The organism is Actinophytocola sp., assembly GCF_036555685.1.
In the GTDB taxonomy this organism is placed as follows: Bacteria; Actinomycetota; Actinomycetes; order Mycobacteriales; family Pseudonocardiaceae; genus Actinophytocola.
In genome coordinates this window covers 1-57044 of the sequence record NZ_DATBKY010000232.1, presented here as the reverse complement: position 1 = coordinate 57044, position 57044 = coordinate 1, and the positions used below count along the sequence as shown (strand labels likewise).

Below are 57044 nucleotides of genomic sequence, written 5' to 3'. Positions count from 1 at the left end.
GTCGGTCGCCTCGGGTGGCTCGCCGCGGCCGCCCTCGTCGATGCGGGCGAGCGACTGGCCGGCGCTGCGCAGCCGGGTCTTCACGGGCGTGGCCGCGCGGGCCGGGCCGATGACGGTCTGGTACCCGGTCAGCTCGGCCCGCAGCCGCTCCCCCGCCTCGTCGTCGGCGACGGCGGTGACCAGGGTGACGTCGAGCCCGTCGGTGGCGGCCAGCGCCGCGGTGAGGCCCGCGCCGCCGGCTCGCTGGTCGCGTCGCTCGAGGTCGACGACCGGCGCGGGGGCGTCCGGGCAGAGCCTGCTCGCGGTGCCGATCAGGTCGACGTCCAGCAGCGTGTCGCCCACGACAACGAGGTTCACGGCGTCCTCCCGGATGTTGCTCCCAGGAGGGGAGAGTTCCCGGGGAGAACCACATAAACGTGATACGGCGTGTGTCACGGCAAGAAGGAGGGCCGTCGGCCGGCGGGCTTGCCTCGCGCCTACCCGCCCGGCGCCGGCCTGGACGACCTCACGTCGTCCTCATGTCGTCGTGGTCGCCGGCACTATCCGGTAGTCGGCCTGGAAGACCAGGTTGTGCAGCTCGGCGGCCGCTATCGCGCGGAGCGTCGGCAGCTCGGCCTCGGCCTGGTCGGCGGTGAACACGTTCAACGGCCACTCGCCGACCGTGCCGCCGCCGAGATGCGGGTGGTGGAACCCGCGGCCGTAGTGCGCACGGATCCGGATGGGTTCGACGCCCGCCGCGGCCTGCTCCCGCCAGGACAGCGTCCACGACACGGCGAGACCGCCGTCGTCGGTGCGCTGGATGCCTTTCGTGGCAACGGTTCCCTCGCCGAGCAGCAGGTCGGCGTTGAGCTCGTCGAGCACGCGGCGGGCCACCGGGTCGAGCAGCCGCACCGCCTGTTCGTACAGGCGTTCCTTGTCCTCCCGGTCGACCGCGTCGCCGTGCCGGCCGTCGCGGAGATCGGCGAAGTGGCGCAGCAGCGCCTCATGGTGCACAAGGGTCACGAGGCTCTCCCCTCGGGTGGACGGACGACAGCCCATCTTCCATCACCGCGGCGGCCCGGGCGTGCCGGGCGGTTGAGCCGGCGGATCGCGGGTAGCCGCCCGCTGGAGGTAGGGCGATGAGCAGACGAGTCGTGGTCACCGGAGCCAGCGGGAACGTCGGCACGAGCGTCCTGCGGGAGCTGTCCGCCGACCCGTCGGTCGGCTCGATCGTCGGCGTCGCGCGGCGGCGTCCGGAGTGGACGTGCGACAAGCTCGTGTGGGAGACCGCGGACGTGGCCGGCGACGATCTCGTCCCGCTGTTCGCCGGTGCCGACACCGTCGTCCACCTCGCCTGGATGATCCAGCCGGCCCGGGACCCGGCGACCACGTGGCGCACCAACGTCCTGGGCAGCATCCGGGTGTTCGACGCGGCCGCTCTGGCCGGTGTCTCGTCGCTCGTGTACGCCTCCTCGGTCGGCGCCTACTCCCCCGGTCCGAAGGACCGAAAGGTCACGGAGGACTGGCCGACGCACGGGTGGCCCGCCGCGTCCTACACGCGCGAGAAGTCCTATGTGGAACGGGTGCTCGACACGTACGAGCGGGACCACCCGCACATTCGCGTCGTGCGGATGCGGCCCGCGTTCCTGTTCAAGCGGGAGTCGGCGAGCGAGCAGCGGCGGCTGTTCGCCGGACCGCTCGTGCGCGGCAACCTCGTGCGGTTCGTCCCGGTCGTGCCGGACCTGCCCGGCCTGAAGTTGCAGGCCCTGCACACGGCCGACGCGGCTCGTGCCTACCGGCTCGCCGTGCTGGGAGACATCCGCGGGCCGGTCAACCTCGCCGCTGACCCGGTGCTGGACGCGCACATGCTGGCCGAGCTGCTCGGCGCGCGCGTCGTGAAGCTGCCGGCCTGGGCGGTGCGCGCGCCGCTGGCCGCCGCCTGGCGGCTGCACGCGACGCCCGCGACACCGGACCTGTTCGACGCGGCGCTGCGGCTGCCCCTGCTCGACACCACCCGGGCGCGCACCGAGCTCGGCTGGCAGCCGGAACACGGCGCCGCGGACGCGGTGGCGGAGCTGCTGGGCGGGCTGCGGAACGGCGCCGGGATGGCGACCCCGCCGCTCACCCCGGACCGGGCGTGACGCCGGCCGCCTGCTCGACCGGTCAGAGGTCGCGGCGCTGGAAGGCCACCGCCGCGAGCCCGAGGATGAGCGCGACCCAGATCGCGGTCCACGCGAGGTAGGTGGCGGCGAGCGGGGCCTCGCTCACGAACGGCGAACCCACCGCGGCACCGCCGAACAACGAAAGCACGGCCGGGTCCTGGATCGCGTGCATGGTCCCCTGCCACAACCCGTCGGTCGGCAGCAGGATCCGGGCGACGGTGGCGACCCGGGCCACGCCCTCGTTGCCGAGTGCCTTCCCGACCCCACCGACGACTCCGGCGATCCACGTGGCGCCGAACAGGCCGACGGCCACGATGCCCGACGCCATCGGCGAGATGACGGTGGACAGCAGCAGGCCGAGCGTGAGCAGCACGGTCGTCTGTGCCGCGAGCAACGCCAGGCCGGCCACCGGCTGCGGCGGCCAGTAGTCCATCGTGACCTGGACGATCACGAACTGGGCCAGCCCCGCCACGACGACGAAGCAGCTGCCGAAGATCGCGAGCCCGAGCCACTTCCCCACCAGCACCGCGGCGCGGCGAACCGGCCGGGCCAGGACCGCCAGCGCGGTCCCCGACTCGATCTCGCCGGCCAGGGTCGGGCCGGCGAGGAACGCCGTGCCGAGCGCGGCGATCAGGCTCAGCCCGAACATCACCAGGTTGAGCACCTGGGAGGACGCGAGCCGGGCCTCGCCGCTGGTGAGGGTGCCGAGCTCCGCGGCGAGCCGGGAGAACCCCCACGCGGACAGCGCCAGGAGGGCGACGGTCATGACGACGATCGCGCGGAGCACGCGCCGGCGAGCGGCTTCCCGCAGCGTCAGGGCAGCGACGATGCGCACGGTCCGGACGGTCATCGGTCACTCCCGGAATCGCCGCGAAGGATGTCCAGCAGCCGCTCCTCGAGGCTGATCCGCCCGGGCTCGACGGCGTGGACGCGTACGCCGAGTCGGACCAGGTCGGCCACGAGGTCCGGCACGGTTTCGCCGGTGGCGGAGTCGGAGTCGGTCTCGGCGGGCAGCGCGACGGTGAACGAGTCCGCGCTGCGGGTCAGCTGCCCGGCGGCCGCCAGCCGCGCCTGCGCCTCGGCGCTCACCTCGCCCAGCCGCAGCCGCAGCTCGCGCCGGCCGAGCAACTCGGCCAGGCTGCCGGCGGCGGCGACCTTGCCCCTGTCGAGGATGACGACGCGGTCGCAGACGCGCTCCACCTCGCCGATGAGGTGCGAGTTGAGCAGGACGGCGACCCCGCGCTCCTTGAGGGACAGGAGGATGTCGCGCACGTCCGCGCGGCCGACCGGGTCCAGAGCGCTCGTCGGCTCGTCGAGGACGACGAGCTCCGGGCGGGCCACCAGTGCGACGGCCAGCCCGAGGCGCTGCTGCATACCCTTCGAGAAGCCGGCCACCCGGTCGCGGGCGCGGTCGGCCAGGCCGACGAGGGCCAGGCAGTCGCGCTGTTCCCCGTCGGGCACCGCGACGCCCGCGAGCCGGACGTGCAGGGCCAGGACCTCGGCGGCGGTGAGCCACGGCTGGTACCGGAAGAGCTCGGGCAGGTAGCCGACGCGGGCCCGGGCGTACGGGTCGCCGGCCGGCTTGCCGAGCAGCAGCACGTCTCCCGCGTCGGGCCGGACCAGGCCGAGCAGGATCTTGATGACGGTGGTCTTGCCGGCTCCGTTCGGTCCGAGCAGGCCCACCACCTCGCCGCGGTCGACGGTGAGGGACACGTCGTCGACGGCCGTGCGCTTCCGGTACCGCTTGCGCAGGCCCGAGCACCACACCGCCGGGGTGGGCGGCAGCCCCTCGAGCAGCTGCTGGGCGGCGTCGACCGACCGGGCGGTCACCGCGCCCACCCCAGACCGCGCGCCACCGACAGCACCTCGTCGGCATGCAGCGAGCCGGCGACCGCGTTGACCGTGCCGTCCTTCACCCAGACCACGCAGGACATCGTGCTGGACCGCGAGGTGAACACGGTGGCCGGCACGCCGCCGACGTCCGCGGTCGAGCTCTGCAGCTCTTCGGTCGCCATGAACAGGGGCAGCGTCGGCCCGTCGGCGGAGAGGCCCCGCAGCTGCTGCACGACGTTCTCGGGCAGGCCGGGCAGCGACAGCAGGTAGTCGCGGGCGGTCTTTAACGGGATGCCGGACGAGTATGCGGTGGGCGCGACCGCGCGGGCCACGAGCAGCGCCGGCACGCCTCGCGCCTCCGGCCACACCGCGGCGAGCCCGGGGCCGGCGACGAACCGGAACCGGCTGCCGTCGAGGCCAGGGGGCGGCGGCGGCAGCGTCTCGCCTGCCGCCTCGAGGGTGCGCGCCGTCTTCTCGGCGGAGAAGGTGAAGACCGCGCTGGCCCGCTTGCCGACGTAGTAGGTGGGATCGCCGGTGACGCCGCGGGGCAGCTCGCGCACCAGGGGCGCGGCGAGACCGCTGGCCTGCTTCGCCACGTCCGCGTCGGCGACCGGGTGGATGTCGATCGGTTCGGTCAGCTCGACGTCGCCGATGTCGGCCAGCTCGGGCAGCCGGACCAGGTCCCTCTCGGGCGCGGTGACCGGCGCGATCTGCTCGGCCCGGAAGATCTGCAGCCAGTCCGCGGCGGCCGCCACCCCGGCGCCGGTGAGCAGGAGGACGGCACCGACGGCGGCGAGCACCGGGCTGCGCAGCCTGCCGCGCCACCGGCGGCCGGGGGCGGCCGCGGTCGCCCGCGAGCGTCCCTCGGCCGAGATCGCGCCGGACAGGCGGCGCCACCCGGCGTCGACGTCCACATCGGACGGTACGGCCAGTGCGGCGGCGGCCGCCGCCGCGTCCTCCTGGGCGGCTGCGAGCCCGGCCAGGCACACCGGGCAGCCCGCGACGTGCCGGCGATCGGCGTCGGCGACACCGGCCGGCTCGTCCACGAGCCGGCGCAACGTGCCGTCACTCGGATGACGCATGACGGTTCAACTCCTTGCGCAGGGCGGACTCGGCGCGTCGCACGGTCGTGCCCACGCTGCCGGGAGAGAGCTCGAGAGCGGCGGCGACCTCGGCGTAGCTGAGGCCGCTGTGCCGCAGGACCAGCGCCACGGCCTGCCGGCGAGGCAGCCGCGCCAGCGCCGCCCGCACGAGGCGGCGCTCGTCGCGGGTGACCACCGCGTCGGCGACGTCCGGGGAGGCGGGCGCGCCGTCGCGGGCGGCCTCCTCGCGCACGGCACGGCGCCGGCCCGAGCGGAGGTGGTTCAGGGCGGTGTGCGCCGCGGCGACCGTCAGCCAGCCAACGGCCTGCCCGGCGGGCACCGACGAGCGGCCGAACGTCAGGAACACCTCCTGCGCGACGTCCTCGGCCTCGTCCCGGGAGCCCAGCACCCGCGCGGCGACCGCGACGACCCGCGGGTAGGTGGCGCGGAAGACCTGTTCGAGGTCGGCTCGGACGGCCTCGCGCTCCCGAGGACCCGACAAGGCCACACCGCCGTCCTTCCGCTCCGCACGCCCGGCCGCGGCGCCGCGGCCGCCGGCGGACAGGGCTGTCACGAGGGCGTCGGCGCGCCCACCATCCACCAGGTCCACACCTGTTGAGCACCGCCGGCGCCACACATGTGACATCGGCGGGGCTCACTACATAGTCGTATCGGTTGTGCACATTCGCAGCCGGAACATGATCGCAGCCGCCATCTTCTTGGTGGACGTCTGGAGGGGTCGTGCAACGGACTGCAGTACGCGCACTGATCGTGACCGCGGCGCTCGTCGCCACCGGGATGACGGCGGGCCCGCCCGCCGCCGCCCAGGAGGAGCCGGTGGCGCACTTCGTGGTGCTGGCCAGGAAGGGCGCACCGCTCGCGCGCACCGAGGCATCGGTACGGGACGCCGGCGGGCACGTGGTGCGTAGCTGGCCGCAGATCGGCGTCGTGGTGGCGACCTCGCCCGATGCGGGCTTCGCCGCGGCGGTGCGGCCGCTGCCCGGCGTGGTCGCCGCGGGTGCGACCCGCGACCTGGTCGAGCTCGCCGGCGCGCCACCGGCGGCCAAGTCGTCCACTGTGGATGGACGGGTGACGCCGGCCGCCGCCGAACCGCTCGCCGAGAACCAGTGGAGCATGCGCCAGATCCGTGCCGACCAGGCCAACGAGATCTCGGGTGGCAGCCGCGACGTGGTGGTCGGCGTGCTGGACTACGGGGTGGAGGCCACGCATCCCGACCTCGCCCCGAACATCGACGCGAGCAGGTCGTTCGGCTGCGGTGACGAGGGCATACCGGACACCTCACCAGGCGCGTGGGACACGTTGCCCGGCTTCTTCCCGCACGGCGTCGCCGTGGCCGGGATCATCGCCGCCGCCCGCAACGGCGTCGGCATCGCCGGGGTGGCGCCGAACGTGCGCATCGCCTCGGTACGGATGGCCGACTCGGACGGGTTCATCTACCCCGAGCACGTGATCTGCGGGTACGTGTGGGCCGCCGACCACGGCATCGACGTGACCAACGCGTCGTGGACCGCCGACCCGTGGGTGCGCTGGTGCGATGAGGATCCCGACCAGGCGGCGGGACTCGAGGCGATGCGCCGCGCGATCGACTACGCCGCCGACCGCGGCGTGGTGAACGTGGCGGCGATCGGCAACGCCAACTGGGACCTGTCGCATCCGGTACTGGACGACATCAGCCCGGACAACGGCGAACCGATGGAACGGCTCACCGGCGACAACTGCCAGCAGGTGCCCGCGGAGGTGCCCGGCGTGGTGACCGTGTCCGGGATCGGTGCCGAGGAACGCAAGGCACGCAACTCCAACTACGGCATCCGGGACGTCGACGTGACCGCGGCGAGCGGCGACGTCGACCAGTTCCCGGGCACCGGCGAAGACAACCCGGGCGTGCTGACCACGCTGAGCGGCGGGCAGTGGGGTTACTTCGGCGGCACGTCGGCCGCCGCACCGCACGTCGCCGGCGTCGTCGCGCTGATCCGCAGCACACACCCCGGCTGGTCGCCGACCCACGTGGTCGCCGCGCTCGAACGGCAGGCCGACCGGCTGCCCTGCCCACCCGGCGGCGTCTACGACCCGGACGGCACCGGGGCGTGGCTCGCCCACTGCCAGGGCGGCCGGTCGGGACAGGGCTTCTACGGCCACGGCCTGGTGGACGCACTGGACGCGGTCACCCGCTGACCGGCGGCCGGTCCGCGCTCACCTCTTCTCGAGGCTGACCGAGACGGCGTGGTTCACCACCGCGAGCTCGCGGAGACGGTCGGTTCCGACTGTCGAATCGACACAGAGGTCCGGCATCTTCACCTGGGGCCGAGGCGGCGCGCGGCACGGGCGCGCAGGGCGGCCAGCTTCGAGGTACGCGAGCGCTGCGGCGGCGGCTCGACCGCCATGAGCTCGTCGACGACGTCCTCGACCTTGCGGCCGTCCCCCGGGTCGATCGCGCCGGCGATCAGCAGGTTGACCGCCTTGCCGAGCAGGGCCCGGCGCCGGTGGTGGTCGATCACCTTCTGCCCGGCGGCGCCGATGTGCCGCAGGCCGAGCCCCTCGGCCATGCTCGTCAGCATCATCGTGAACTCGTCGAGCGTGAGGCCGGGCCGCAGCGACACCGCGCGGGCGTCGAGGATCGTCTGGTACGCGGACCGCCAGTAGGCGAAGGAGTTCTCGTACACCCGCGCGAGCGCCTCGCGGATGCCCTCGTCGTAGTCGGCGAGCCCGGTCATGAGGTACTGGAACCTGATCGCGGCCGGATCTCCGTGCACCAGCTTCATGTCGTGGTAGGCCACCTCGTGGACCGCCGCGCTGAACCTCGCCGTCCCGCGCAGGCGGTCCCGGGAGCCGTCGTCCAGCACGCGGTTGGTCAGCGAGTTGCGGCCGCGCAGCACGAACCGGACGAGGTCGCTCATGTAGTCGCGGAAGATCGGCCACCGGTCGCGGAACATCGCACGCGTCGGTTTCCGCGCCAGCCGCCGCCCGTTCGCCAGCGCCTCCTCGACGATCTCGTGCCCGGTCAGCGTGGCGAGCGGGCGGAACGTGAGCTTGTCCGCCTCGACGTCCCCCAGGAGCTCCCGCTCGACCAGGCGCTGCCCCGCCTCGAGGTAGGCCCAGGTCGCGTCGCTGTTCGCGAGCCGCCTGCCCGCCCAGCGGCTGCTCCTGGCCTTCCGCACGTTGATCGCCACGTCGTCGAGGCTCTCGTCCATAAGGATCCAGTATCCAGCTCGACCGCGCGCACACGTCCTCCTCCTGGGGAGGACCGGCGAGTTGTGACACGCGACCGCTCGAGGCGATGCAATCAGGCTGGGCTCAAAGCGTCTTGTGCTCTGTTCGCTCGTACCCGCCTGCGCCACCGTCTTCGTGACGGCGCCGTTGCCCCAGGTCGAAGCTGTGGCTGCCGATGCCCCGTGGCGTCACCGTCGCGTGAGTCAGGGCGTGACCGGCAGGCCGACGAGCCGTTCGCTCTCGTGCCACAGGCGTTCGCCGGCGGCGAGGTCGTGGCTCAACTTGGCGGACCTGCGAACCCGCTTGCCGGAGAAGTACTCGCCGGTCACGCCCGCCACCTCGGGTGAGCTCGCGAGGTGGATCGACGTCCGGGCGCCGCGCTCCGGAGACTTCAGGAACGGCTTGAACCAGGTGATGACGAACCTGATCGCCGGGGTCGGGTCGTCCTTGCCGAAGTTCGACCGCACGACACCGGGATGCAGCACGGTGGACGTCACGCCGGTCCCCGCCAGCCGCCGCGCGAGCGCGTAACAGAACATGACGTTGGCGAGCTTGGACTGGTTGTAGGCGGTCTGGCCGCTGTAGCCCGTCTCGCCCTGCAGGTCGTCGAAGTTCAGCCGGCCCATCGCCTGCGCGCCCGAGCTGACCGTGACCACGCGGGCGGGCGCGCTGGCCTTCAGCTTGTCCAGCAACAGGTTCGTGAGCAGGAACGGGGCCAGGTGGTTGACGGCGAATGTGTGCTCCAGACCGTCCACAGTGGTCCTGCGGGTGGCCCAGAACCCGCCGGCGTTGTTGACCAGCACGTCCAGCCGCTGCAGGCGCGCCTCGACCTGGCCGGCCAGCGCGCGCACCGACGCCTGGGAGGACAGGTCGGCCACGAGCATCTCGACGTCGTCGTTGCCGGCCTGGCGGCGGATCTCGGTGACCGTCCGGTCGCCCTTGGCCGGGTCCCGGGCGACCAGCACGACGTGTGCGCCCAGCGCCGCCAGCCCGTGCGCGGTGGCCCGGCCGATGCCGCCTGCCCCGCCGGTGATGAGCACCGTCTTGCCGTTCATCTCGGTCGACCTCCTCAGCGGCTGGGGTTGGCGGTGAGCGCGGCGAACGCGGCCGCGTTCGCCGCCGCCCAGGTTCGGTAGTCGCGAGCGGGCCGGCGCAGGAGCCGGGCCACGTCGTCGGTGACGACGTCGACGGTGCCGGCCCGGACCGCGGCGCAGTACTCCGACCGCATCTCGACCAGCGGGGCGGGGAATCCGGCTTGCGCCATGCCGTCGCGGAAGACGTCGTCGCCGATGTCCACGTGCCGGACGACGTGCTGGAGACCATGCGGGTGGACAGCGGCATGCTGTTCCAGACCGAGCTCGCACCACCCTGGGGCATCCGCGCGCGGTCGGCCGAGCAGCTGGCGTTCCACGTCGTCACCCGGGGCCACGGCTGGCTGAGCGTGGCCGGTGAGCCCGAGCCGATCACCGTGGAGAGCGGCGACGTGGTCGTCCTGGCGCCGGGCCGCGAACACGTCCTGCGCGACACGCCCACCACCCCGGCCCGGGACATCGCGGAGATGGTCGCAAGTGGAGCGTTCTGCCGGGTCGGCGACCGGCCGGCGGCCGCCGAGCGCGGCGCGGCGCCGACCACCCAGCTCGCCTGCGGCTGGTTCGAGTTCGCCGACCCGCGCGGCGACGTCCTGCTCGACGCGCTGCCCGCGGTGCTGCACGCCCGCGAACAGGCGACCGACAGCGGAACATGGCTCGCCCAGACCGTGAAGATGCTCAGCTACGAGTCGCGAGCCGGCCGGCCCGGCATGACGACCGTACTGAACCGGCTCTGCGACGCGTTGTTCGTCTACGTTCTCCGCAGCCACCTCGCCGCGCTGCCCACGGAGCGGCCGAGCTGGCTGCGCGCGCTCGTCGACCCGACCATCGGAACCGCGCTACAGCTCATGCACGACGACCCGGCCGCGCCGTGGACGGTCGCCAAGCTCGCCGCCGAGGTCGGGATGTCCCGCTCGGCGTTCTCGGCCCGGTTCACCACTCTCGTCGGCGAGCCGGCGATGCAGTACCTCGCCCGCTGGCGCCTGCGCAAGGCCGCGACCCTGCTGCGCGACGGCGACCAGACCCTCCACGCCATCGCCACGAGCACGGGTTACAGCTCTGCGGCCGCGTTCAGCAAGGCTTTCGCCCGCGAACACGGAGCCGCCCCCGGCGCCTTCCGCCGGACCGGTCCCCCGCCCGCTCGACCGCGCGCGCCACGCGACGCCTGACCCCTACCTCACGGCTGCTGGGCCGCCGGCGCCGTCGTCGCCGTCGTCGGCGTTGTGCGGCGGCGGCGCCACCAGCGCAGCGCCAGCACGGCGGGCACGCCGAGCAGGAGCAGGAAAGGCAGCAGCGCGCCGACGATCCGCAGCGTGACCGCGCCGGCGTCGAGGAACGCGCCCCAGCCGGCGGACAGGCCGGCGAGGAAACCGCTCGCCTCCTCCTGCCGCGGCGGTGGCGCGGCGGTCTTGCCGACCTTGAGGCTCACCGTGGACATGGCCACCTGACCGGCCAGCGCCTGCCGGCGCTGCTCGAGCGACTCGAGGTCCGACTCGCGGGTGGTCAGCTCCTGCTCGATCCGCACGATCTCGTCCACCGTGCTCGCCTTGGCCAGCAGCGCGCGAACACGGTCGACGCTTGCCCGCTGGGTGGCGACCCGGCTGTCGAGGTCGACGGCCTTCTCGGTGACGTCCTCTGTGGACTGGCTCCGGTTGATCACCTCGCCGAGGTCGGACAGCTTGTCGAGCGCCTGGTCGAACCGGTCCGCGGGCACTCGCAGCGTGAGCGTCGCGGACTCGGCGCGAACGTCTTCCCGGCCGGTGTAGCCGCCCTCGGTGGCCGCCACGTCGTGCGCGCGGTCGACGATCTCGCCGACGTCGGCGCCCGCCAGCTCGATGGTCGCCGTGCGCACCAGCGACCTGTCCACGCCCGGCTGGCCGGCGTCCTGGTCCTCGGCGGCGCCTCCCTTGTCCCCCGCCGACTTCGGCTGGCCGCCACCGGAGCTCTCCGCCTCGTACGGCATGGCGGCGCTGTCGGCCGACGTGCCCGAGCTACCAGTGCACGCCGTGGCGAGGCCGAGCGCCACGCCCAGCACGAGTCCGAGGCCGACGAGCCTGCGGTTCATGGGTCCTCCCGAAGTCTTCCGGTGCCGGGAAGACGGAAGACCGCGCGGAACCCGTTGCCCGCCGGCGATCACGAGTAGACATCGACCCCGCACAGACGCGGAGAGCGGGCGAAGTGGCGCTAGTCCCAGCGGAGAAGTTCTTCGATGTCCGCGCCCAGTGCGGGGGCCACCGTCGCCATGTAGGTGCCGCTGATGTGGTTGTCGTCCATGTAGACGATCACGTTGCCGATTACCGGCGGACAGGTGGACGCGTCGCAGAAGTAGTCGCTCGTGTCCACGAAGTACACGCCCTCCGGGCGGTTGGGCAGCGTGTCGAACGGGTTCGGGTCGGCGTACAGGTGGGCGCGCGGGGTGGCGCACGCGGGGGCGTCGGCGCCCTTGTTCTGCACGCACGTCACCGGCGGCCTGGTGAACCGCGGGTTGTCCCGCAGCGCGATCACCGGGATGTCGTGCGCCGCGAGTTGCCGCCACGCTTCGACGTAACCCGACGGGATGTTCTCCGTCAGCCCGCGCCGGACCTCCCGGCTGCCGACGGTGACCACCGCGTCCGGGCGCATCTCGACGATCTCCGCGATCGCGTCCCGGTTCCGCCGCACGCACCCGGCGTCCAGATCGGTCGGTGGACCTGGCGGCAGCGCGAACGGGCAGCCGCCGCGCAGCATCGACAGCACCTGCCAGTGACGCGTCTGCGCGTACGGCCGCAACGCGCCGAGGAACTGCTCGGCGTGCGACTCGCCGATCAGCACGATCCGCTTGACCGGCGCCGGCTCCGCGGTCGGGCAGATCCTGAGCTCGGCGTTGCGGGCCGAGCTGGTGCACGTGGCCGAGTCGTTGACGATCCAGTCGTCGCCCAGTGCCACGTAGGCGGGCGCCGGCTTCGCCTTGCGGACCGGCAGCAGCCGGCCGTCCCGCAGCGCCTGCGCGCCCGGGTACAGCGGGTTGTCCGCGCTCACCGCGGAGCTCGCGGCCTGCTGCTTGCCGTACAGCTGCCAGCCGCCCGCCATGGCCAGCAGCACGGCCAGCGTCAGCACGCCGAACCGGTAGGCGCCCCACCGGGTTTGCGTGCCGATGGCCGACCGGCGCACCGGCTCCTCGACGAAGTGGTAGGTGAGCACGGCAAGCAGCAGCGACGCGCCGATCACGAACGCGCCCCCGAGCGGGCCGACCGCCGGGCGATCACGCGCGACCAGGTACAGCAGCAGGATCGGCCAGTGCCACAGGTACAGCGCGAAGCTCAGGTTGCCGAGGTAGACCAGTGGCCGGGAGCTGAGGAAGCGGTCCGCGCCGAACGCGCTGCCGGTCGCCCCGGCCGCGATCACCAGCGCGGCGGCGACCGTCGGCCACAGCGCGAGGTAGCCGGGGAACACGCTGCCGACCCGCAGCACCAACCCGCAGATCGCGACGCCGACGACGCCGGCCCAGCCCAGCACCAGCGCGACCGGCTTTGGGAGCACCACCCGGTCGATCACCAGCACCAGCAGCCCGCCCAGCGCGAACTCCCAGATCCGGGTCGCCGAGTGGAAGTACGCGAGCGGCTGGTCGGCCGTGGTCAGGTACACCGAGAACGCGAGCGAACCGGTGCACACGATCGCCATCGTCGCGAGCAACGACCACCACAGGTCCAGCCGGGAGCGGGCGGCGACCAGCCCGACCAGGGCCACGAGCAGCGGCCACACGACGTAGAACTGGCCCTGGATCGACAGCGACCAGTAGTGCTGGACCAGGCTCGCGGTGTTGTGCTGGGCGAAGTAGTCGACCGAGTCGGCGGCCAGCTGCCAGTTCTCGACGTACAGCGCCGCCGCGACGACCTCGCGGACGGTCTGGAACCAGCGGTACTCCGGCAGCAGCACGAGGCTCAGCGCGATCACCGCGGCCAGCACGGTCAGCGCGGCGGGGAACAACCGCTTGATCATCCGGCCCCACATCGGCCGGAACTCGATCGCACCCCGGGACCGCGCCCGGTAGAGCTGCCCGGTGATCAGGAAGCCGGAGATCAGGAAGAAGACGTCGACGCCACCGGAGATCCGGCCCAGCCAGACGTGGTAGACGACCACGAGGAACGCCGCGAGCGCGCGCAACCCCTGCAGCTCGGGCCGGAACTTGCGGGGCACGGTGGTGCCCGGGGCAGGTCTGTCCACGATCCGGTCCAGCACGGAGCGGTCCACGCGGGTTTCCTCTCCGTGGGGTGGACGCGAAATACCGCAGCATGATCCCAGCGCCCGATCTTGCCCGATCGGCGGGCCCCGGATATGCGGAACCGCCGAAGACGAACCGCGTCTCCGGCTCGCGAACCACCCGTGAACGGCGTGCCGGCCGGCCGGAACCGGCCGGCACGCACTCACCAACCGACAGCGACGAGCAGGTACTGCGGATCTCCGTGCGACACGAACGACGACTGGCCCGCGACGTCGTCGTACGGGAAGCCGTAGGCCAGCCGGCCGATCGCGTGGTCGTGCCAGAACCTCGCGTAGTAGTTCGCCGGCGCGGCCGAGTAGAACCTCGCCGGGTCCTGCCACTGCGACGGCGGCAGGTGTGCGGTGTGCCGGTTGAGCGCGGCGCACATGTTCGGGTTGCCCGCCATGCTTCCCGCGCAGCCGAAGATGTTCGAAGTGGACTCGTTGACGCCTACCGAGCTCGCGTACGCGGTGAAGTAGTTCGCGTTCGCGCCGCCCGGCCGGAACGACGGGTCGCTGCCCGGCGCGATGATCCGGTACGGCGCCTGCGTCCGCGCGAGCACGTCGAACTCGGGCGGCACCGCGTCGACGAACTTCTGGAACGTCACCGACCGGTCCTCGGCGAAGGTCGCCTGGTCCTCGCCGACCTGCACGTCGTACCCGTCGTGCGCGTGCAGCCGCATCGCGAGCTTCAGCCCGAACGCGTCGACCCGCGTGGTGTTGCCGTTGAAGACGTCCGGCCCCACGGTGAACTCGATGAAGTCGAAGTACGGGCCATCCGGCGAGCCGAGGTAGAAGTACATGCGGCCGGCGGAGTTCGCGGGCATGTCGAGGTAGGGCTGCTCGGCGATCGAGTGCACCTGGTTGTCGAACTTCCAGTACACCTGGCTGTCCGGGTACCGCCCGTTGGTGCGGTTGAGGACCTTGACCATCAGGACGTTCCGCGCCGACGGGATCGAGCTGGTGTCGCCCCAGAACTCGTCCGGCTGCGGGCCGCCGCCACCGCCCGTCCCCACGACCGAGAGCTCCCAGAGCGAGTAGCCGTACGGCGTCGCACGCGCCGTGCCGAGCACCCGCAGGTAGCGCCCGGCGCCCGTGACGTCGAGGGTCTGCGTGCCGCCGGTGCCCGTGGTGGTCGAGTAGATCGTGGTCCAGCTGGTGGCGTCGGCCGACAGCTGGATCTGGAACGCCCTCGCGTACGCGACCTCCCAGTTCAGCACGACCTGGCACACGGTCACCGTGCCGCCGAGGTCCACGCGCAGCCACTGCGGATCGCTGAACGCGCTCGACCAGCGGGTACCGGTGTTCCCGTCCACGGCGGCGCTTGCCGGCGTGGCGCCGTTCTCCGTGGAGGAGGCGGTCGCGGGGTGGTTTCGCGCGAGGTTGTCACCGGCGCAGGCCGCCGCGGCCCCGGGGTTCTCGGCGGCCGCCCCGGCCGGCGGGGCCGCGACCGCTCCGGCCACGACCAACGACGCCGCGAGCACGCCGAGACGCAACCCGCGCAGCACGGAAGGAGGACGAAAGCTCATCGGCCATCTCCTTTGACAGCAACCACTTCCCGAAGAAGCAGGGGATCGGGAGAGCGCTCTCACAGAGAGTGGCCCGAGGTCGTCGGCGGTGTCAAGGATTTTCCGGAACCGGTTCCGGGCGATCTACTTACCGGCCCGCTTGCCCGGTCGGCGCCGCTTGTCGCGGGCGCAGAGGATCCCCGGCTTGCCGTCCCCGGGACTGCGGCGCTCGAGCTCGAACAGCGTGGTCGCCGAGATCAGGTCGCTGAGCTTGGAGTACCCGTAGTTGCGGGAGTCGAAGTCGGGTTGCTGGTTGGTGATGAGGTTGCCGACCGAGCCGAGCGGCGCCCAGCCGTCGTCGTCGGAAGCCGCCTCGATCGCGTTGCGAAGCTGGTTGATCAGCGCGCTGTCCCGCTTGAGCTGCGTGGCCGAGAGGGCACGCTGGGGCTTCGGCACGGCGTCGGCCGCGGCGGCGGGGCTCTCCAGGTTCTCGACGTAGACGAACTTGTCGCAGGCCGCGACGAACGGCTTGGGCGTCTTGCGCTCGCCGAACCCGTACACGGTCAGCCCGGACTCGCGCAGCCGCGCCGCCAGCCGGGTGAAGTCGCTGTCGCTCGACACGATGCAGAAACCGTCGAACCGGTCGGAGTACAGCAGGTCCATCGCGTCGATGACCATCGCCGCGTCCGTGGCGTTCTTGCCGCTCGTGTACGCGAACTGCTGGATCGGCTGGATCGACTGGGCGAGCAGCTGGTCCTTCCAGCCCTTCAGGTTCGTGCCGGTCCAGTCCCCGTAGGCGCGCTTGACGTGCGCGGTGCCGTACTTGGCCACCTCGGCGAGCAACCCCTCGACGTTCGAGGGCTGGGCGTTGTCCGCGTCGATGAGAACCGCGAGCCGGGCGGCGTTCTCGCTGACCATGGGTGCTCTCTCGCTCGAAGGGAAGTCGCGCCGATGATCAGAGTAGGCCGTCACACCGTGGGTAGCCCCCCGGGCAACGCGACCAAGACGCGACCAGGAGGAGAGCATTCCGATGAACGCACGACCACTCGCCGTCGTGACCGGCGCGTCGAGCGGGATCGGCTACGAGCTGGCCCGTGAGCTCGCGCATCGCGGGCACGACCTGATCGTCACCGCCGAGGACGAGGCGATCACCGAGGCGGCCCAGCACTGCGAGCGGCTCGGGGCGCAGGTCACCGCCACCCGCGCGGACCTCCGCGACCCGCAGGAGGTGGAGCGGTTCGCCACGCAGGTGCGGGACCGGCCCGTGGACGTGCTGGCGCTCAACGCCGGCGTGGGCGTGAGCGGCGACTTCGTCGCCGGCACCGCGCTCGCCGACCAGCTCGCCGTCGTGGACCTGAACGTCCGCTCGGCGGTGCAACTGACGAAGCTGCTGCTGCCGGCCATGGTGGACCGCGGCAGCGGCCGGCTGCTGTTCACCTCGTCGATCGCGGCCACCGCGCCGGGACCGTTCCAGACGGTCTACCACGCCTCGAAGGCGTTCCTGCAGTCGTTCGCGCCGGGCCTGCGCGAGGAGCTGCGCGGGCGCGGCATCTCGGTCACCGCCGTGATGCCGGGACCGACCGAGACCCGGTTCTTCGAGCGGGCCGGCATGACCGACACGAAGATCGGCGCGGGCCCGAAGGACCCCGCCGAGGAGGTCGCGCGGCAGGCCGTCGACGCGCTCCTCGCCGGCAAGGACCACATCGTCACGGGCTCGGTGCGCAACAAGGTGCAGTCGGTGGCCGGCCGGGTGCTGCCGGACCGGCTCATGACCGCGATGCACCGCAAGATGTCCGCGCCCGGCACGGCCAAGCGGTAGGAACCCGGAGGAAGGCATGAAAGCCGTTACCTGGCAAGGCAAGCGCGACGTGCGCGTCGAGTCCGTGCCCGACCCACGCATCCAGGAGCCGACCGACGCGATCGTGCGCGTCACCACCACCGGCATCTGCGGTTCGGACCTGCACCTGTACGAGACCCTCGGCTCGTTCATCGACCCGGGCGACGTGCTGGGCCACGAGCCCATGGGCATCGTCGAGGAGGTCGGCGCCGAGGTCACCCACATCAAGCCGGGCGACCGCGTCGTCGTCCCGTTCAACATCTCCTGCGGCCACTGCTTCATGTGCGACCTGGGGCTGCAGTCCCAGTGCGAGACGACGCAGGTGCGCAGCCAGGGCAAGGGCGCGGCGCTGCTGGGCTACACGAAGCTGTACGGCCAGGTCGACGGCGGTCAGGCCGAGTTCCTGCGGGTCCCGCAGGCGCACTACGGTCCCATCCCCGTGCCGGCGGGCCCGCCGGACGAGCGGTTCGTGTACCTGTCCGACGTGGTGCCCACCTCGTGGCAGGCCGTGAAGTACGCGGACATCCCGGACGGCGGCAGCGTCGCGGTCTTCGGCCTCGGCCCGATCGGCCAGATGAGCTGCCGCGTGGCCCAGCACCTCGGTGCCGGCCAGGTGATCGGCGTCGACCTGGTCGCGGAGCGGCTGGCGATGGCCGAGCGCCGCGGTGTCACGACCGTGGACCTGCGCAACACCTCCGACGTCGCGCGGGCGATCCGCGACCTCACCGGCGGCCGCGGCCCGGACTCGGTCATCGACGCGGTCGGCATGGAGGCGCACGGCTCGCCCTTCGGCAAGCTCGCCCAGCAGCTCACCACGATGCTGCCGAAGGCCGTCGCCGCGAAGCTGACCGAGCGAGCCGGCATCGACCGGCTGAGTGCGTTGTTCGCGGCGATCTCGACCGTGCGCCGCGGCGGCACGATCTCGCTGAGCGGCGTGTACGGCGGCATGGTCGACCCGCTGCCGATGATGGAGCTGTTCGACAAGCAGATCCAGCTGCGCATGGGTCAGGCGAACGTCCGCCGCTGGGTCGACGACGTACTCCCGCTCGTCACGGGCGACGGCGATCCGCTGGGTACCGAGGACTTCGCGACCCACACCCTGCCGCTGACCGAGGCACCGCACGGCTACGACATCTTCCAGAAGAAGCAGGACGGCGCCATCAAGGTGCTGCTGCGGCCGTGACCATCGCGGAGGAGACATGGCGAACCTGACGGAACTGCGCGACACGCTGTCCCACGAGGGACCGTTCGCCTCGGTCTACCTGGACGCGAGCCACGACACGGAGGACGCCGCGAAGCTGACCGAGCTCCGGTGGCGGGCCGCGCAGGACGGGCTCGCCGCGCTGGAGGCGTCCGAGGCGGTGCTCGACGTGCTGGCGGAGGCAATCGACCGGCCGCCAGCCGTCGGACGCGCCGGCCGGCTCCTCGTGGCGACGGCCGACGGCGTTCTCGTCGACGAGTACCTCGCGGAACCGCCCGCCCAGCTGGCCGTCCGCGTGTCGTCCATGCCGTACCTGCTGCCGCTCGCCGACTGGCGGGGAAACGAGGTTCCCCATGTGGCCGTCGCGATCGACCAGACCGGCGCCGACCTGCTCGCGGTCGACGCGAACGGCTCGATGCTCACCGAAGAGGTCGCCGGCCGCGACCACCCCGTCCACAAAGTACGCGCCGGCGGCTGGGCGCATCTCAACATCCAGCGGCGCGCCGAGGAGACCGTGCGCCGCAACGTGACCGACGTCGCCGCCGAGGTCGCCAGCCTCGCCGGCCGGACGGGCGCGCGCCTGGTCGCCGTCGCGGGCGACCCGCGAGCGCGGTCGCAGCTGCGCGAGGCGCTGCCGGAGAACGTGCGGCACCTCGTCGCGGAGATCGGTCACGGCCGCGCCGAGGATCCCAGCCACCACACGGTCGACAGCGCGATCACCGAGCTGCTGGCAGACCGGCGGCGCGCCGAGCTCGACGAGATGCTCGACCGCCTCCACTCGGCCTCCGGCTCGCCCGGGCTCGCCGTGGAGGGACTGCCGGATACGACCGGCGCGCTGCGCGACGGCAATGTGTCGGTCCTCCTGATCGACGCGCAGACCCTCGACGACCGGACCGTGTGGACGGCGACCGAGCACACGATGGTGGCCACCTCGCGGCAGGCGCTGCACGACGTCGGCGTCTCCGACCGCGGCGAAATACGCGCCGACGAGGCTCTGCCGGTGGCGGCCGTCATGTCGGGCGCCGAGGTGATCGCGTCCTTCGGCGGCGAGCCGGAGTTCAAGTTCGCGGGCGGCGTGGGTGCGCTGCTTCGTCACCGATGACCTCGTTGTTTGAGGCGGACGTCGCGAGGTAGACCGTCCCATGTGGTTGCTGCGACCGCCCGGGGTGTATCGCCCCCAAGGCGATACCTACCTGCTGGCAAAGGCTTTGGCCGACGCGGGCGTGCCCCCGGGTGGCGCCGTACTCGACATCTGTTGTGGCACGGGCGCCTTGTCGATCCACGCGGCCAGGCTCTCACCGCGGTCGCTGACCGCGGTGGACGTGTCGCGGCGGGCGGTGTGGGCCGCGCGGATCAACACACTTGTTCGCGGGCTCGACGTCCGCGTGGTCCACGGAGACGGGCTCGAGCTGGACGACTCCTTCGACCTGGTGCTGGCGAACCCGCCGTACGTGCCGGGGATTCCCGGGATACCGGTCCGCGGCCGGCGCCGGGCCTGGGACGCGGACCGGGACGGCCGCGCGGTGCTGGACCGGCTCTGCGCGGTCGCACCGCAGCTGCTGGCGCGCGGGGGCGTGTTGCTGCTGGTCCACTCCGTACTGTCCGATGTGGACAAGACACTCGCGCAGTTGCGCGGTGGCGGGTTGAAGGCGGCGGTGGTCGCGCGCGCCGACGAGCCGTTCGGTCCGGTGATGCGGGCGCGGGCAGGACTGCTGCGCGCGCAGGGACTGCTCGCGGCCGACCAGCGAACCGAGGAACTGGTGGTGATCCGCGGTGACCGACCTACCCGCTGACTGCCGGCGCGTGCGCGTCGTTCCCGGCGGGCCCGTGCTCGTCGAGGGGCCGGTGGAGCTCACCGGCGCGGACGGCCGCACCGTTACCGCCGACCGGTTCCTGGTCGCGGTGTGCACGTGCCGGCGCAGCAAGCGCTACCCCTTGTGCGACACGAGCCACCGTCGTCGAATCCGGCAGGAGCCGGACGAAGATCAGGCCGGTCCGGGGTGATCCGGCAACGCCCGCAGCAGTGAGGTCCGGCCCGCCCCCCACGCGTCGAGCACATGGTCGCCGAACCGGCCCTCCAGGTATTCGGTGGCCTGCACGCCGAACACGACGTCGCCGGCGAGCTCCGGCTCGCGGTCCAGCAGGTCACCGATCACGTCGTGGCGCAGCACCTGCTCGTGCACGGCGTCGGCCTCGATGTGCTCGGTGAAGAAGTGCGTGGTGGCGTCCGTGCCGCCGAGCCGGCGCAACGCCGAGTCCAGGCGCGCGGCGCTCGGCGCGGTCGTGATCTCCGCGGCGGCGAAGTGGCCGACCATCGCGCCCCGCAACGCACGCCGCAGCCCGAACATCGACATCATGTTCACCACGGCGACGACCGGCCCGGGCACGTCGTCGAAGTAGTGCAGGTACCGATCGTCCAAACCGGACGCGCGCAGCAGGTCGGCATAGAGCTGGGCGTGCACGCGCTCGCCACGCCCGCCGCCGAACTCGTCGTACTCCACGGCCACCAGCGCCGCCTTCGCGGTGCCGCGTAGCCGCGGGATGACCCACGCGTGCGGGTCGGCCTCCTTGTGGTGGTAGATCGAGCGGTGCACGAAGTACTCGCGCAGCTGCCACCACTCCCCGTTGTCCCGAAGGAAGTGGGAGACGCCCGCGCCGGGCACGGGCTCGACCAGCAGCTCGTCCAGGACACCGGTCACGTCGTCCCCACCGGCCACCGCGTCGCGCAGCGCCGCGAGGAAGACCGCCTCGAGCGACCGCCGGAACGCGAGCAGTTCCGGGTCCCACTCCCGCTCGGCGGGCACGCCGGCGAAGCCGTGGTAGTGCAGCTCGTAGCACGTGTGGAGGGCGACCGCGAGATCCTCGCCGAACGGGTCGGCGCCGGTTACGGGTGGCAAGGCGGATCCGTCGCGCAATGCGGAGACCACGGCCGCGGAGAGGCGTCCGCGCGGGCGGGGCAGGGCGGTCATCCGGCGTCTCCGTCCTGCAGCGCGGCCTCGGCCAGCATCTTGACGATCTCGGTCGGCGCACCGGCCGCGCGCTGCCGCTCGGCGCCCGTGACCAGCGTTTTCAGCAGGCGCTCCACCGTGGTGAGGTCACCGGTCTCGATCAGCGCGGGCCGCACGGTCTCGACCAGGTCGCCGACGAGGGCGACCGCCGGCACCCGGCGAGCGAGCAGCGGGTGCACGGCGGGCCCGTCGAGCCCGTAGCGGGCGGCGGACCACACAGCGGCCGCTGCCACCTGCTCGTCGAGCTCGGGGACCGGCCGACCCGCCGCCGCGTCCGCGAGCGCGGTACGCACGAGCGCCCGGCTCAGCGCGGCCTGCAACAGCGCACCGTCGACGTCGATCGACACGTCGGCCACCCGAAACTCGACGGTGGGCAACCGCGGCGACGGCCGGACCAGCCAGAAGGACTGTGCGGGGTCGATGAGCGCCCCGGCGGCCACGAGCCGGCCGACCCGGGCGGCGTAGTCCCGCGCCGAGCTGAACCGCGGCGGCACCCCCGACCCGGGAAAGCGGGACTGCTCGACCATGCGCCAGCTCGCATAGCCGGTGTCGGCGCCGTGCAGGACGGGCGAGTTCACCGACAGGGCGAGCAGCGTGGGCAGCCAGGGCCGAACGTGGTTGACCACCGCGACGGCGGCCTCGGGATCCGGCACGCCGACGTGGACGTGGCAGCCACACGCCTGATACTCGCGGACCAGCCCGGCATACCGCCCGGCGATCCGCTCGAACCGCTCCCCCACGGTGAACCGGCGCTGCCCGGCGATCACCGGCACGCCGCTGGGCACGAGCAGCAACTCCCCCGCGGCAGCCGCCAGCCGCCGCCGGTTGTGCCGCAACTGGTGCGCCAACCCGGCGAGCGTCGAGCAGCGGCCGGTCGCGGCCTCGACCTGCGTCGCGAGGAGCTCCGGCTGCACGGTGGCGTCCACGGCGATCCCCGGCGCCCGCCCGGCGTCCCGCAACACCCGCTCCGCGTCCGCAACGGTGCCCCCGCTCCCCCGGTCGACGAGGAGAAACTCCTCCTCGACGCCGAGCGACCACCCAACGCCATCACACGCCGCCGCACCGGCGCCCACCCGGCCCATCACCGCGCCCGATTACCCGCGAACCAGCCGCGTAACCAACCAGCCGAGCACTGGTCACGGCGTAGCCGGACCGTGCCGAACCGTGCCGAACCGGCGTGATCAGCGAAGGTCGGCGAGGCGGCGTAGCTGGTCGAGGTCCGGGGAGCTCGGGAAGAGGATCAGCTCGTCGCAGCCGGCGTCGGCGAACCGGCCGATCGCGTCGCGCACCGCCGCGTCGCTCCTGAGCGCGCCCGCGGCGATCCGGTCGGCATAGTCGCCGAGGAACGCGTAGTAGTCGCCCAGGTATCCCGAGGCCAGCGAGTCCGCGTCCGGACCGAGCGCGTAGTAGCCGAGCGCGGCCAGCCGGGGCGTGCCGTCCCGGCCCGCGTCCCGCCACGCGCCGCGGACCCGCTCGGCCATGCCCGCGAACATGTCGGCCCCGCCACCGCCGGCCATCCAGCCGGCGCCGTGGGTCACGGTGCGCCGGATCGCCGCCGCGCTGGTGCCACCGATCATCAACGGCGGACCACCGGGCTGGACCGGACCCGGTCCCACCGCACCCGCGAAGCCCCGCGACGCGCCGCCCCACACCTCGCGGAACTCGTCGAGCTGCGCGTCGAACACGGCGCCGCGCCCCTCGAAGTCCGCCCCGGTCGCCGCGTAGTCGTCCGTGCGGGCGCCGACGGCGATGCCGACGGTGAGGCGGCCGCCGGAGAAGCTGTCCACGCTGGCGAGCTGCTTGGCCAGCAACGTCCCGTTGCCACGGAACGGCCCGATGAGGATCGCGCTGTGCAGGCGCACCCTGCTGGTCACCGCCGCCGCGGCGGCGAGCGTCGGGATCGTCTCGTGGTTGCCGTACACGATCCGGTCGATCGTCCCGAGACTGGAGAAACCGGCCGCGTCCGCTTCGCGCGCCCAGTCCAGAATCTCCCGGCCGGTGGCCGACTTGATGGTGGAAGGCAGTCCGACACCAACGTCCATTCCCACACGATAAGACGTTTCCCTCCTCTGGCGGCCCGCCACGGCCAAGGCGTCAACCTGAAGATCGGCTGATGATCCGGCCGGGACGGTCGGCGCCGGGACGGTCGTCGGGAACGATCGGCGTGCGGGTGTCGGCGAGTTGGGACGGGGCGAGGATGAGCGGGCCACAACCGGGAGCGTTGCTGGCCGGGCGGTACCGGCTCGTGGCCGTGATCGGCCGCGGTGGCATGGGCGAGGTGTGGCGCGCGAGGGACGAGCTGCTGCACCGGGACGTCGCGGTCAAGACGCTCGGCGGGTGGGCGGCACGCACGTCCACCAGCGGGGAACGGTTCCGCCGCGAGGCGCTCGCCGTCGCACAGCTGAACCAGCGCCGCGTGGCCGGCGTGTTCGACTTCGTCGAGTCCGGCAGCGTCGCGTTCATCGTCATGGAGCTCCTCGACGGCGAGAGTCTCGCGCAGCGGCTGGACCGCGAACCGACGCTGCCCGCGGACGAGGCCGCCGAGATCGTCGCGCAGGCCGCGGACGGGCTGCAGGCCGCACACGACGCGGGCATCACCCACCGGGACGTCAAGCCCGCCAACATCATGCTCACCCCGCACGGCGTGAAACTCCTCGACTTCGGCCTCGCCGCCACGGCCTGGGACGCCGGCCTGACCAGCACCGGCATGATGGTCGGCACGCTGGCCTACCTCGCCCCCGAACGCGCCGCCGGCGAGCCCGCCACCGCGGCCGGCGACATCTACGCCCTCGGCGTCGTGCTGTACGAGACCCTCGCCGGACACCAGCCGTTCCGCGCGGACAACCCGCTCGCCGTGGTCAGCGCCAAGGAGGCGGGCACCGCGCCGGCGCTGCCCGCGAGCACCCCGCCCCGGCTGGCCGCGGCGTGCCTGCGTGCGCTGGCGAAGGACCCGGCCGACCGCTTCCCGACCGCCGCCGCGTTCGCCGCCGCCGTCCGGCCCCGTCCGGACAGCGCCGCCGCCGGGCACACGGCACGACTCGCGCCGTGCGAGTCCACGACGAGAAACCTCGCGACACCCAGGCGCCGCCGCCTGGGCCGCCGGTCCGTACTCCTCGGCATCCTGGCGGCGGCCGCGCTCGCCGCCGTCCTCGCCTTCTGGCCCGGCGGCACGCCGTCCGGCGACCCGCCGTCCGGCACCGGTCAGCACACAGCGGGCAGCGAGACCGCCGGCACACCGCGGCGAGCCGCCTTCCGCGCGCTGCTCGAGGACATCGCCCGAGGCGCGAAGTCCGGCGACATCCACGCCGAGGCGGCACAGGACGTCGCGAGGGCGGCCAAGGAGCTGCGCAAGCAAGTCGCCGACCACCGCACGGACCTCGAAGCCGGCCTCGGCGACATCGATCGCCGCATCGACGGCCACGCCCGCGACGCGACGATCACCCCGCAGGCGGCCGCCACCCTCCACGGCGACGTGCGCGCCATCGCCACCGCGGCCGGGAAGACCCCGTGAACGCCCGCGTCCGGGTTACTCGTCACCCTTCCGGCGAACCATCTCGTCGATCCAGACGGGCGCGAAGGGCGACGTGCAGTTCGGTGGGGTCGGGTAGTCCTTGAGCACTTCGAGGCGCTCGCCGATGTCGACGGCCCGTGCGCGCAGCGCTGCGTGCTCGATCCCGATCTGGGCCAGGCAGTGGTTCATCGCCCACTGCAGGCGTGCCGGCGCGTCCCCCATCTCCGCCTCGATGACGTCGAGCAGGCCCGCGAGGTCGAGGCCTTCGGGTTTCCTGGCGACGCGGTCGGTGGTCAGCGCCCAGCCGGCACCGGCGACCACCGGGTCCGGATCGGCGAACCAGGCCACCCGCAGCTCCTCGGCGTGCGGGCTCTTCTTCACCACGTAGCTCACGAGCCAGTCGTGCACCTTGGGGGTGCGCGCCTCGCGCAACATGACGTCCAGCTCGGCACGCTCGAACGCCTTCGGGCGGCAGATCAGGAGCGCCAGCAGCCGCGCCGCGGTGTCGTCCGTCGCCCAGAGCCGGCGCGCGAGCTCCTGCTGGGTCTTCAGCCGCTTCGCGAGCGCGCGCAGCTTGCCGAGGTTCACACCGTGGTCGTCACCGTGCTTCTCGTTCACCGCGCGCGCCTTCGGGTCCTCGAGCGCGGCCAGCTCCGCCATCACCTCGGCCACCGGCGTCTCGGCCAGGTCCGTCTCGGCCACGTCAGCCTCCCGTCCATCGCGTGCGCGACCCAGCCTATTGGGACGGCCCGGCGACCGAGGTGATCAGCGGAGGTCACACGTTTACCGGAAGGCTCACTCGCCGGCCGCGTCGAGGAGCAGCTTCGCGGCCACCGTCGCTCCGTCGCCTCGGATCTCGCCGGACACGGCCCGCGCGCGCGTTCGGGTCTCGGCGGTCAGGGCCGTCCCGAGCGCGCCGGACAGGGACTCGGCGGTCGGGACCGGATCGTGGTGTGCCGCGCCGACGCCGAGCGCGGCGACCCGGTCCGCCCAGTACGGCTGGTCCGCGATCCGGGGCACCACCACCTGCGGCGCGCCGGCGCGGGCGGCCGTCGTGGTGGTGCCCGCGCCGCCGTGGTGCACGACGGCGGCCACCCTGGCGAACAGTGCCTGCTGGTTCACCTCGCCGACGACGAAGCAGTCCTCGGCGTCGTCGATCGAGGCCAGGCCGGCCCAGCCGCGAGCGAGCAGGACCCGGCGGCCCTGCGCGCGGCACGCCTCGATGGCCACCCGCGCGATGTCCTTCGGGGCGTACGCGGCCATGCTGCCGAAGCCCACGTACACCGGGGATTCTCCGGCGTCCAGGAACTCCGCCAGAGCCGGCGGGAGCGGCCGGTCGTCGGGCAGGATCCACGGCCCGGTCTGCACGACGTCGAGGTCCGTCATGCCCTCGGACGGGCACAGCAGCGGGTCCGCCGCCAGCCACGGCCGGCTGGTGAAGACGTAGTCGCGGACGTTGTCGAGGGGCGGCAACCCGATCGCCTCGCGGTGGCTGTCGACCGCCGGGCCGTACAAGGCGTTCACGCTCCGGGCGTCCTGCTCCCACTGCGCCTGCAGGTCGGTCTCGTCCTGCGCGGACGGCGTGCCGGGCCGCACCCCCGGCCGGAAGTGCCGCGACGGCAGCCCGAAGATGTGGAAGCACCCGTACACGTAGCGGATGCCGAGCTGGTCGGCCACGTCGCGCGCCCCGGCCGGCATCAGGCCCGACGCCAGCAGCACGTCACATCCCTCGGCCGCCGCGGCGAGCGTCTCGAACCGCGCGGCGACGAGCTGGGCCGCGAGCTGGAAGGCGTCGGGCAACTCGCCGGTCACCACCGAACGCACCGAGGGCCCGAGCGGCACCATCGGCACCCCGGCCCGCGCCAGCAAATCCACGAAATCCTCGTCCGGCGGCGCGCACACCCGCGCCTCCACGCCGAGCTCACGCAAACCAACCGCGAGCCCCGCCAGCGGCTCGACATCCCCACGCGATCCCCATGTCGTCATCAACACACGCACTTGGCGACTCCCATTTCCCCTGGTACCGGCGTTCGGCCGCGGATTCTGCGGCACGACCCGGGTCTTGCCGCAAGCCCCCCGGTCCGCTATAAGTTGAAGTGGGCAGGGAGATGTCGTCCCGCCATGTGTCTCCACTCTGGACAGACAGCCCCGCGACACCGGCACGGTCAAGGGTCGTGAACCACGTGCCGTCGTTCACGACGGGCCGGGATGGACGATGGCGAGCTGGGCCGCGTTCACCGGCGAGAGCGGCGGCGTTCCGGTCAGCACCCGCGCCACCTCGTGAGCGGCGAAGTCGCGGACCGTGCGGATCGCCTCGTCGGAGTAGTAGGCCGCGTGCGGCGTGATGATCACGTTGTCCAGACCGAACAGCGGGTTCACGGGCTCCCAGTCCCGCAGCTTGGCGGGTTCCTCCTCGATGTCGTCCAGCCCGGCACCGGCGATCCAGCCCCCCTTCAGCGCCGCGTACAGGGCGTCGTCGCTGACGATCGGCCCGCGAGCCGTGTTGACGAGGATCGACGTCGGCTTCATGCGGCGGAGCTCCGGCTCGCCGATGAGGTGATGGGTCTGCTTGGTCAGCGGTGCCTGGATCACCAGGTAGTCGGACCGCTCGAGCAGCTCGTCGAACGAGGCCGGCTGGGCGCCGTGCGCCGCCACGTCCTGCGGCGACATGTACGGATCATGGGCGATGACGAGCATGCCGAACGCGTGCGCCCGGACCGCGACGGCCTGCGCGATGGCACCGAACGCCAGGAGCCCGAGGGTGCGTCCCTGCAGCCGGTGGATCGGCTCGCCGGACTGCCATCGCCAGGTTCCGGTACGCGTCGCACGGTCGTAGCGGCAGATCTTCCTGGCGGCGGCGAGAAGCAGCGCCATGGCGTGGTCGGCGACCTCGTTCTGGCACCAGTCGTTCGGGACGTTGGTGACCAGGATGCCGCGCCGCGTGGCCGCGTCCACGTCGACGATGTCGACGCCGGTGCCGTACCGCGCGATGACCTTGCAGCGGGTGAAGGCGTCGACCGTCCTGGCCCCGACCGTGGCGTACTGGGCGATGATCGCGTCCGCGTCCCGCGCGGCTTCGATGACGTCGTCCTCGGTCTTGCAGTCGGCGGCGGCCAGCCGGAGGCCGGCGTCTTCGATGATCGCCCGCTCGATGTCGACGTCACCGAAGTCGTAGTCCGCGATGACGACGGTCTGCGGCGTCATGTAATCGAAGCTCCCTCGGAAGTGCCGCGGGCGACGCGCGAGTACAGGGAGAGGATCCCGCTGTCGTGGCGTGGCCCCGGCGGCTTCCAGATGGCACGGAGCTCCGCGAGTATCGCCTCGACCTCGCCCACCGGGCGCTGCTCGCCTTTGGTGCCGACGATGGCCAGGCGGCGTTCGGGGGCGTTGATCTCGATGAGGTCGTTCTCCTCGACGAACGCGATGGGGCCGCCGTCCAGTGCTTCCGGTGCGACGTGCCCGATGCAGGGTCCGGTCATGGCGCCGGAGTATCGGCCGTCGGTGACGATCGCGGTGGTGGTGTTCAGGTGCCGGTCGGCGGAGAGGATGGCGGCCGCGTAGTACATCTCCGGCATGCCGTTCGCGCGCGGTCCCTCATAGCGGATGACGAGGACGTCCCCCGGCGATATCCTCCGCTTCACGAGCGCGTGGATCGCCTCCTCCTCGAAGTCGAACACGCGTGCGGGTCCGATGTGGACGCGCATTTCCCTCGGTACCGAGAACGTCTTGATCATCGCGCCGCCCGGTGCGAGGTTGCCGTACAGCACGGCGACTCCACCGTCGGCGCCGAACGGGTCGGACAGCGGGCGGATGATCTCCTCCCGGGCCACCTTGACGTTGTTCAGGTAGCCGCGCCGCTCGGTGAAGAAGAACGGGTCGTGCTCGATGTCGTCCAGGTTCTCGCCCAGCGTCTTGCCGGTGACCGTGAGACAGCCGAGGTGCAGCATCTCCTGGAGCTCGAGCATGACCGCGGGCACGCCGCCCGCGTACCACAGGTACTCGGCCGGGTACCGCCCCGTCGACATCACGTTGGCCAGGACCGGAACCCGCCGGTGGATGCGGTCGAAGTCGTCGATGGTGACCTCGATGCCCGCCTCCCCGCGATCGGCGGCACGTGCAGGAGGGCGTTGGTCGACCCGCCGACGGCAGCGTGCACGATGATCGCGTTCTCGAACGCCTCCCGGGTGAGGATGCGCCGTGGCGTGAGGTCCTGGTGGATCAGCGAGACGAGCTGTTTGCCGCTCGCCCGGGCGTACCGCAGCAGCTTGGTCAGCGGCGCCGGCACGAGCGTGGACCGCCAGCCCGAGCGCCTCGGCCAGCACCTGCCCGGTGCTGGCGCTGCCCATGAACTGGCACGCCCCGCACGTCGGGCAGGCGCCGCGCTGCGCGCGCTGGAGGTCCTGCCGGGGCAGCTCGCCCCGTTCGACCGCGGCGCCCATCTCCCACATCTGGTTGGACGTTATGTAGTTGGGCGCGTTCAGCTGCGTGCCGCCGGGCAGGTGGATGGCCGGGAGGTCGCAGCGTGCGATCGCGAGCAGGTGCGCGGAAACCGACTTGTCGTTGCCCGGAGACCAGCACCATGCCGTCGTGGGGATGCCCGAGCGCGTGGATCGCGACCATCGCCGCCATGATGTCGCGGGAGATGAGCGAGTAGCTCATGCCGTCCGTGGCCTGGACGACACCGTCGCAGATGTCGCTGACCGCGAAGACGCCCGGCTTCCCGCCGGCCTCGTAGACGCCGTTGCTGACTTCCTCGACCAGCTCCCGGAAATGGAACGTGCCCGGGTGGCCCATGCCGTACCGCTGTCCACGAGGACCTGCGGCTTGCCGAGATCCTCCTCGGTCCAGTTCATCCCGAGGCGCAGCGCGTCGCCCTGGTGGTTGACCCTGCGCAGCCGCTGGCTCCGCAGCTGCGGTCCACTATGGACCATCGATCTTCCCTTCTAGCCGTTCCGGTCCCGGCGCCGGGGATCGGGCCCGGCCGAGCCGGCGGGGTACTCCCCGAGCGGGACGAGGTCTTTCGACCAGGCCGCCAGCACGGGGGTCAGCACGCGCCAGGCTTCTTCCGCCTCGTCACCGCGGATGGACAGGGCCGCGTTCCCCTCCAGCACGTCCAGCAGCAGCCGGCCGTAGGCGGGCAGCTCGGGCGGGTCGATCTGGGCGGTCAGCGTCAGCGGGGCGAACGTGCTCGCCCGGGCCCCGATGCCCGTCAGGTCCAGGGTCAGGTCCTCGGGGTCGAGCCCGAACCGCAGCACGTTGGGCAGCGCCTCACCGCCGTGCCCGAGGGGCAGGTGCGGCACGTGCCGGAACCGCACGGCCACCTCCTTGCGGTCGATCCCGAGCGCCTTCCCGGAGCGGAGCCGGAATACCGTCCCCGGCCACCGCCAGTTGTCCAGCTCGAGCTCCACCTCGGCGAAGGTCTCGGTGCGGCGTGCCGGGTCCACGCCGGCCTCGTCGACGTAGGCCGGGACGCCGTGACCTGCCGTGTAGCGGGCGCGGCGCGTGTGGTGGACGATGTCGGCGTCGGTGAGCGGCCGCACCGAACGCAGGACGTCGAGCTTGCGGTCGCGCAGGTCTCGCTCGCCCAGGCTGATCGGCGGTTCCATGGCGACGAGGCAGAGCAGCTGCAGCAGGTGGTTCTGCACCATGTCCTTGAGCGCGCCGACACCGTCGTAGTAGCCCGCCCTGCCCTCCAGTGCCAGCGACTCGTCCCAGATGATGTCGACCTCGGCGATGTGCGTGGAGTTCCAGACGGGCTCCAGCATCCGGTTGGCCAGCCGGGTGCCGAGCACGTTCTGGACCGTGGTCATCGCCAGGAAGTGGTCGATGCGGAACACCGCCTGCTCGGGCACGACCTCGGCGAGCAGCTGGTTCAGCGTCACCGCGCTGTCCAGGTCCTCGCCGAACGGCTTCTCCAGGACGATCTTGCTGCCGGCCGGCAGGTCCGCCTCGTGCAGAGCGGACACCGCCGCGGGGAACACCGCCGGAGGCAGCGCCAGGTACGCGGCGACCGGACCGTCACCGGCGACGACGTCCGCGACCGCCGCGGGGCTGGTGACATCCGCCCGCCGGTAGCTCGACGACGACACGACGGCCTCCCGGGCCGCCGCCGGGAACTCCGCGGCGTGCCGGTCGAGCTGGGCGGCGGCCCACCGCCGGAACTCGTCGCTGTCCCAGTCGTGCCGGCTGGCGCCGATCAGCTGGAAGCCGTCACCCAGATGCCCGCCGGCCCGCAGCGCGGCGAGCCCGGGCAGCAGGTACCGCGCGGTGAGGTCGCCGGTCGCCCCGAAGATCGCCAGCCGCTCCTTCATCCCGGTTCACCCGCCCCGGCCCGGGCGAGGGTCACGCCACTGGCGATCACGCCGATATGGCTGAACGCCTGCGGGAAGTTCCCGACGAACTCACCCGTCGACGGATCGATCTGCTCCGGCAGCAGGCCGAGCGGGCTGGCCCGGGCACACAGCGAGGCGTACAGCTCCTGCGCCTCGACGAGCCGGCCCTGCAAGGCCAGGTTGTCGACCAGCCAGAAGCTGCACAGCAGGAACGCGCCCTCGTCACCGGTGATGCCGTCCGGAGAGTCGTCGTGCAGGTAGCGGTAGAGCAGGCCGCCGCCGGCCGACAGGCGCTCGGCGACCGCCGCGGCGGTCGCCACCACGCGCGGGTGGCTCGCGGGGACGACCCGTCGCAGCGGAAGGGCCAGCAGGCTGGCGTCGAGGCTGCCGTCGCCGTCGAGATGTTCGCTCAGTGTCTGGGTTTCCTCGTTCCAGGACTCGTCCAGGATGATCTCGCGCAGCTTGCCCGCGGCCGCCCGCCAGGCCGCCACCGGCCCGCTCAGGTCCAGCCGCTCGCTGATCGCCGCGGCCCGGTCCAGCGCCACCTGGCACATGGCCGCCGAGTAGGTGAAGACCCGGCCCTCGCTCCGTATCTCCCAGATGCCCTGGTCAGGCTGGCGCCAGGCCTCGCGGGCCGCCTCGGCCAGGTTGACCAGCTCCGTCCACAGCGGCTGCTCCAGCTCGCCGCCGGCGCGCACCCACTGGTCGGCGCAGTCCAGGACCTCGCCGTAGACGTCGTGCTGGCGCTGGTCCGCCGCGCCGTTGCCCCACCGCACCGGAGCGGAGCGCCGGTAGCCCTCGAGCTCCGCGTCCTCCCATTCCGCGGGGACGGGCGCGCCGTCGAGGTCGTACATGATCCGGGGGTGGCGGCTTTGCTCGAAGGCGTCCAGCACCCAGCCCAGGAACGCGTCCGCCTCGTCCGCGAACCCGATCCGGCGCATGGCGAACACCGTGTAGGCCGCGTCCCGGATCCAGGTGTAGCGGTAGTCCCAGTTCCGCACCCCGCCGACCGGCGCCGGCAACGAGGACGTGGGCGCGGCGACGATCGATCCGTTCACCCAGTGGTCGCACAGCTTCAACGTGATCGCGGCCCGGCGCACCATCGGCTCGGCCGGGCCGTCGTAGGTGAACCGCGTCATCCACCGGCGCCACGCGCCGGTGGTGGCCGCCAGCATCGCGTCCGCGTCGAACCGGTGGTGGCGGTGCGTGCGGCCCCACGACAGCACCAGGTCGAACGAGTCGCCCTGCCGCAGGTCGTGGCTGCCGTGCAGGCCGCTCAGCGGGAGCGTGGACCGCAGATGCAGCCGCAGGTCCGGCCGTCGCGCGGGCGTGACCACCAGGCCGCTGGCGGCGAGCCGTGCCTGGGCGCCGCCCCGGGGCGCGAGGTCCACCCGCAGCCGGACGCTGCCGTGCAGGACCACCACCGAGCGGACCAGCTCGCCGCGGCCGGCGGGAGCGTCGTCGGTGAGGTCGGCGCCGGGGCGCAGGGCCAGCGCATCGGTGATCCGGACCGTGCCGGTGGCGGTACGCATCTCGGTGACCAGCACGCCGGTGTCGGGCTCGTAGCGCTGCCGCGCCTCGGTCAGGCCGTCCGGGGTGATGCTGAAATGACCACCACGGTCGCGGTCCAGCAAGCCGCACAGGAGCGGCTCGGAGTCGAAGCGCGGAAGGCACAGCCAGCAGATGCCGCCGTCCAGGCCGACCAGCGCCACGGTCGAGCCGTCACCGATCAGCCCGAGGTCCTCGAGCGGCGGGTAGCCGTCACGGGTTCGAACCGGCCGAAAGGAGGGGTCAGGCTCGAGCATGCGCGCGGACCTCGCGGGCCACTGCGGCGTCCTGCAGCTTCTCGACCGTGAGCATGGCCCCCCTAGCTTTGTCGGAAAGCGCACGGACATATCTGCATCCCCGGCTTAACAAGGTCACCGCGATGCCACATCACCCGTCCGGGGTGACGCGAACACCCCGATGGCGATCACGGCGCCCGCGATCAACCCACTCGGCTCGCCATCCACACAAAGCCCGCAAATCAGGCGAAACGTCTGCGCCACCTGCTGCCGGCGCGATTGCCGTGCCTGAGCGGATGCTCCTCAGGCGTCCGCGGCGGGGCGAGAGCCGCCTGCCCGCCGGATCGCCGCGATGATCGTTGCGTTGGGCACGCCCTTCACCAGGAAGTCGCTGAGCCCGAGGCGGTCGCAGTCCGGGCGGGACAGCGCGGTGGCGTCGCCGGTCAGCACGATCAGCCTCGCGTCCGGCGCGACCCGGCGGATCCGGTCGGCGGCGACCACACCGTTTCCGGGCATGTGAACGTCGAGGACGGCCACGTCGGGAAGGTGGGCGGCGGCGAGCTCGACAGCCTCGTCGGCAGACGCCGCCGCGAGCACCCGCATGTCGGGCTCGGCCTCGATGACATAGGTGAGCGCCTGTCGCATTTGGACCGAGTCATCCGCGATGAGTACCTTCATCGCAGCAGTTCCCGGCTGCGACAGCCGTCGCGACCGGCGTCGGCCAACCTCGTCATGGTCGCACTGTCCGTTCCCCGCGCGAGCGGCGCAAGATGTGAACGCAGCGTCGTGGCTCACCAATCCGCAGGTAGGACGTGGTGCAGGCACATCATCCGAGCCGGACCATCCGACGGGTCACCCGCCCGTGTCCCGCGGTGGCCTGCTGTCCGATTTGGACGCCTCACGGACGCGCGACCGGGTGGCGTTCCGGCTGTGCTCCGCAGCCGGCCGCGGGCGGGGCGGGATTCAGCGGTACGGGCGCTATGGTGGACCGTCAGGGGGACGGCATGCTGCGAATCCTGTTCACCGCGCACGACTTCGCGTCGACGCGCTTCCTGCCCGAGCCGGCTCCGTCGCTGGAGCTGAAGTTCGCGGCTCGGGGGCTGCGCCGCGGGATCCGTGCGCCGTGGGGCGAGCGGTGGCGCTGCAACGCGCTGGCGGCGGTCCCGAAGTCGGCGCGGCCGGCGGTGCGGCAGCTCGGCGGACACTTCTCCTGGGCGTTGACGCCCACTCTCGCCGCCAGCACGGATCTCGACGAGGGGATGGATACCGTGCTGGGTTTCGGCCGGGAGCGGGTGCGCGAGGAACTGGCGCTGTTCTTCGGCGCTCCCAACTCGGGTGTTCCGCTGTTGCTCAGGTACGCCGTCGAGGGTGACCGCGACGCCGGACGGGTGCTGGTGCACGGGACGAGAACCGCGTTCAGCGCGACGATGCAGCCGTACTGGGCCGATGTCCGGGCCAACCACCACCACGAGCTGGCCCAGCACGGGCGGCTGCTGGCAAGCCGCGGGGTCGCAGCCGCGCTCACCACGATGCTGCCCGGGGCGAGCTGGCGCGGGGACTGCCTGCGGATCGACAGCCCGCAGGACCGCACGGTCCGGTTGGCCGGGCGGGGACTGGTGATCACGCCGAGCGCGTTCTGGACGGGACCGCCGCTGGTGGGTGAGCTGCCCGAGCAGCCGGTCCTGCTGGCCTACCCGGCACCGGCCGCGCTGGGCATCCGGGTCGGTGGCGAGTCCGACACCCTCGCGGCGATCCTCGGGACGACCCGGGCGGCGGTGCTGCGCCTGCTGGCGGCCGAGCACACCACCGGTGACATCGCGCGGGAGCTCGGCATCAGCGCGGCGTCGGCGTCGGAGCACAGCGCGGCGCTGCGGGCGGCCCGGTTGGTCTCCAGTCGCCGCGACGGCAAGGCGGTGCTCCACCACGCGACGGTCCTGGGCCAGGACCTGGTCAGGCTCAACACCGGGTGACCGCAGGTGTTCAGCGTGTGCCGAACCAGGTGGCGAGCGCGGTACGCAGGGACTCACGCTCGGCTTCGTCCGGGCGTGGCGTGTCGGTGGCCCACGCGATGTGGCAGTCGGGGCGCAGCAGCAATGCCGTGGGCGTGGCGTGCTGGGTGCGGGCGACGATGGTCTCCACACGGTCGCGCCACCCGACCGCCGCTGTCGCGAGCGACGCGTCCTCGGTGAGGTCGAGCAGCAGCGGGCGGGCGGCCGTGGTCAGCTCGGCGAGCCGGACTTGGCCGTTGTCGGTCTTGAGCAGCAGGTCGGGAGCCCACCGGCCGACGAGCGGGTGAGCGCACTCGGTGCCCATGTCGTAGCGGATGTCCGCACCCGCCATCATGTTCGCGATGCGCGCCACGGTGTGCTGGTCACGCAGTAGCTCGGCGAACAGTTCGCGCAATGCCGTTACCTCGGTGCCGGGGGCCAGCAGCGCGAGCTGGGCCTGGCTGTGCATGGCTACTCGCTCACCGACCGGCCGCCGCTCGGTGTCGTAGGTGTGCAGCAGCCCGGCCGGTGCCCGGCCCTGGATCACGGCCGCCAGCTTCCAGCCCAGGTTGACCGCGTCCTGCAGGCCGAGGTTGAGTCCCGGTCCGCCGATCACGAAGTGCACGTGGGCGGCGTCGCCAACCAGCAGCACCCGGCCGTGGCGATACCGGTCGGCCAGGCGGGTGTGGACGCCGACCGAGCGATCCAGGCGATGCGGTCCCCCACCATCGGGTGGCCGCAGCGGCAGGTCCGCGCCGCCCATGACGCGGTAGACGCTGTCGTGTAGCTCCTCGAGCGTCAACGACGCGTCGGTGTCGATCCCGCCGGTCGTCCACTCGAGAGTGAACACCAGGTCCGGCCGGGACGGAAGCCGTGCGTAGGCGAAGACTCCCTGTTCGGTGCGGTGGTACATCGGTGAGATGAAGCCATGGCCAGGCAGGTTCAGGCCGCCGGTGGCCGGGTCGACGAACTCGTCGGGCACGGCCACGTCCGCGATGCGCACGACGATGTCATCGCTTGCCGCGCCGGGAAATCCGATGCCGGCGAGTTTGCGGGTCGTGCTGTGTGCGCCGTCCGCGCCGACCACGTAGCGGCTGCTGAGCGCATAACGCCCGTCCGGGCCGGCGACCTCGACGGTGACGGTGTCGGCGTGCTGGGACAGGCCGGTCAGCTCGTGGCCCCGGCGCACCTCGACGCCCAGCTCGGCGGCGCGTTCGGCCAGTACCGACTCGATACGAGTCTGCGGTACGGGCAGCAGATAGAACGGGTTGTCGTCGAGCACGTGCAGGTCCATGGGCACGGCGCCGAAGAAGAACGCCGGGATCGGTTGCGGTGGCTCGGCTTTCCCGGCCAGTGGTCGGTACAGACCGCGGCGATCGAGCATCCGGACCACCTGGCCGACCAGGCCGTTGGCCCGGTTCTCCCGCCTCGGCTCGGGCAGCCGCTCCAGCACGACCGGACGCACGCCGGCCAGGCGCAGCTCGCAGGCGAGCATCAGCCCGCCCGGACCGGCACCGGCGATCACGACATCGGCAACCATCGCAACGCTCCTCGGACGGCGGAATCGGCCACGATTGTGGCGCTCTCGCCGGCACACCCGGAAACGTTTCGGCCACACCCGAAATGACCGCCACCTGAACGTCAGCCGCTGATTCCGAACAGTTCCCGCAGTGGATGCACTGCGAAGTAGAGGAGGAACAGGGCGGACACGATCCACAGGAGAGGGTGGATCTCGCGGGCGCGGCCCTGGAACGCACGAAACACGACGTAGCTGATCAGACCGGCGCCGATGCCGACCGAGATCGAGTAGGTGAACGGCATCAGCACGGCGGTCAGCAGTGCGGGGATCACCACGGCGACGTCGGTGAAGTCGATGCGCCGGATCTGGGACACCATGGCCAGGCCGACCACGACGAGGGCCGGCGTGGCCGCCTCGAACGGGATGACCGTGACGAGCGGGGTGAAGAACATCGCGGCGAGGAACAGCACGCCGGTGAGCAGGCTGGCGACACCCGTCCGGGCGCCCTCGCCGATGCCCGCGGAGGACTCGATGTAGGTCGTGTTCGACGAGCTGGAGGCCGCCCCGCCGGCCGCGGCCGCGAGCGAGTCCACGAACAGCACCCGGCCCACGCCCGGGACGTGGCCCTGCTTGTCCAGCAGGCCGGCCTGGCTGCTCAGGCCGACCACGGTGCCCATCGTGTCGAAGAAGTCCGACAGCATCAGTGCGAACACGATCATGACGGCGGCCAGCGCGCCGATGCGGGTGAAGCCGCCCACGAGGTCGAAGTTCCCGAGCAGCTGCAGATCAGGCAACGCGAACCAGTCCGTCGGCACCTGCGGCACGTTGAGGCGCCAGCCGGTCGGCGACGGCTGCCCGTCCACGATCGCCGGTCCGGGGTGGAACAAGGTCTCGACCACGATGGCGACGACCGTGGCGGACAGGATCCCGATGATGATCGCGCCGCGCACCTGGCGTATCACCAGGATCGCGGTGACCGCGAGGCCGACCACGAACACCAACGTCGGCCACCCCTGCAGCTCGCCGCCGATCCCGAAGGTCACCGGGACGGTCGTACCGGCTTCGTCGGGGATGCGGCGGACCACGCCCGAGTCGACGAAACCGATGAACGCGATGAACAGACCGATGCCGACACTGATCGCGGTCTTCAGGTCGCCCGGGATCGCGTGCAGCACCGCGGTCCGGATCTTGGTGAGCACGAGCAGGATCACGAGCACGCCCTCGATGACCACCAGGCCCATCGCTTCGGGCCACGACATCTGGCTGGCGACGCCGACGGCGACGAACGAGTTCAACCCCAGCCCGACCGCGAGCGCGAACGGATACCGCCCCACGAGGCCCATCAGGATGGTCAGCACACCGGCGGTCAGCGCGGTGACCCCGGCCACCGCGATCGTGCTCTCGCCGACGTCGTCACCGCCGGCGATGAACGAGCCGTCGCGGTCCACGACGGTACCGATGATCAACGGGTTGAGCACCACGATGTACGACATCGCGAAGAAGGTGGTGAACCCGCCGCGGACCTCGCGGCCGATTGTGGACCCGCGCTCGGTGACGTCGAAGAAGCTGTCCACGGCCCCGCCCGGACGCCGATGCCGGTGCGCATCCGGTCTGAGGTCCCGCTCGGTGTTCGGTCGCAGGTGGTGGGTGCTCATCGACGCCGCCTCCTCGAAGACCTGTGGCAGCTGGGTCGACCACGGGCGTGCGAACACACCGGCGGCCGTCGGGCGGAGCACAGACTAGACCCACCGAATCCCGAATCAAGGCCGACGACAGAGCCGTTTGCACCCGCGTACCTGCGTGCGGCGCAGGCGATCTTGCGCGCCGGGGTCGCACGGCGTCCTCGTCCACGGCGTCCTCGTCCACAGCGTCCTCGTCCACAGTGGAGAGCGCCGCCCGGTGGGACGGCGGGCGCACCAGGCCCGCACCCGACTCGCTACGCGGGACGGAGCGTCGCCCCGCAGGACCGGCGCGGCGCGTCACCCAGCACCAGGTGCCGGGCCGCGGCGCGACTCGCGGCCGCGCGCAGCTCCGGCAGCGTCCCCGGCGTGTCCAGCGCGTCGGTTCGGACGAGGTCGGCGCTCGTGGCGGAGTAGCGATGCACCACGGTGTAGCCGCTCGTCGCACGCGGGTCGGTCAACAGCCCGGTGCGCGTGGACCAGCCACCGTGCGCGTGGATGATCGTGGGCCGCACCCGGGCGAACACGTGATCGCGAAGCCCCGCCATGTCGCCGGCGGCCCAGTACCCGGCGACTCTCCGGTCGGCGAGCCCGGCCAGGTCGACGACGCGAAGCCGGCTCGTGAGGGCCGTGCCGCCGATGTCGGGCAGCACGACCGACCCGTTCCGCGCACCGAGGATCCGCGCGTACTCGTCGTACACCCGGGCCTGGTCCACGACAGCGCACAACGGGACGGTGGGCCCGCGGCTGAACCGGTCCGCACGCTGCTGCCAGGTGATCGCGGTCAGCACGCAGGCGAGGACGGTGCACGTCGCGAGGACGGCATGCCCGCGGACCGACATCTCCCGCGTCACGGCCGCCACGGCGACGGCAGCGGTCAGTGCGGCCAGGGGCCAGATGGGGGATGCGAACCGGAGCTCGCCCATCCAGTCGCGCACGAGCACGACGAAGGAGAGCACCGCGAGAGCCAGCGGCACCGCGAGCACCACGACCGTGCGCCGTGCCGGTGAGGGCCGGGCCAGCACCGCGCCCACGCACGCGACCGCGATCAGCACCAGTGGCCATCCGACGTAGTCGATCAGGTTGATCGCCTGGTGGACGGCTGTGACATGCGGGACGTGCTGTGCTTTGGCCATCGCGGTGTTCGGCAGCAGCGCATGGAACGTCAGCACGCGCCACAGCAGGTATGCGCCCATGGGCACGGCGAACGCGGCGATCGAGACGGCCGCCGCCCGCGCCGTCCGAAGCAGGATTCCCTTACGCACGAACGAGGCGACGACGATCGGGTACGCGGCGGCATAGAGGAGTCCTTCGGGCCGGGTCAGCGCCGCCAGTGCCGCCAGCAGCCCGCACGTCACCGCGGTGCGCGCGGTCAGCAGGCAGTCCGCCATGGCTGCGCGCACCAGGACCGCAGCCAGCCAGGCGACCGCGAGCGCCATGAGCGAGTTCTCCAGCCCGGAGAAGCTCCAGATGACGAACGACGGAGTGAGCGCGACAGCCGTGCCCGCGACGAGCGCGACGAGCACGGGGCGGTGGCATGCGGCGGTGGCCGCCCGATACAGCGCGATGTACACGCCGACGCAGCACAGCAGCGCCACTCCCTTGGGGTACAACACGTAGTCCGGCACGCCGAACCACGCGCCGCGGTCGAACAAACCGACCAGCCGGCCCACCGCGAGAACGGCCAGCCACGCCGGGTCGGAATAGCCTTCCACCGCGGGCCCGCCCGCCTGCAGCACCGGACCGGCCCCGGTGGTGATCGACCGCGCATATGCGAAAGTGATTCCCGCGTCGTCCACGATCCACCGCCCGTAGGCAAGCGCGTGCGCGACGGTGACCAACGTCGGAACCAGGACGGCGGATATCCCGCCGAACCACGGCGGAAACGAGACCACGCCCCCACGTCCAGCCGGTGACCTGCCGGAAGTCACCGGAGTCTTCATCGTCGTCATCGCGCCCCCCAGCTGCTCGACGGCGAGCATCGCACACGCGAAAATCCGGGCGGCCGCGGGGATCCCGCATTCCGAAATGACATTGGAATTGCATAGCGACCGGTACTTCGAAATGCACATCTGAGCGCCGATGTGCACATTTGTCGACCGACGTCGACCCGATCGGCGCCCCTTGCCGATCACGGGTGCCGCCGATCAGACCGAGACGTTCCGGTGCGGTTACGAGCGCACAACATCGCCCGCTGGTGTTGGGTGGTATACGTGCGAGGTGGCACTATGCGCTGCCAAGTCCGATTTGAGCGACGAGGAGTTGCACTGTGAGACGTCGACCCACGCTGAAGGTATGGGCGCTCGTGCCCGCGTTGGCCCTGGTACTCGCCGGCTGCGGGGACGACTCCGGCAACGGCGGTGCGGCCGATAGCGGCCCCGAGCTGGTGAACGACGGGAAGTTGATCAACTGCACCGGGCTGCCGTACAAGCCGTTCGAGTACGAGGAGAACGGCGACGTCGTCGGCTTCGACATCGACCTCGTCGACCTGATCGCCAAGAAGCTGAAGGTCGAGCAGGAGGTCGTCGACACCCCGTTCGACGGCATCCAGTCCGGTGCGGACTTCAACTCCGGCAAGTGTGACATCTCGTCGGCCGGGATGACGATCACCGACGAGCGCAAGCAGAACATCGACTTCTCCGACCCGTACTTCGAGGCCACCCAGGCGCTGGTCGCGAAGAAGGGGTCGGGAATCGAGGACATCACCGATCTGGCCGGCAAGAAGCTCGGCGCGCAGAACTCGACGACCGGCTACGACTACGCCAACGAGAACGCCAAGGACGCGGAGATCGTCAACTTCGAGGATCTCGGCCTGCTGCTGACCGCGGTGGAGTCCGGTCAGGTCGACGCCGGCATCAACGACAACGGCGTGCTCTACGACTGGGTCAACGAGAAGACCGACTTCGAGGTCGTCAAGGAGTTCGACACCGGCGAGCAGTACGGCATGGGCGTCCGCAAGGGCAACACCGCCCTGCTGGACGTGGTCAACGAGGTGCTGGCCGACACCAAGTCCAGCGGCGAGTACGACAAGATCTACGAGAAGTGGTTCGGCACGAAGCCACCCGCCAAGTAGCCGACCGGCGCAGGGGCCCGCGCGTCTCGCACGGGCCCCTGCGCGTCCGGCCGATCCCACTCTCGAGGAGTTGCCGTCGCATGGCGATGTCCAAGCGCAAGCGGGCCCGGGTCATCCGTTGGGTGCAGTACGGCATCCTGGTCGCGGTCGTGCTCGTCGTGGCGTTCACCGCGAACTGGACCAAGATCCGCACCACGTTCTTCGACCTCGAGGTCGCCCGGGACATGTTCCCGGACGTCATCACGGTCGCCCTGGTCAACACGATCATCTACACCGCGCTGGGCTTCGGGTTCGGGTTGGCGCTCGCACTCGTCCTCGCGCTGATGCGGCTGTCGACCGTACGCGCGTACCGCTGGCTGTCGGGCATCTATATCGAGTTCTTCCGCGGCCTGCCGGCCCTGCTGGTCATCCTCGCCGTCGGCACCGGTATCCCCCTGGCGTTCGGCACCTTCCTCGACAAGTACGTGGCGCTGATGATCGCGCTCGGCATCGTCGCCTCCGCCTACATGGCCGAGACGCTGCGCGCCGGCATCCAGGCGGTGCCGCGCGGTCAGGTCGAGGCCGCCCGCTCGCTGGGGATGTCGTCGGGGCGCACGATGGTCAGCATCGTCATCCCGCAGGCTTTCAAGATCATCCTGCCGCCGCTGACCAACGAGCTGATCCTGCTCACGAAGGACTCCTCGCTGGCGCTGTTCCTCGGCGCATCGGTGTCCGAGTACGAGCTGACCCAGTTCGGCCGGGTCGCCCTGAACGAGTCCCGCAGCCTCACGCCGGTGCTGGTGACCGGTGTCTGCTACCTGATCATCACGATCCCGCTCTCCTACCTGTCGCGGTACCTGGAGCGCCGGACCGGCGGCCGGAAGATCAGCACGCCCGAGTCGACCGAGGTGACGGCATGAGTACTCCCGACCTCGTGGTCGACATCACCGGCCTGCACAAGTCGTTCGGCTCCGTCGAGGTACTGCGCGGGATCGATGTGCGGGTCGAGCGTGGCGAGGTGGTTTGCGTCATCGGGCCCTCCGGGTCCGGCAAGTCCACGTTGCTGCGCTGCGTGAACGTGCTGGAGGAGCCGACCGCGGGTTCGGTCGTCGTGGACGGGGTCGAGCTGACCGACCCCGATGCCGACGTGGACGCCGCCCGAACGAAGATCGGCATGGTGTTCCAGTCGTTCAACCTGTTCTCCCACCTGAACGTGCTGAACAACCTCACGATCGCGCAGGTCAAGGTGCTCAAGCGCAGCAATGCCGAGGCGAAGCAGACCGGGCTCGCGAACCTCGAGCGGGTCGGCCTTGCCGGCCGCGAGGCCGCGATGCCGAACCAGCTCTCCGGCGGCCAGCAGCAGCGAGTGGCGATCGCCAGGGCGTTGTCGATGAACCCGGACGTGATGCTGTTCGACGAACCGACGTCCGCACTGGACCCGGAGCTGGTCGGCGACGTGCTCACCGTGATGCGCCGGCTCGCCGACGAGGGCATGACGATGCTCGTGGTCACCCACGAGATGCAGTTCGCCCGCGAGGTCGCCGACCGGGTCCTGTTCATGGACGACGGCGTCATCGTCGAACAGGGTCCGCCGGAGCAGGTCATCGGGAACCCCCAGGAGCAACGCACCCGGACGTTCCTGTCCCGGGTGCTCAACCCGGTGCACATCGATCCGGCCGAATGACTGCGGGACACGCGCGAACCCGACCTCCCCGTCGCCTGAGTTCGGCCCCAAGCACGTGATCGCTGTGCACGCACTGCAACAGGTGTGCCAACCATCTACCGCGGCGCCCGCTGCCCGCTCAATGCAGCCGATCCGCCGACGACGGCCACCGAACACGAGAACGCTGTCGAGGCCGACCAGCTGCGTGCGGCACGATGGGTCGAAGGCGTGGCGGCCGGCTGCGACCACCACGCCCGCGTGCATCGAGCCGGTGTCAGTCGCAGTGACCCCAGGGTATTTCACCGTGCCCGACCGCCGATGCCGTGAGGAAGTTCCAGCCCTCGGCGCGAACACACTTGTCGTTGGCCGGCTTCGGACCGGTGGCGACCCAGTTGCGACCAGAACCGACCGCCTCGCAGTAGGTCCTGGTATCGGCCCTTCCGACGTAGAGGCACACCCTCAGCCTGAGGTGCGTCAACGACGTGACCACCTGCGCACAGTTTCGTCCGTTGTCGTAGAAGAGTCTGACCCGGCCCACGGTGCGTTCTTGGCCACCGGGCAGGGTATCGATCAGCAGCGCACTGTCGATCTGTGTTCCCGGGCAGGTGCGCGGTGGTGCCGCCGCCGCCGAGCCGCTAGCGGTCACCAGGCCCATAACCGCCATGGACACCACGGCGAGAGCGCTGAAGACCGCCTTACCAAAACGCATGTCCTCTCCTTCCACTTGTGGATGTTGACCACGGCCTGGAGCCTTGCGTGTAGAGGACATGAACCCGGTACCTTCGATCAGTTTCGATCAGCGACGCGCCACCCGGACGTCAGATGCCGGCCGCAGACTTCCGCAGCCGATCCGCCACCGCGGACGCCTCGGCAGTGCCGAGGTCGGTGTACAGGGAGACCGCATTTCGCCAGTGCTTGCGGGCGGCGGTCAGCTCGCCGTTGGCCGCGAGGCAGCGGCCGATCCCGTCGTGGGCGCGGGCCTGCTCGTAGCGCTGGTCCAGCTGCCGGCTCATGGTCAGGGCACGGCGGTGACAGCCGAGTGCCCGCTCAGGCCGGCCGAGGCCGAGCTGCGTGCCACCCATGGCATTGAGGACTTGGACCTGGAGCTCCCGAATCCCGTCGCCAGTGGCGATCTCCATGGCCTGGTCGTGCAGGTCCAGGGCGCGGTGATGGTCGCCGAGCGCCGCGTGCACCAAGCCCAGCTGGTTCAACGCGTCGGCCTCGCCGGCGCGATGCCCGACCCGCCGAACCAGGGCGAGTCCGGCCTGCAGCTGGGTCAGCGCTTCCCGACTGCGGTGCAGCCGCTGGTACGAGGCACCGAGGTGGATCAACGCCGCGCCTTCGACAATGCGGTCACCGGACCGCCGGCTGATCGTGAGCGTCTGCCTACAGGTCTCGATCGCGTCCTGGTAGTGGCCAAGCAGGTAGTCCGCCACGGCCACGTTGCCCATGGCCCTCCCCAACGCCACCTCGTCACCGGTGGCCTCGGCGCTGCTCGCGGCGTGCCTGAACTGACGCCTGGCCTCCGCGAGCCGGCCCAGGTACAGCTCGGTGCCACCGAGGTTGATCAGCACTCGGAACACGTCCTGGTGGTTTCCGTTATCGCGGTATAGATCGGCCGCGCGGGTGAGTTCGTCCCTCGCCGCGTGAAAGCGGCTGAGGTTGATGTGCGCGATCCCGAGGTGGGTCAGCGCCCGTGCCCGGGCGAGGGCGTCGGCCGAGGTGCGGCTCGCGGCCGCGTGCAGGATTTCTGCGTCCAGGTGATGTCCGGACAGGTCCAGGTAGCGGAACAGGATCATCGACAGGTGGCCGGTGTGCTCGGGCCATCCGTGCGCCGCAGCATGGATCGCCGCCGCGACAAGGTTCACCCGCTCGGCATCCAGCCAGGCCGTGGCCGACGCGCGGTCGGCGAACCCGGGTGCCGGGATGTCGCGGTCGGGCACCGCAGGCAGCCGGTGTGCCTCATGCGGGGCGTAGTGGTTCATCGCCAGCAGAGCGGAGTGCCGGTAATGATCGAGCAGCCGGGTCAGGGCGGCGCGCCGGGCGCTGGCCGGTTCCTCGTCCGTGGCCCGGCTCGCGGCGAACATCCGGATCACGTCGTGCAGCTCGAAACGCCCGGTGACGCGCTGCCGGAGCATGTTCGTCGTGGCCAACGCGGCCAAAGCCGCCTCCGCGTCGCCCGGCCCGCAACCGGCGAGAGCCGCCGCGGCGAAGCCGTCGACATCCCGGCCGGGGTGCAGCGCGAGCAGGCGCAGCAGCCGGCGGGCTCCGGCCGGGAGTTGGTCGTACGACAGGCCGATGGTGGCCTGCACGCCGTCCTCCAGGCGCAGGCGGTCCGTGCGCTCGGCCAGCCGGGCAAGGTGGTCGGCCGGGGCCCAGTCGGGTGTCGACCGGATCCTGTTGGCCACCAGCGACAGTGCCAGCGGCAGGTGGCCGGCCAGCTCGGCGATCCCGGCGGCCGCGGCCGGGTCGGCGTCCATCCTTTCGGTGCCGGCGATGCGGCGCAGCAGCGCGACCGACTCCTCCCGGCGGAGCACCTCCAGCCGCAGATGCGTCGCCGGCAGCCCCTCCAGCCGGCGTCTGCTGGTCACCAGCACGAGGCAGGACGAGCTGCTCGGCACGAGCGGACGGACCTGCTCCACCGACGCGGCGTTATCCAGTAGCAGCAGCGCGCGTCGGCCGGCGAGCAGCTTTCCGAACAAGGCGGCACGGTGAGCGAGGGTCAGTGTCGCCACATGGCCGGCGGGCACTCCGAGCCGGCGCAGGAAGCCGGACAGCAACGCCGCGGGGTCCGCAGGTGGGAGTTCGGCGTCGAACCCCCGCAGGTTCACCGAAAGGCACAGGTCGGTGAACCGGCCAGCGGCCCGCAGCGCATGTGCTACGTGCACCGCGAGGGTGGTCTTGCCGACACCCGCCATGCCTTCCAGCACGTAGACAACGGCCGTGCTCCCCGTGCCGTCGTCCGGTCCTTCGAGAATCGCGGCGCATTCCGAGACACGACCGGTGAACTCCGCCAGGTCGTCGGGAAGCCCATCGGCCACCGCGACGATCGCGGCGGTGGACCGACGTTGCTCGATCGCCACACAGGCCCGCTGCCACGCCTGCGCCGGAGCCGGATCACCGAGCAGTGCCGTGGCGATATCGGCGACCAGGGCATCATCCAGCAGCGCGCGACCGGGCTGCAGGCAGCGGTACACGGTGTTGTAGACCGGCAACTCCGCGACGCCACGCGCTTTCCGGAGGCGCACCACCTGTCGATGAAGTTCTCGGTAGGACATTCCGCCCCAGACGCGCAGCGCACGCAACCGATCGACGAGTTCATCGTAGGTCGTGATTTCGGCCGCGCTTGGCGGTGGCCCGAGCACGCGCTCGCGTTCAGAAGCAGCTTCCGACACCCCGCCACCTCGAATGACTCCCGGCCGCGATCCGACGGCCGGATCTTACCGACTGACGCCAACCGGTCACTAATCTTGATCTTGTGTAGCGGCGGCGGCCAATTCCGGCCAGGACCTCTCACCGGGCCGCCCCGGCGGTCAACGGACCGTCGGACGAGAGCCGAGCGAGCTCTTGCGCCGCCACCCGCCGCACGGCCGTGAATGTCCTGAGTGGAGCACGGATGACGGGTCGAAAGGTTGTGCCCGTCGAGGACGGCGCATGCGTCGCCGACACCGAGGTCACCTACGGGTCGTGACAATGGTCCGCCACGGGCCCGGCGGGACCTCGGCATCGTCCACGAACCGCCAGTCGACGCGGTCGGCGGTGCCGTTCAGTTCGGTGAAGCCGAGGCAGCCGTTCAGGGCGGGCGAGACGTCCATTCCGGCGCCGCCGTACCTGGTGTTCGCCGGCCGGGCGGAGCCGAAAACGTACGCGGAGTCGTGGTACTCGCCGGGGCCCGCGTCCTCGATCTGGCCGTAACACACGCGACCGCCGCGGGCGATCCGCACCCAGCGGTTCTTGAGGTAGCTGAACGACCGGTCACCCGAGTGCGCCCGGTACCGCGGCTCCCGGGCCCACGGCACCACCGCGTCCCGCCGGTCGAACGCGATGTCGTCGTTGACGTCGTCGAACGGGAGGTCCAGGTAAAAAGGGTTCTCGCGAGGGGCCATCCTCGTGGGGAAGTAGCCGTTGCGCGCCGTGCGCCGCTCGGTGTCGCACCTGCCCGCGACGCGGACGCCGTCGCAGCCGCCGTAGTGGGCGAGCCACCGCGGGTCGTACGCCGAAATCTCCTGGCTGCCGTCCGGTGCGGTCGGGTCGAACACCTCACCGACCCAGAACGTCGTCGCGACGATCCCGGTGTGCAGTGGGTACCGGCCGGTCCGTTCGGCCGTCCGGGGTGCCACGCAGGACGCGCTCACGAGCGCCAGTAGGACGGCGAGAACGACCGCCGGCCGGTGTCCACCAGCCGGCGGCCTCCGGGTACCGGACGTCAGTGGGCGTCGTCCGGTGTAGGCACCGCGATCAACGTTCCCGGTCGGACCGCGCCTGCCCCCGGCACTGTCGGCGCACCCCTGGCGATCACCGTGGCGCGCACCGGGGTCGTACCGCTCGGCCGGCTCCGCGTCGCCGGCGCCTTGGCCGCCGGGCTGCCGCCCGCGCTGCCGGCGAACGTGTAGTCGTCCGTGGTCAGCGAGCCGTTGGTGATCAGGGCGAGGCCGAAGCTCATGCCCGACGCGCCGGCGGGCACGGGCGGCGTCGTCCAGGTCGCCTGGGTCCAGGTCGACGCGGCGGCGAACCACGGGCTGGACGTCCAGTACGCCCACGCTCCGGTGGCGTTCCGGTAGTAGAGCGCGTACTGGGTGATGCCGGTGGCCTTGTACCAGGTGCCGAGGTTGTAGGTCCGCCCCGGCGTCACGCTCGGCGAGCACGAGCCCAGATCCATCTGGGGCATCAGCTTCGCGTCGCCGTTCACGTAGCCGCTGATGTCGAGCCGCTGGCCGAAGGACCCGCTGTGCGCGTCGGTCGTGCGCGACCAGACAGGGTTGTTGCTCCCCCACCCGCCGGCCATCCAGCAGTCCGGGAACCCGGTGCCGCTGGTCGACTGTTCGAGCGAGGTGTTCGTCAGTCCCGTGTTGGTAGGCGGCGGGATGCGCACGACGGGCTTCACCGTGCCGCCGATCGCCTGGTCGATGGTCTTCACCGTGGTGCCGAGCGCGCCGCGGGCCTTGAGCCAACTCAGGAAGCTGTCCAACACGGTGGGGCTGATCGCCAGCGAGTCGCAGCCGTCGCAGATGTTGTGGAACGTGAACGGGACGAGCCCGCCGCCCCGGCCCTCCGCCGCGGTCACCACGTTCTTCATCTGCTGCAGCGTCCAGGTGGTGTCGATCTGGTCGACGGCCTTGAGCCAGTAGGGGTCGGCCGGCGGGAGGGTCTCCGCCCGGTCGCAGCCGGAGCACCCGTGGGCCGAGGCGATGTCGCCGAGCCCCCGCGCGCTGTTGAACCCACAGTCGCGGGTCGCGTTCTCCACGGCGGTGCTGGCGCTCGCGTACGGGTAGGCGAACGACGTCACGCGGAAGCCCCAGTCCGTCAGGTCGGCACGCGAGTTGCAGATCTGCCGCTTGGCCTCGTCGATCGGCACCCCCGTCAGATCGGGATGGTTCACCGAATGGGCGCCGATCTCGTTTCCGGACGCCGCCAATGTGGACAGGTTCGCCCGGGTCAGGTAGTTGGGCGTACCGATGACACCCGTGATGATGTAGAAGGTGCCCTTCATCCCGTATTTGTTCAGGATGGGCAGCGCGGTCATCTGGTTGGCGTTGCCGTCGTCGAAAGTCAGGCTCACCACGGTGTTCGTCGCCGCCTGAGCCGGGGTGACCACACTCAACGTCGACGCGAAGCCGACCAGTGCGCAGGCCAGCGACACCGAACACGGTCTCCGCCCGAGGCTCTTCCGATGACGTGAGGTTCGCATTCACCGAAGCTAGGTGAGCGGGCACGCCCGAACCACGTGCAGCGGGGTGATTTTGCCTCACCCGGCGGCCGTCCCTGGCTCCTACCGCGCAGCCCTTTGCGATCGCGGGAAATCCGGTCCGCCGCACGGCGTGACGCGTGCGTTGCGGACCGCGTACGCGGCGGCCTCCAGTCGGGAGTGGACACCGAGTTTGTGCATCAGCGCCTGGACATGGCTACGCACCGTGGTGACCGAGACACCCAGCCGCCCGGCCATGAGTTCGGTTCGCTGGCCGTCGACCAGCAGGGCCAGGCACTGGCGTTCGCGGTCGGTGAGCTGGTCGGTGAGATTGTCGGTGAGCGTCCGTCGGTTCGCCCGCTGCACCGGGACGTTCGCCTGCCGCCGCCAGGCCTCGATGTCGACCACCTCGCCGGTCGCCACGCGACGGATCGTGTCGACCAGGTCCGCGCATCTCCTCGCCATGTGGACATAGCCGTCGGCCCGGCATTGCTCGCCCAGCGCCGTCCCGGCCGCATAGGTGGCCTCGGTCAGCAGCACCACTCCCGTCCGCGGGGCCGCCGCACGAACCGCGGCCATCCCGTCCCGGGGTGCGGGATCGAGCAGACCGCGGTTCAGGACGCAGACATCCGGATCGAGCCGGCCCGCCGCCGCCACGACCTCGGTCAGGTCGCGTCCGCTCGCGGCCACCACGAGGTCGAAGTGTCCTAATGCGACCGTCAACGACTCGACGAGCAAGGCTCGGTCATCGCCGATCACGACGCTGGTCATGCCGCCCTCCGCCGGCCCGGAACCGAGACGAAACGACGCCTGAAATTATCGTTATGTCCACACGATCCCGATTCGCTGGACCCTATCCCGGTCTCGCCGAATACCGGTGCATTCTTACAACATTCGATCGGCATCGCGCTCACTCCCCGGAAGCTGCCTCACGTGCTGCTCAAGGCATGTGTCGAGGCACGGCGCCGGCTGTTACGGATCCGCCGAAAAACATCGGTCAGTGCACGAGTGGTCACCCATGTATATCCGGCCATAACCGTCTCCACAATCTGTGTGATGCCGAATTAGTTATCGTTGACGTGGACATACGGAAATCCAGGGGATTGACTCGTCAGGTGGAAAGGATCCGGATCTTTCTGGTCGACGAGCAGCGGGTGTTCGTCGAGGCGCTGGAGCTCAGCCTCTCCTCCCTCGCCGACTTCGCGGTCGTCGGCAGCGCAGGACCCACGGACCCCGACCTGCCGCGGGCGATCGGCGACAGCCGGCCCGACGTGATCGCCGTCGACATCGACACGAGCGCCGACTCCGTCGAGGCGTTGGCGGCACGATTCGCCGGCCTGGCACCGGATGCCGCACTGCTGGTCCTGACGTCCGCGGACGACACCGAGCTCGCTGCTCGTGCGGCGGTGGCCGGGTTCGACGGCTGGGTGTCGAAGGACAGCTCCACCGATGAACTCCTCGACACCGTGCAGGCGGTGTGCCAGGGGCAGATCTCCTACTCGCCGGAACACGTCACCGCGATGGTTCGCATGCTGCGTGAGGACGCGCACCACGCCGCACCGGCCACCAGGCTGGTCGCGCTGCTCAGCGCACGGGAGCACGACGTGCTCGTCGCCATGGTGGACGGTGCGAACAGCGTGCAGATCGCCGAGTTGCTGCACCTGTCCCGCAACACGGTGCGCACCCACATGCGGCACATCTTCCGAAAGCTCAAGGCACACAGCGCGCTCGAAGTCGTCAAGATCGCGCGGGACGCGGGCATCGAGCCCAACCCCGCCAACAGGTATTTCACCCGATTCGGCCCGACCTCGAGGAACGGGACCCGGGAGCAGAGGGGGGCCAGCTTGCCATGACAGCCGTCAACGAGAACCTGGCGGGCGCCGTCGACCCGGCACGCTCCGGGGCGTCGCCGGAACAGTCCAGCGTCGCCGTCGTCGGGATGGGATACGTGGGTCTGCCCACGGCGCTCGGCCTGCACCAGGCGGGCGTGCGCACGATCGGCGTCGACCGCAGCGCCGAGCGGCTTCGCGTGATCGAGTCGGGAGACGCGGACCTCACCGCCGGCGACCGGGCCCGGCTGCGCCCGGCGCTGCTCGACGACCGGTTCGAGCTCACCACGGATCCGGCCCGGCTGGCCGAGGCCGACGCGGTGATCGTCTGCGTGCCGACGCCGCTGGACCGCCACCTGGTGCCCGACCTCGGGCCACTGCGCGCTGCTTGTGCGTCGCTCGTGGCCCACGCGACCCCGGGCCAGACGCTGATCCTCACCTCGACCAGCTTCGTCGGTACGACCAACCAGCTGCTCACCGAACCGCTGCGCCAGCGCGGCATGGTCGCCGGCGACAACGTCTTCGTCGCGTTCAGCCCGGAACGCATCGACCCCGGAAACGCCGACCATGCGCAGGCGACGACGCCGCGGGTCGTCGGCGGGGTCACCGCCGCGTGCGCCGCGCGGGCGCGGCGTGTGCTGGCGCGGCTCACTCCGTCGCTGCACGTCGTCGGGTCGGCGGAGGCGGCCGAGCTGACGAAGTTGTACGAGAACTCGTTCCGTGCGGTGAACATCGCCCTTGCCAACGAGTTCGCCGAGATCTGCCAGACGCTGCGCCTCGACCCGATGGAGGTCACCCGGGCCGCGGCGACCAAGCCGTACGGGTTCCTGGCGTTCTACCCGGGACCCGGCGTCGGCGGGCACTGCATTCCCTGCGATCCGCACTACCTGCTCTGGCAGCTGCGTGAGTTCCGCAACGGCGCGCCGCTGACCAGCCAGGCGATGGCGCTCATCGCGACCCGGCCGCAGCGCGTGGTCGAGCGGGCGGTGGCCGTGCTCTCCGACTCGGGCCGCGGGACGGCGGGCGCACGCGTGGTCGTCGTCGGCGTCGCCTACAAGCCCGGCGTACGCGACCTCCGCGAGTCCTCGGCGTTGGAGATCATCGAGCGGCTGCTCGACCGCGGCGCGAAGGTCGACTACTACGACCCGCTGGTCGACCGCGTCACCCTGCCCGACGGGCGGGTCCTCGACGGGGTCGGCGAGCCGCGTGGTGGCGACTGGGACCTCGCGCTCGTCCACACCGTCCATCCCGGCCATCCCTACGACTGGGTCGCGGAGTGCCCGCTCGTGCTCGACGCGACCTACCGGTTCGAAGCGGTGTCGCACCGAGTCCTCGTGTGAGCCGAAGGAGACACGCATGCGCAGCTTGGTCACCGGGGGCGCCGGCTTCATCGGCAGTCACCTCACCGAGCACCTGCTCGGGCTCGGCCACGAGGTCGTCGTGCTGGACGACCTGAGCACCGGGAGCGTGCACAACCTCGCGGCCGTGGCCGCCGAACCCAGGTTCCGGCTGGTTCGCGGTTCGGTGTGCGACGAGGACGCGGTGCGCGACGCGATGGCGGGCGTGCACGACGTCTACCACCTCGCCGCGGCGGTCGGCGTGTTCACCATCATGGCGCGAACCCTCGACAGCCTGCGTACCAATCTGCACGGCACCGAGGTGGTACTCGACGTGGCGCTCGAGCATCAGGTGCCGGTGCTCCTCACGTCCACCAGCGAGGTGTACGGCAAGAACACGACCGCCGGGCTGCGCGAGGACGACGACCGGATCGTCGGCTCCCCGTTGACGGACCGGTGGTCCTACGCCGAGGCCAAGGCGCTCGACGAGACACTCGCCCACCTCTACCACCGCGAGCTCGGGCTGCCGACCGTCATCGTCCGCCTCTTCAATACCGTCGGTCCCCGACAGACCGGCCGGTACGGGATGGTGATCCCCCGGTTCGTCGACCAGGCACTCGCGGGCCTGCCGCTCACGGTGTTCGGCACCGGGCGCCAGGCGCGATGTTTCTGTCACGTCCTCGACGTCGTGCCCGCTCTGGTGGCGCTGGTCGCCGACCCCGGCGCATACGGCCAGGCGTACAACCTCGGCAACGCCGAGCAGGTGACCATCGAACGGCTGGCGCACAAGGTGATCGCCGCGACGGGCTCGACGTCCGGGATCGTCACGGTGCCGTACGAGCAGGCCTACGGTCCCGGGTACGAGGACATGCAGCGGCGCGTGCCCGACTGCACCCGGGCGCACGACCGGGCCGGGTTCCACCCCACCCGGTCGCTCGACGAGATCATCGCCGCGGTGGTGGCCGAACGCCGCACCCCGCGGCCGGTCGGCATCGCGACGACCGTCGCCGGCTGATGCGGGTGGGAGGCGACGCTTGCCCACGAACCCCCGCGTCGGCGCGACGAGGCGCCGGCTGACGTTGCTGCTCTTCGCCGAGCTGCTGGTGGTGTGGCTGGTGCACCAGCTCGGCGCAGGCGCCGCGACCATGCCGAACACGATCGCCGCGCTGCCCTACTGGAGCGTCGGTGCGCCCGCCGACTCGGCCGTGGCCGGAGCCGACTCGCTCACCGCGATCTCGCCCTGGCTGTACGGCATCGAGACCGACGGGCGGGTCACCTGGCACCCGGCGGCCAAGGAGGCGCGGTGGCGCGCGCAGCTCGACCGGATGCGCGCCGCCGGTCTTGCGATCATGCCGACGATCGCCAACGTCTTCGACGGCAGCTGGCGCGAGGACGTCATCACGCGCATCCTGCACGACGCCGCGGCCCGCCGCCACCACGTCCGGGAGATCGTGCGGCTGGTCGAACGCGAGCACTACCAGGGAATCGACATCGACTACGAGGAGCTGCGCGCGGTCGACCGCGACGTGTTCACCGCATTCGTCACCGAGCTGGCCGCGGCTCTGCACGAGCGGGACAAACTCCTCTCGGTCGACGTGTTCGCCAAGACCTCCGACCGGGGCTACGACGAGCGCAACCGGGCCCAGGACTACGCCGCGATCGGCGCGGTCGCCGACCAGGTGCGGATCATGGCCTACGACTACCACTGGGCGACCTCGGATCCGGGCCCGGTCGCCCCGCTGCCCTGGGTGCGCGACGTCCTCGACTACGCGACCAAGGTCATCGGTGTGGGCAAGATCGTGCTCGGCATACCGCTCTACGGCTACGACTGGGCGCAGGGCAAGGGTGAGCCGGTGACCTGGCTGCAGGCCTACGGCAGGTCGGAGGAGTTCGGCGCCGACGTGGTCTGGGACCAGTTGAACGAGTCCCCCCACTTCAGCTACGTCGGCGACTACGGCATCCACCACGAGCTGTGGTTCGAGAACGCCTACAGCGCGTCGGCCAAGTTCGACCTGGCGCGGAGGTTCCACGTCGGTGGGGTCTTCCTGTGGATGTTCGGCCCGGAGGACCACCTCGTCTGGTCGGTGCTCGACCGGCACTGGCTCGGCCGGACGGGCGACGAGGTGAGCTCCGGATGATCCCCACCTGGCTGCTCGTCATCTTCGTCATCGGCGTGAACTTCACGATCTGGGGCATGGTCGGCCTGGCCCGGATGACCGACCAGCGCCTGCACCCGGTGCCCGACCGCCCCGCGCCCGCACCGGTAGCGCGGTCGGGGCCGACGAAGCCGACGGCACACGTGACGATCGAGCGCGTCGCCGTGCTCATGGCCGCGCACAACGAAGAACTCGTGCTGGCCCGCTCGCTCGCGGCGATCACCGAGCTCGTCCCGGCGCGGAACGTGCACGTCGTGTCCGACGGCTCGACCGACCGGACGGTCGAGCTGGCCATAGCCGCCGGCGTGCACGTCGTCGAGACGCCGTCGAACGTCGGCAAGGCAGGCGCGCTGGCCGAAGGCATCCGGCGCTTCGAGCTGCCCCAGCGGTACCGCGCGGTGCTGCTGCTGGACGCCGACACCCGGCTGCACCGCGACTACTTCCGCGCCGCGCTGCCGCTGTTCGACGACCCGGCGGTGGTCGCCATCGCCGGCTGCGCGGTCACCGACTGGGAGTCGCCGCGCAGGGGTTTCGTCGCCCAGCTGCTCACCGCGCACCGGTCGCGGGTCTACGCGCTCGTGCAGCGGCTGGTGAAGTTCGGGCAGGCGTGGCGGCGCACGAACGCCGTCTCGATCGTGCCGGGCTTCGCGAGCCTGTACCGGTCGGAGGTGCTGCCGGACATCGACATCAACCCGCCGGGGCTGGTCATCGAGGACTTCAACATGACCTTCGAGGTCTACCAACGGAACCTGGGCAAGGTCGGGTTCTGCCTCGAGGCCCGCGCGATGACCCAGGACCCCGACCAGATCAGGGACTACATCCGGCAGGTCAAGCGGTGGGCGCTGGGCTTCTGGCAGACGGTCCGCCGCTACCGGCCGGGCGCGAACCTGTTCACGGCGATGCTCGGGCTCTTCGCGCTCGAGCTGGTCACGGCGAGCCTGCTGATGATGCTGCTGCCGCCGCTGGTGATCCTGCTCGCCGTGCCCGAGCTCGTGCCGGCGAGCGCGGGGTGGCCGGGGTTCGGCGATACGTATCGCGCGGTAGCGGAGCACCTGTCCCTCGGCTCGGTCGGCCTCGGCGTCCTGCTCCCGGACGTGCTGCTGACCGCGGCGGTCGCGGCGGTCGAACACCGGCCGAGGTACCTGCTGTGGGCGCCGCTGTTCCTGCTGATGCGCGCGGTCGACGCCGCGCTGGCGCTCTACACCCTGCCGCTCGCATGGCTGCGCCGATCCGACGGACGGTGGCGCAGCCCGTCCCGCCGAAGCGCCCCGGCCACGATCGCGAGCAGCGGCTGAATCCGTGCCGAGTTCATCGTGGGATTGCCGGAATGCATCATGCCCGGCGTCCCGGCTGTTCAGGCCTGGATGACCGCGTCGTCCCAATCCTCCCCGGGGCCGAAGAACCGCCGGGGCTTCGCGGTGCGACGGGTTCCCTTCAGCACGTCCAGCGGGACGATCGTGCCGGGATCGACCGTTTCCACGTCGGTAGGCACGTCGAAGGCCCGGGTCAGCAGCGCGTGCAGGTCGGCCGCCGCCGCGGTCGCGTGGGCCGGTTCCACCTCGATCTGTACCCGCAAACGGTCGCCGGCCGCCTGGCCGCGCCAGAACAGCACGCCGTAGTCGGCCGGCAGCCGGAAGACCGTCTCCTCGACTTCCGCCGCCGACACCTGGCGGTCGGCGACCACGTAGTCGTGCAGGATCCGGCCGTGCACCCTGAGCGTCGGTAGCTTCCAGCCGCACGGGCAGTCCCGGTAGTACAGCTCGACGATGTCCTCCAGGTCGTAGCGCAGCAGCGGCATGCCCTCCTGGTACAGAGTCGTGACGACCAGGCGCCCGGTGCCCTCCCGGGTGTACTCGCCGGTCTCCGGGTCGTGGATCTCGGGCAGCAGGCGATCGGCCCAGAAGTGCAGGGTGCCGGCCGGGCAGGTGCCGGAGACCGAGCCGATCTCGGTCGAGCCGTAGACGTCGAGCACCGGAACTCCGCCCCACAACTCGGAGATCCGCGCACGGCGGGCCGGGCCGAGCGGCTCGCCGGCGGTGTAGAACGCGCGCAGTGCCGGGAAGTCTCGCTCCGGCCGGTGCCCGCCGAGCCGGGCCGTCGCGGCCCACACCAGGCACTCGAACGGAGTGGACCAGGTGAGGCTCACCTCGGCGTCCCGCATGATCCGGACCAGCGTCGGGTACGGCGAGGTCAGCGTGCGGGCGTCCGCGGCGACGACCGTGGCGCCGGCCGCGAGGCCCGACTGGTGGCCCAGGTGCGCGGCCATCACCAGCGCGTAGGAGATCCGCACCAGTAGCGTGTCGTCACTGGTCATCGGGATCGGGTTGCGCAGGAACCGGTCGACCATCTCGGCCCAGTCCCCGGCCGTGTAGTAGGTGGGGGTTGGGACCGGAGCACCGCCGGTACCGCTGGTTTCGTGGTAGGTCGCCAGTTCGGCCTTCGGCACGGCCAGCATGCCGAACGGGTAGGTCGAGCGAAGGTCGTCCTTCGTGGTGAGCGGGACGTCGTCCAGCGACCACAGCCCGCTCTCGCCGGCGCGCTCGGCATAGAACGGTGCCCGCGTCGCGTGTCGCAGCGCGGCGTCAAGCAGCTTCTCCTGCGCCGCGCGCAGTTCGTCGAAGCTGTGCCAGTGGCTGATGGGGTGTAATTCGTTGCGCACGGGTCTCTCCTTTTCTCGTCAGTGTCCCGGCAGGGCGACGAAGCCCTCGATCTCCACCAGCAGCTCTTTCCGGCAGACGTCCGCGATCGCGTACAGGATCTCGGCGCCGGAACCGAAAACGGATGCGCAGACTCGCTGGACGGTATCGACGTCGCGCGGATGCTTCAAATAGACCTTCACGCTGTCGAGATCACGTAGGGTGATTTCCGCGGCGATTCCGTGACGGCGAAGATTTTCCTGGGATACCAGCTCCGCGATGTTCTCGAGAGTCGTTCTGGCCTGCATTTCCACGTTTCCCGCGTGTACGGTCTCATGGCCGATGATGCTGGCGGTGCCGGATACGAACAGCGACCGGAAACCGTCGGCCGAGCGGACGTGAGCTGCCCGTGCGAACGACGGCGACTGGATTCCGTAGCGGTCCGGGTACTCGTATGCCCGAACCTGGCGGGGGTTCTCGATCCGGGT

At 71.4% G+C, this 57044-nt stretch carries 50 protein-coding genes and 3 pseudogenes (1 of these 53 running past the window's edge); 18 read left to right on the top strand and 35 right to left on the bottom strand.

Features of this window, described 5'->3' with window-relative positions; genetic code table 11:
• Together VH969_RS22440 and VH969_RS22435 are read right to left on the bottom strand one after the other, a co-directional pair.
• On the bottom strand, window positions 1–357 hold the beginning of the coding sequence (locus tag VH969_RS22440; protein WP_331977350.1) for a PfkB family carbohydrate kinase. It extends 993 nt beyond the left edge of the window; 357 of the gene's 1350 nt are visible here — the first part of the coding sequence; it begins with the start codon at window positions 355–357; its stop codon lies beyond the left edge, outside the window.
• 159 nt (window positions 358–516) lie between these two features.
• Complete coding sequence (locus tag VH969_RS22435) at window positions 517–1002, bottom strand: hypothetical protein (protein WP_331977348.1); 486 nt, start codon at window positions 1000–1002, stop codon at window positions 517–519.
• A 116-nt stretch (window positions 1003–1118) separates the two neighbouring features.
• Between VH969_RS22435 and VH969_RS22430 the strand changes: the two genes are divergently transcribed.
• Window positions 1119–2120, top strand: a complete 1002-nt coding sequence (locus VH969_RS22430) for an NAD-dependent epimerase/dehydratase family protein (RefSeq protein ID WP_331977346.1) — start codon at window positions 1119–1121, stop codon at window positions 2118–2120.
• Window positions 2121–2142: 22 nt separating this feature from the next.
• On the opposite strand, the gene VH969_RS22425 is transcribed toward VH969_RS22430, so the two are convergent.
• From VH969_RS22425 to VH969_RS22410, 4 genes are read right to left on the bottom strand one after another with little or no spacing between them, the layout of a single operon-like run.
• Window positions 2143–2991 carry an ABC transporter permease gene (locus VH969_RS22425; protein ID WP_331977344.1) on the bottom strand — a complete coding sequence of 283 codons (849 nt, stop codon included), beginning with the start codon at window positions 2989–2991 and terminating at the stop codon, window positions 2143–2145.
• Window positions 2988–3971 carry an ABC transporter ATP-binding protein gene (locus VH969_RS22420; protein WP_331977342.1) on the bottom strand — a complete coding sequence of 328 codons (984 nt, stop codon included), beginning with the start codon at window positions 3969–3971 and terminating at the stop codon, window positions 2988–2990. The genes VH969_RS22425 and VH969_RS22420 overlap by 4 nt, the downstream gene beginning before the upstream one ends.
• Window positions 3968–5056, bottom strand: a complete 1089-nt coding sequence (locus VH969_RS22415; RefSeq protein ID WP_331977340.1) for a hypothetical protein — start codon at window positions 5054–5056, stop codon at window positions 3968–3970. Before VH969_RS22415 ends, VH969_RS22420 begins: the two co-directional genes overlap by 4 nt.
• Window positions 5040–5657, bottom strand: a complete 618-nt coding sequence (locus VH969_RS22410; protein ID WP_331977338.1) for a sigma-70 family RNA polymerase sigma factor — start codon at window positions 5655–5657, stop codon at window positions 5040–5042. The genes VH969_RS22415 and VH969_RS22410 overlap by 17 nt, the downstream gene beginning before the upstream one ends.
• A gap of 140 nt (window positions 5658–5797) precedes the next feature.
• Between VH969_RS22410 and VH969_RS22405 the strand changes: the two genes are divergently transcribed.
• Window positions 5798–7249, top strand: coding sequence for a S8 family peptidase (locus VH969_RS22405; RefSeq protein WP_331977336.1), 1452 nt, complete (start codon window positions 5798–5800; stop codon window positions 7247–7249).
• 119 nt (window positions 7250–7368) lie between these two features.
• Here the strand turns inward: VH969_RS22405 and VH969_RS22400 are convergent, their stop codons facing one another.
• The 3 genes from VH969_RS22400 to VH969_RS22390 all read right to left on the bottom strand — a co-directional run bounded on the left by VH969_RS22400 (window position 7369) and on the right by VH969_RS22390 (window position 9581).
• On the bottom strand, window positions 7369–8265 hold the full coding sequence (locus VH969_RS22400; protein ID WP_331977333.1) for a hypothetical protein: 897 nt from the start codon (window positions 8263–8265) through the stop codon (window positions 7369–7371).
• Between the two features lie 222 nt (window positions 8266–8487).
• On the bottom strand, window positions 8488–9339 hold the full coding sequence (locus tag VH969_RS22395; protein ID WP_331977331.1) for an SDR family oxidoreductase: 852 nt from the start codon (window positions 9337–9339) through the stop codon (window positions 8488–8490).
• A gap of 14 nt (window positions 9340–9353) precedes the next feature.
• Complete coding sequence (locus tag VH969_RS22390; protein ID WP_331977329.1) at window positions 9354–9581, bottom strand: hypothetical protein; 228 nt, start codon at window positions 9579–9581, stop codon at window positions 9354–9356.
• Here VH969_RS22390 and VH969_RS22385 point away from each other — a divergent pair, their 5' ends adjacent.
• Window positions 9582–10541 carry an AraC family transcriptional regulator gene (locus VH969_RS22385; RefSeq protein WP_331977327.1) on the top strand — a complete coding sequence of 320 codons (960 nt, stop codon included), beginning with the start codon at window positions 9582–9584 and terminating at the stop codon, window positions 10539–10541. It begins immediately after the preceding gene.
• An 8-nt stretch (window positions 10542–10549) separates the two neighbouring features.
• Here VH969_RS22385 and VH969_RS22380 read toward each other — a convergent pair whose 3' ends face one another.
• From VH969_RS22380 to VH969_RS22360, 4 genes are all read right to left on the bottom strand, one after another.
• Window positions 10550–11437: a DUF4349 domain-containing protein gene (locus VH969_RS22380; RefSeq protein WP_331977325.1), complete on the bottom strand. Its 888-nt coding sequence runs from the start codon at window positions 11435–11437 to the stop codon at window positions 10550–10552.
• A 119-nt stretch (window positions 11438–11556) separates the two neighbouring features.
• Window positions 11557–13602, bottom strand: a complete 2046-nt coding sequence (locus tag VH969_RS22375) for an acyltransferase family protein (protein ID WP_331977323.1) — start codon at window positions 13600–13602, stop codon at window positions 11557–11559.
• A gap of 173 nt (window positions 13603–13775) precedes the next feature.
• Window positions 13776–15140 carry a beta-1,3-glucanase family protein gene (locus tag VH969_RS34575; RefSeq protein WP_414638603.1) on the bottom strand — a complete coding sequence of 455 codons (1365 nt, stop codon included), beginning with the start codon at window positions 15138–15140 and terminating at the stop codon, window positions 13776–13778.
• A 123-nt stretch (window positions 15141–15263) separates the two neighbouring features.
• The gene (locus VH969_RS22360) at window positions 15264–16037 is read right to left on the bottom strand and encodes an NYN domain-containing protein (RefSeq protein WP_331977321.1); all 774 of its coding nucleotides are present in this window, start codon (window positions 16035–16037) and stop codon (window positions 15264–15266) included.
• A gap of 112 nt (window positions 16038–16149) precedes the next feature.
• Here VH969_RS22360 and VH969_RS22355 point away from each other — a divergent pair, with 112 nt between their 5' ends.
• Genes VH969_RS22355 through VH969_RS22335 form a run of 5 tightly spaced genes read left to right on the top strand, consistent with a single transcriptional unit; the run spans window position 16150 to window position 20161 of the window.
• Complete coding sequence (locus VH969_RS22355; RefSeq protein WP_331977319.1) at window positions 16150–16938, top strand: SDR family NAD(P)-dependent oxidoreductase; 789 nt, start codon at window positions 16150–16152, stop codon at window positions 16936–16938.
• Window positions 16939–16954: 16 nt separating this feature from the next.
• Window positions 16955–18139, top strand: coding sequence for a zinc-dependent alcohol dehydrogenase (locus VH969_RS22350; RefSeq protein ID WP_331977317.1), 1185 nt, complete (start codon window positions 16955–16957; stop codon window positions 18137–18139).
• A 16-nt stretch (window positions 18140–18155) separates the two neighbouring features.
• Complete coding sequence (locus tag VH969_RS22345; RefSeq protein ID WP_331977315.1) at window positions 18156–19259, top strand: Rv2629 family ribosome hibernation factor; 1104 nt, start codon at window positions 18156–18158, stop codon at window positions 19257–19259.
• 40 nt (window positions 19260–19299) lie between these two features.
• Window positions 19300–19950 (top strand): HemK2/MTQ2 family protein methyltransferase, encoded by a 651-nt coding sequence (locus tag VH969_RS22340; protein WP_331977313.1) that lies wholly within the window; start codon window positions 19300–19302, stop codon window positions 19948–19950.
• The gene (locus VH969_RS22335) at window positions 19931–20161 is read left to right on the top strand and encodes a CDGSH iron-sulfur domain-containing protein (protein ID WP_331977311.1); all 231 of its coding nucleotides are present in this window, start codon (window positions 19931–19933) and stop codon (window positions 20159–20161) included. Before VH969_RS22340 ends, VH969_RS22335 begins: the two co-directional genes overlap by 20 nt.
• Here the strand turns inward: VH969_RS22335 and VH969_RS22330 are convergent.
• From VH969_RS22330 to VH969_RS22320, 3 genes are all read right to left on the bottom strand, one after another.
• Complete coding sequence (locus VH969_RS22330; protein WP_331977309.1) at window positions 20143–21126, bottom strand: iron-containing redox enzyme family protein; 984 nt, start codon at window positions 21124–21126, stop codon at window positions 20143–20145. The genes VH969_RS22335 and VH969_RS22330 overlap by 19 nt on opposite strands.
• On the bottom strand, window positions 21123–22247 hold the full coding sequence (locus VH969_RS22325; protein ID WP_331977417.1) for a carboxylate-amine ligase: 1125 nt from the start codon (window positions 22245–22247) through the stop codon (window positions 21123–21125). Before VH969_RS22325 ends, VH969_RS22330 begins: the two co-directional genes overlap by 4 nt.
• 99 nt (window positions 22248–22346) lie before the next feature.
• Window positions 22347–23207 (bottom strand): LLM class flavin-dependent oxidoreductase, encoded by an 861-nt coding sequence (locus tag VH969_RS22320; RefSeq protein WP_331977307.1) that lies wholly within the window; start codon window positions 23205–23207, stop codon window positions 22347–22349.
• 155 nt (window positions 23208–23362) lie between these two features.
• On the opposite strand from VH969_RS22320, the gene VH969_RS22315 reads away from it, so the two are divergent.
• Entirely contained in the window at window positions 23363–24676 is a 1314-nt protein-coding gene (locus VH969_RS22315; RefSeq protein WP_331977305.1) for a serine/threonine-protein kinase, read from the top strand.
• A gap of 15 nt (window positions 24677–24691) precedes the next feature.
• Here VH969_RS22315 and VH969_RS22310 read toward each other — a convergent pair whose 3' ends face one another.
• From VH969_RS22310 to VH969_RS22280, 9 genes and pseudogenes are all read right to left on the bottom strand, one after another.
• On the bottom strand, window positions 24692–25336 hold the full coding sequence (locus VH969_RS22310) for a DNA alkylation repair protein (protein WP_331977415.1): 645 nt from the start codon (window positions 25334–25336) through the stop codon (window positions 24692–24694).
• A 135-nt stretch (window positions 25337–25471) separates the two neighbouring features.
• Window positions 25472–26662 (bottom strand): glycosyltransferase, encoded by a 1191-nt coding sequence (locus tag VH969_RS22305; RefSeq protein WP_331977303.1) that lies wholly within the window; start codon window positions 26660–26662, stop codon window positions 25472–25474.
• A gap of 207 nt (window positions 26663–26869) precedes the next feature.
• Window positions 26870–27880, bottom strand: coding sequence for a C-terminal binding protein (locus VH969_RS22300; RefSeq protein ID WP_331977301.1), 1011 nt, complete (start codon window positions 27878–27880; stop codon window positions 26870–26872).
• Complete coding sequence (locus VH969_RS34665; protein WP_527249168.1) at window positions 27877–28623, bottom strand: hypothetical protein; 747 nt, start codon at window positions 28621–28623, stop codon at window positions 27877–27879. The genes VH969_RS22300 and VH969_RS34665 overlap by 4 nt, the downstream gene beginning before the upstream one ends.
• 9 nt (window positions 28624–28632) lie before the next feature.
• Window positions 28633–29205: pseudogene (locus tag VH969_RS34660) on the bottom strand (dihydroxy-acid dehydratase domain-containing protein); the annotation flags it as partial.
• A 61-nt stretch (window positions 29206–29266) separates the two neighbouring features.
• Window positions 29267–29470 (bottom strand): annotated as a pseudogene (locus VH969_RS34570) (dihydroxy-acid dehydratase domain-containing protein); the annotation flags it as partial.
• Window positions 29471–29619: 149 nt separating this feature from the next.
• Entirely contained in the window at window positions 29620–30987 is a 1368-nt protein-coding gene (locus tag VH969_RS22290) for a glucose-6-phosphate dehydrogenase (protein ID WP_331977299.1), read from the bottom strand.
• Window positions 30984–32813 carry a glycoside hydrolase family 15 protein gene (locus VH969_RS22285; protein WP_331977297.1) on the bottom strand — a complete coding sequence of 610 codons (1830 nt, stop codon included), beginning with the start codon at window positions 32811–32813 and terminating at the stop codon, window positions 30984–30986. Before VH969_RS22285 ends, VH969_RS22290 begins: the two co-directional genes overlap by 4 nt.
• A gap of 282 nt (window positions 32814–33095) precedes the next feature.
• Complete coding sequence (locus VH969_RS22280; RefSeq protein WP_331977295.1) at window positions 33096–33470, bottom strand: response regulator; 375 nt, start codon at window positions 33468–33470, stop codon at window positions 33096–33098.
• 326 nt (window positions 33471–33796) lie between these two features.
• Between VH969_RS22280 and VH969_RS22275 the strand changes: the two genes are divergently transcribed.
• Window positions 33797–34762 (top strand): ArsR/SmtB family transcription factor, encoded by a 966-nt coding sequence (locus VH969_RS22275; RefSeq protein WP_331977293.1) that lies wholly within the window; start codon window positions 33797–33799, stop codon window positions 34760–34762.
• Window positions 34763–34772: 10 nt separating this feature from the next.
• Here the strand turns inward: VH969_RS22275 and VH969_RS22270 are convergent, their stop codons facing one another.
• The 3 genes from VH969_RS22270 to VH969_RS22260 all read right to left on the bottom strand — a co-directional run bounded on the left by VH969_RS22270 (window position 34773) and on the right by VH969_RS22260 (window position 39873).
• Complete coding sequence (locus tag VH969_RS22270) at window positions 34773–36320, bottom strand: FAD-dependent monooxygenase (RefSeq protein WP_331977291.1); 1548 nt, start codon at window positions 36318–36320, stop codon at window positions 34773–34775.
• Window positions 36321–36421: 101 nt separating this feature from the next.
• Window positions 36422–37954 (bottom strand): NCS2 family permease, encoded by a 1533-nt coding sequence (locus VH969_RS22265; RefSeq protein ID WP_331977289.1) that lies wholly within the window; start codon window positions 37952–37954, stop codon window positions 36422–36424.
• Window positions 37955–38235: 281 nt separating this feature from the next.
• Window positions 38236–39873, bottom strand: a complete 1638-nt coding sequence (locus tag VH969_RS22260) for a hypothetical protein (protein WP_331977287.1) — start codon at window positions 39871–39873, stop codon at window positions 38236–38238.
• A 374-nt stretch (window positions 39874–40247) separates the two neighbouring features.
• On the opposite strand from VH969_RS22260, the gene VH969_RS22255 reads away from it, so the two are divergent.
• The 3 genes from VH969_RS22255 (at window position 40248) to VH969_RS22245 (ending at window position 42714) form a co-directional block, all read left to right on the top strand.
• The gene (locus VH969_RS22255) at window positions 40248–41051 is read left to right on the top strand and encodes an ABC transporter substrate-binding protein (RefSeq protein WP_331977285.1); all 804 of its coding nucleotides are present in this window, start codon (window positions 40248–40250) and stop codon (window positions 41049–41051) included.
• Window positions 41052–41131: 80 nt separating this feature from the next.
• Window positions 41132–41950 carry an amino acid ABC transporter permease gene (locus VH969_RS22250; protein WP_331977283.1) on the top strand — a complete coding sequence of 273 codons (819 nt, stop codon included), beginning with the start codon at window positions 41132–41134 and terminating at the stop codon, window positions 41948–41950.
• A complete protein-coding gene (locus tag VH969_RS22245; protein ID WP_331977281.1) occupies window positions 41947–42714 on the top strand; it encodes an amino acid ABC transporter ATP-binding protein in 768 nt (255 codons plus the stop codon). Before VH969_RS22250 ends, VH969_RS22245 begins: the two co-directional genes overlap by 4 nt.
• A 253-nt stretch (window positions 42715–42967) precedes the next feature.
• Here VH969_RS22245 and VH969_RS22240 read toward each other — a convergent pair whose 3' ends face one another.
• The 5 genes from VH969_RS22240 to VH969_RS22220 form a co-directional block, all read right to left on the bottom strand.
• Complete coding sequence (locus VH969_RS22240) at window positions 42968–43402, bottom strand: hypothetical protein (protein ID WP_331977279.1); 435 nt, start codon at window positions 43400–43402, stop codon at window positions 42968–42970.
• Between the two features lie 109 nt (window positions 43403–43511).
• Window positions 43512–45941 carry a tetratricopeptide repeat protein gene (locus VH969_RS22235; RefSeq protein ID WP_331977277.1) on the bottom strand — a complete coding sequence of 810 codons (2430 nt, stop codon included), beginning with the start codon at window positions 45939–45941 and terminating at the stop codon, window positions 43512–43514.
• A gap of 426 nt (window positions 45942–46367) precedes the next feature.
• Window positions 46368–47048, bottom strand: a complete 681-nt coding sequence (locus VH969_RS22230) for a hypothetical protein (protein ID WP_331977275.1) — start codon at window positions 47046–47048, stop codon at window positions 46368–46370.
• A 71-nt stretch (window positions 47049–47119) separates the two neighbouring features.
• A complete protein-coding gene (locus VH969_RS22225; protein ID WP_331977273.1) occupies window positions 47120–48553 on the bottom strand; it encodes a polysaccharide deacetylase family protein in 1434 nt (477 codons plus the stop codon).
• Window positions 48554–48682: 129 nt separating this feature from the next.
• The gene (locus tag VH969_RS22220) at window positions 48683–49369 is read right to left on the bottom strand and encodes a LuxR C-terminal-related transcriptional regulator (RefSeq protein WP_331977271.1); all 687 of its coding nucleotides are present in this window, start codon (window positions 49367–49369) and stop codon (window positions 48683–48685) included.
• A 344-nt stretch (window positions 49370–49713) separates the two neighbouring features.
• Between VH969_RS22220 and VH969_RS22215 the strand changes: the two genes are divergently transcribed.
• From VH969_RS22215 to VH969_RS22195, 5 genes are read left to right on the top strand one after another with little or no spacing between them, the layout of a single operon-like run.
• Window positions 49714–50451, top strand: a complete 738-nt coding sequence (locus VH969_RS22215; protein ID WP_331977269.1) for a LuxR C-terminal-related transcriptional regulator — start codon at window positions 49714–49716, stop codon at window positions 50449–50451.
• Window positions 50448–51767, top strand: coding sequence for a nucleotide sugar dehydrogenase (locus VH969_RS22210; protein WP_331977267.1), 1320 nt, complete (start codon window positions 50448–50450; stop codon window positions 51765–51767). The genes VH969_RS22215 and VH969_RS22210 overlap by 4 nt, the downstream gene beginning before the upstream one ends.
• Window positions 51768–51783: 16 nt before the next feature.
• Window positions 51784–52779: an NAD-dependent epimerase/dehydratase family protein gene (locus VH969_RS22205; RefSeq protein ID WP_331977265.1), complete on the top strand. Its 996-nt coding sequence runs from the start codon at window positions 51784–51786 to the stop codon at window positions 52777–52779.
• 19 nt (window positions 52780–52798) lie between these two features.
• A complete protein-coding gene (locus VH969_RS22200; RefSeq protein ID WP_331977263.1) occupies window positions 52799–53902 on the top strand; it encodes a glycosyl hydrolase family 18 protein in 1104 nt (367 codons plus the stop codon).
• Window positions 53899–55215: a glycosyltransferase family 2 protein gene (locus VH969_RS22195; protein WP_331977261.1), complete on the top strand. Its 1317-nt coding sequence runs from the start codon at window positions 53899–53901 to the stop codon at window positions 55213–55215. Before VH969_RS22200 ends, VH969_RS22195 begins: the two co-directional genes overlap by 4 nt.
• A 59-nt stretch (window positions 55216–55274) precedes the next feature.
• On the opposite strand, the gene VH969_RS22190 is transcribed toward VH969_RS22195, so the two are convergent.
• Entirely contained in the window at window positions 55275–56579 is a 1305-nt protein-coding gene (locus tag VH969_RS22190) for an AMP-binding protein (RefSeq protein WP_331977259.1), read from the bottom strand.
• An 18-nt stretch (window positions 56580–56597) separates the two neighbouring features.
• Window positions 56598–57044, bottom strand: a pseudogene (locus VH969_RS22185) (FkbO/Hyg5 family chorismatase); the annotation flags it as partial.

Excerpts from the sequence above, each read along its gene's own strand:
- VH969_RS22430 (WP_331977346.1), top strand. The coding sequence starts at position 1,119 with ATGAGCAGACGAGTCGTGGTCACCGGAGCCAGCGGGAACGTCGGCACG.
- VH969_RS22425 (WP_331977344.1), bottom strand. The coding sequence starts at position 2,991 with ATGACCGTCCGGACCGTGCGCATCGTCGCTGCCCTGACGCTGCGGGAA.
- VH969_RS22415 (WP_331977340.1), bottom strand. The coding sequence starts at position 5,056 with ATGCGTCATCCGAGTGACGGCACGTTGCGCCGGCTCGTGGACGAGCCG.
- VH969_RS22400 (WP_331977333.1), bottom strand. The coding sequence starts at position 8,265 with ATGGACGAGAGCCTCGACGACGTGGCGATCAACGTGCGGAAGGCCAGG.
- VH969_RS22395 (WP_331977331.1), bottom strand. The coding sequence starts at position 9,339 with ATGAACGGCAAGACGGTGCTCATCACCGGCGGGGCAGGCGGCATCGGC.
- VH969_RS22380 (WP_331977325.1), bottom strand. The coding sequence starts at position 11,437 with ATGAACCGCAGGCTCGTCGGCCTCGGACTCGTGCTGGGCGTGGCGCTC.
- VH969_RS34575 (WP_414638603.1), bottom strand. The coding sequence starts at position 15,140 with ATGAGCTTTCGTCCTCCTTCCGTGCTGCGCGGGTTGCGTCTCGGCGTG.
- VH969_RS22360 (WP_331977321.1), bottom strand. The coding sequence starts at position 16,037 with ATGGTCAGCGAGAACGCCGCCCGGCTCGCGGTTCTCATCGACGCGGAC.
- VH969_RS22355 (WP_331977319.1), top strand. The coding sequence starts at position 16,150 with ATGAACGCACGACCACTCGCCGTCGTGACCGGCGCGTCGAGCGGGATC.
- VH969_RS22350 (WP_331977317.1), top strand. The coding sequence starts at position 16,955 with ATGAAAGCCGTTACCTGGCAAGGCAAGCGCGACGTGCGCGTCGAGTCC.
- VH969_RS22345 (WP_331977315.1), top strand. The coding sequence starts at position 18,156 with ATGGCGAACCTGACGGAACTGCGCGACACGCTGTCCCACGAGGGACCG.
- VH969_RS22340 (WP_331977313.1), top strand. The coding sequence starts at position 19,300 with ATGTGGTTGCTGCGACCGCCCGGGGTGTATCGCCCCCAAGGCGATACC.
- VH969_RS22330 (WP_331977309.1), bottom strand. The coding sequence starts at position 21,126 with ATGACCGCCCTGCCCCGCCCGCGCGGACGCCTCTCCGCGGCCGTGGTC.
- VH969_RS22325 (WP_331977417.1), bottom strand. The coding sequence starts at position 22,247 with ATGGGCCGGGTGGGCGCCGGTGCGGCGGCGTGTGATGGCGTTGGGTGG.
- VH969_RS22320 (WP_331977307.1), bottom strand. The coding sequence starts at position 23,207 with ATGGACGTTGGTGTCGGACTGCCTTCCACCATCAAGTCGGCCACCGGC.
- VH969_RS22315 (WP_331977305.1), top strand. The coding sequence starts at position 23,363 with ATGAGCGGGCCACAACCGGGAGCGTTGCTGGCCGGGCGGTACCGGCTC.
- VH969_RS22310 (WP_331977415.1), bottom strand. The coding sequence starts at position 25,336 with ATGGCGGAGCTGGCCGCGCTCGAGGACCCGAAGGCGCGCGCGGTGAAC.
- VH969_RS22305 (WP_331977303.1), bottom strand. The coding sequence starts at position 26,662 with ATGACGACATGGGGATCGCGTGGGGATGTCGAGCCGCTGGCGGGGCTC.
- VH969_RS22300 (WP_331977301.1), bottom strand. The coding sequence starts at position 27,880 with ATGACGCCGCAGACCGTCGTCATCGCGGACTACGACTTCGGTGACGTC.
- VH969_RS34665 (WP_527249168.1), bottom strand. The coding sequence starts at position 28,623 with ATGCTGCACCTCGGCTGTCTCACGGTCACCGGCAAGACGCTGGGCGAG.
- VH969_RS22290 (WP_331977299.1), bottom strand. The coding sequence starts at position 30,987 with ATGAAGGAGCGGCTGGCGATCTTCGGGGCGACCGGCGACCTCACCGCG.
- VH969_RS22285 (WP_331977297.1), bottom strand. The coding sequence starts at position 32,813 with ATGCTCGAGCCTGACCCCTCCTTTCGGCCGGTTCGAACCCGTGACGGC.
- VH969_RS22280 (WP_331977295.1), bottom strand. The coding sequence starts at position 33,470 with ATGAAGGTACTCATCGCGGATGACTCGGTCCAAATGCGACAGGCGCTC.
- VH969_RS22275 (WP_331977293.1), top strand. The coding sequence starts at position 33,797 with ATGCTGCGAATCCTGTTCACCGCGCACGACTTCGCGTCGACGCGCTTC.
- VH969_RS22270 (WP_331977291.1), bottom strand. The coding sequence starts at position 36,320 with ATGGTTGCCGATGTCGTGATCGCCGGTGCCGGTCCGGGCGGGCTGATG.
- VH969_RS22265 (WP_331977289.1), bottom strand. The coding sequence starts at position 37,954 with ATGAGCACCCACCACCTGCGACCGAACACCGAGCGGGACCTCAGACCG.
- VH969_RS22250 (WP_331977283.1), top strand. The coding sequence starts at position 41,132 with ATGGCGATGTCCAAGCGCAAGCGGGCCCGGGTCATCCGTTGGGTGCAG.
- VH969_RS22245 (WP_331977281.1), top strand. The coding sequence starts at position 41,947 with ATGAGTACTCCCGACCTCGTGGTCGACATCACCGGCCTGCACAAGTCG.
- VH969_RS22240 (WP_331977279.1), bottom strand. The coding sequence starts at position 43,402 with ATGCGTTTTGGTAAGGCGGTCTTCAGCGCTCTCGCCGTGGTGTCCATG.
- VH969_RS22220 (WP_331977271.1), bottom strand. The coding sequence starts at position 49,369 with ATGACCAGCGTCGTGATCGGCGATGACCGAGCCTTGCTCGTCGAGTCG.
- VH969_RS22210 (WP_331977267.1), top strand. The coding sequence starts at position 50,448 with ATGACAGCCGTCAACGAGAACCTGGCGGGCGCCGTCGACCCGGCACGC.
- VH969_RS22205 (WP_331977265.1), top strand. The coding sequence starts at position 51,784 with ATGCGCAGCTTGGTCACCGGGGGCGCCGGCTTCATCGGCAGTCACCTC.
- VH969_RS22195 (WP_331977261.1), top strand. The coding sequence starts at position 53,899 with ATGATCCCCACCTGGCTGCTCGTCATCTTCGTCATCGGCGTGAACTTC.